The organism is Arthrobacter sp. SD76, from assembly GCF_049726125.1.
GTDB classification, from domain to species: Bacteria; Actinomycetota; Actinomycetes; order Actinomycetales; family Micrococcaceae; genus Arthrobacter; species Arthrobacter nitrophenolicus.
This window is the reverse complement of sequence record NZ_JBNBLR010000001.1, coordinates 1,486,919-1,544,589: the sequence shown is the minus strand read 5'-3', so window position 1 is coordinate 1,544,589 and position 57,671 is coordinate 1,486,919. Positions and strand designations below refer to the sequence as shown.

At 66.6% G+C, this 57,671-nt stretch carries 35 protein-coding genes, 3 tRNA genes and 15 pseudogenes (2 of these 53 running past the window's edge); 11 read left to right on the top strand and 42 right to left on the bottom strand.

What is annotated here, in order from left to right:
* Window positions 1-455, top strand: a pseudogene (locus tag ACPEE0_RS07575) (glucose-6-phosphate dehydrogenase) (it extends 948 nt beyond the left edge of the window).
* Between the two features lie 153 nt (window positions 456-608).
* On the opposite strand, the gene ACPEE0_RS07570 reads toward ACPEE0_RS07575, so the two are convergent.
* Both ACPEE0_RS07570 and ACPEE0_RS07565 read right to left on the bottom strand, forming a co-directional pair.
* The gene (locus ACPEE0_RS07570; RefSeq protein WP_009356573.1) at window positions 609-947 is read right to left on the bottom strand and encodes a P-II family nitrogen regulator; all 339 of its coding nucleotides are present in this window, start codon (window positions 945-947) and stop codon (window positions 609-611) included.
* Window positions 944-2,308: an ammonium transporter gene (locus tag ACPEE0_RS07565; protein ID WP_009356572.1), complete on the bottom strand. Its 1,365-nt coding sequence runs from the start codon at window positions 2,306-2,308 to the stop codon at window positions 944-946. Before ACPEE0_RS07565 ends, ACPEE0_RS07570 begins: the two co-directional genes overlap by 4 nt.
* A 225-nt stretch (window positions 2,309-2,533) precedes the next feature.
* Between ACPEE0_RS07565 and ACPEE0_RS07560 the strand changes: the two genes are divergently transcribed.
* Window positions 2,534-3,775 carry an MFS transporter gene (locus tag ACPEE0_RS07560; RefSeq protein ID WP_354176774.1) on the top strand — a complete coding sequence of 414 codons (1,242 nt, stop codon included), beginning with the start codon at window positions 2,534-2,536 and terminating at the stop codon, window positions 3,773-3,775.
* A 70-nt stretch (window positions 3,776-3,845) separates the two neighbouring features.
* Here the strand turns inward: ACPEE0_RS07560 and ftsY are convergent, their stop codons facing one another.
* The 7 genes and pseudogenes from ftsY to coaD all read right to left on the bottom strand — a co-directional run bounded on the left by ftsY (window position 3,846) and on the right by coaD (window position 11,954).
* Complete coding sequence (gene ftsY, locus ACPEE0_RS07555) at window positions 3,846-5,054, bottom strand: signal recognition particle-docking protein FtsY (RefSeq protein WP_407709585.1); 1,209 nt, start codon at window positions 5,052-5,054, stop codon at window positions 3,846-3,848.
* An 83-nt stretch (window positions 5,055-5,137) separates the two neighbouring features.
* A pseudogene (gene smc / locus ACPEE0_RS07550) lies at window positions 5,138-8,721 on the bottom strand (chromosome segregation protein SMC).
* 121 nt (window positions 8,722-8,842) lie between these two features.
* A pseudogene (gene mutM / locus ACPEE0_RS07545) lies at window positions 8,843-9,813 on the bottom strand (bifunctional DNA-formamidopyrimidine glycosylase/DNA-(apurinic or apyrimidinic site) lyase).
* 3 nt (window positions 9,814-9,816) lie between these two features.
* Window positions 9,817-10,544: pseudogene (gene rnc, locus ACPEE0_RS07540) on the bottom strand (ribonuclease III).
* 21 nt (window positions 10,545-10,565) lie between these two features.
* Window positions 10,566-10,769, bottom strand: coding sequence for a 50S ribosomal protein L32 (gene rpmF / locus ACPEE0_RS07535; protein ID WP_009356569.1), 204 nt, complete (start codon window positions 10,767-10,769; stop codon window positions 10,566-10,568).
* A 36-nt stretch (window positions 10,770-10,805) separates the two neighbouring features.
* Window positions 10,806-11,330, bottom strand: coding sequence for a YceD family protein (locus ACPEE0_RS07530; protein ID WP_009356568.1), 525 nt, complete (start codon window positions 11,328-11,330; stop codon window positions 10,806-10,808).
* A 123-nt stretch (window positions 11,331-11,453) separates the two neighbouring features.
* Window positions 11,454-11,954, bottom strand: a complete 501-nt coding sequence (coaD, locus tag ACPEE0_RS07525) for a pantetheine-phosphate adenylyltransferase (RefSeq protein WP_035751802.1) — start codon at window positions 11,952-11,954, stop codon at window positions 11,454-11,456.
* Window positions 11,955-11,996: 42 nt separating this feature from the next.
* On the opposite strand from coaD, the gene ACPEE0_RS07520 reads away from it, so the two are divergent.
* Both ACPEE0_RS07520 and ACPEE0_RS07515 read left to right on the top strand, forming a co-directional pair.
* A complete protein-coding gene (locus tag ACPEE0_RS07520; RefSeq protein WP_424574238.1) occupies window positions 11,997-13,220 on the top strand; it encodes an aminotransferase class I/II-fold pyridoxal phosphate-dependent enzyme in 1,224 nt (407 codons plus the stop codon).
* Complete coding sequence (locus ACPEE0_RS07515) at window positions 13,220-14,008, top strand: spermidine synthase (RefSeq protein ID WP_009356565.1); 789 nt, start codon at window positions 13,220-13,222, stop codon at window positions 14,006-14,008. Before ACPEE0_RS07520 ends, ACPEE0_RS07515 begins: the two co-directional genes overlap by 1 nt.
* A gap of 3 nt (window positions 14,009-14,011) precedes the next feature.
* Here the strand turns inward: ACPEE0_RS07515 and rsmD are convergent.
* From rsmD to ACPEE0_RS07485, 6 genes and pseudogenes are all read right to left on the bottom strand, one after another.
* Window positions 14,012-14,638, bottom strand: a pseudogene (gene rsmD, locus ACPEE0_RS07510) (16S rRNA (guanine(966)-N(2))-methyltransferase RsmD).
* A 42-nt stretch (window positions 14,639-14,680) separates the two neighbouring features.
* Window positions 14,681-16,955 (bottom strand): annotated as a pseudogene (locus tag ACPEE0_RS07505) (ATP-dependent DNA helicase RecG).
* Window positions 16,945-17,931, bottom strand: a complete 987-nt coding sequence (locus ACPEE0_RS07500) for a DAK2 domain-containing protein (protein WP_424574237.1) — start codon at window positions 17,929-17,931, stop codon at window positions 16,945-16,947. The pseudogene ACPEE0_RS07505 and the gene ACPEE0_RS07500 overlap by 11 nt, the downstream one beginning before the upstream one ends.
* Before the next feature lie 22 nt (window positions 17,932-17,953).
* A pseudogene (gene thiL / locus ACPEE0_RS07495) lies at window positions 17,954-18,990 on the bottom strand (thiamine-phosphate kinase).
* 164 nt (window positions 18,991-19,154) lie between these two features.
* A complete protein-coding gene (locus tag ACPEE0_RS07490) occupies window positions 19,155-19,922 on the bottom strand; it encodes a hypothetical protein (RefSeq protein ID WP_424574236.1) in 768 nt (255 codons plus the stop codon).
* A 181-nt stretch (window positions 19,923-20,103) separates the two neighbouring features.
* Entirely contained in the window at window positions 20,104-20,520 is a 417-nt protein-coding gene (locus ACPEE0_RS07485; RefSeq protein WP_424574235.1) for a hypothetical protein, read from the bottom strand.
* Between the two features lie 109 nt (window positions 20,521-20,629).
* Between ACPEE0_RS07485 and ACPEE0_RS07480 the strand changes: the two genes are divergently transcribed.
* Complete coding sequence (locus ACPEE0_RS07480; protein WP_424575255.1) at window positions 20,630-21,142, top strand: DUF3515 domain-containing protein; 513 nt, start codon at window positions 20,630-20,632, stop codon at window positions 21,140-21,142.
* A gap of 44 nt (window positions 21,143-21,186) precedes the next feature.
* Here the strand turns inward: ACPEE0_RS07480 and ACPEE0_RS07475 are convergent, their stop codons facing one another.
* The 6 genes and pseudogenes from ACPEE0_RS07475 to leuC form a co-directional block, all read right to left on the bottom strand.
* Complete coding sequence (locus tag ACPEE0_RS07475; protein WP_424574234.1) at window positions 21,187-22,326, bottom strand: D-alanine--D-alanine ligase family protein; 1,140 nt, start codon at window positions 22,324-22,326, stop codon at window positions 21,187-21,189.
* Window positions 22,327-22,328: 2 nt separating this feature from the next.
* Window positions 22,329-23,360, bottom strand: a pseudogene (locus ACPEE0_RS07470) (NAD(P)H-dependent glycerol-3-phosphate dehydrogenase).
* Between the two features lie 14 nt (window positions 23,361-23,374).
* A pseudogene (locus ACPEE0_RS07465) lies at window positions 23,375-24,147 on the bottom strand (lysophospholipid acyltransferase family protein).
* Between the two features lie 9 nt (window positions 24,148-24,156).
* A pseudogene (murA, locus tag ACPEE0_RS07460) lies at window positions 24,157-25,483 on the bottom strand (UDP-N-acetylglucosamine 1-carboxyvinyltransferase).
* A 148-nt stretch (window positions 25,484-25,631) separates the two neighbouring features.
* On the bottom strand, window positions 25,632-26,234 hold the full coding sequence (leuD, locus tag ACPEE0_RS07455) for a 3-isopropylmalate dehydratase small subunit (protein ID WP_009356554.1): 603 nt from the start codon (window positions 26,232-26,234) through the stop codon (window positions 25,632-25,634).
* A 9-nt stretch (window positions 26,235-26,243) separates the two neighbouring features.
* Window positions 26,244-27,716 (bottom strand): 3-isopropylmalate dehydratase large subunit, encoded by a 1,473-nt coding sequence (leuC, locus tag ACPEE0_RS07450; protein ID WP_354176759.1) that lies wholly within the window; start codon window positions 27,714-27,716, stop codon window positions 26,244-26,246.
* Window positions 27,717-27,830: 114 nt separating this feature from the next.
* On the opposite strand from leuC, the gene ACPEE0_RS07445 reads away from it, so the two are divergent.
* Window positions 27,831-28,550 carry an IclR family transcriptional regulator gene (locus ACPEE0_RS07445; RefSeq protein WP_009356552.1) on the top strand — a complete coding sequence of 240 codons (720 nt, stop codon included), beginning with the start codon at window positions 27,831-27,833 and terminating at the stop codon, window positions 28,548-28,550.
* A gap of 43 nt (window positions 28,551-28,593) precedes the next feature.
* A complete protein-coding gene (locus ACPEE0_RS07440) occupies window positions 28,594-29,151 on the top strand; it encodes a DUF1697 domain-containing protein (RefSeq protein ID WP_009356551.1) in 558 nt (185 codons plus the stop codon).
* A 22-nt stretch (window positions 29,152-29,173) separates the two neighbouring features.
* On the opposite strand, the pseudogene ACPEE0_RS07435 reads toward ACPEE0_RS07440, so the two are convergent.
* The 8 genes and pseudogenes from ACPEE0_RS07435 to ACPEE0_RS07400 all read right to left on the bottom strand — a co-directional run bounded on the left by ACPEE0_RS07435 (window position 29,174) and on the right by ACPEE0_RS07400 (window position 37,093).
* A pseudogene (locus ACPEE0_RS07435) lies at window positions 29,174-30,788 on the bottom strand (GTPase).
* On the bottom strand, window positions 30,785-32,554 hold the full coding sequence (locus ACPEE0_RS07430) for a dynamin family protein (RefSeq protein ID WP_354176755.1): 1,770 nt from the start codon (window positions 32,552-32,554) through the stop codon (window positions 30,785-30,787). Before ACPEE0_RS07430 ends, ACPEE0_RS07435 begins: the two are co-directional and overlap by 4 nt.
* Window positions 32,555-32,719: 165 nt before the next feature.
* Window positions 32,720-32,795, bottom strand: a tRNA-Glu gene (locus tag ACPEE0_RS07425).
* Between the two features lie 131 nt (window positions 32,796-32,926).
* Window positions 32,927-32,998, bottom strand: a tRNA-Gln gene (locus ACPEE0_RS07420).
* A gap of 67 nt (window positions 32,999-33,065) precedes the next feature.
* Complete coding sequence (locus tag ACPEE0_RS07415; protein WP_009356550.1) at window positions 33,066-33,845, bottom strand: HAD family hydrolase; 780 nt, start codon at window positions 33,843-33,845, stop codon at window positions 33,066-33,068.
* A pseudogene (gene gltX, locus ACPEE0_RS07410) lies at window positions 33,845-35,359 on the bottom strand (glutamate--tRNA ligase). Before gltX ends, ACPEE0_RS07415 begins: the two are co-directional and overlap by 1 nt.
* A 78-nt stretch (window positions 35,360-35,437) precedes the next feature.
* Window positions 35,438-36,214, bottom strand: a complete 777-nt coding sequence (locus ACPEE0_RS07405) for a fumarylacetoacetate hydrolase family protein (RefSeq protein WP_009356548.1) — start codon at window positions 36,212-36,214, stop codon at window positions 35,438-35,440.
* Between the two features lie 10 nt (window positions 36,215-36,224).
* Window positions 36,225-37,093: pseudogene (locus ACPEE0_RS07400) on the bottom strand (MBL fold metallo-hydrolase).
* 106 nt (window positions 37,094-37,199) lie between these two features.
* Here ACPEE0_RS07400 and ACPEE0_RS07395 point away from each other — a divergent pair.
* Complete coding sequence (locus ACPEE0_RS07395) at window positions 37,200-37,529, top strand: hypothetical protein (protein ID WP_424574233.1); 330 nt, start codon at window positions 37,200-37,202, stop codon at window positions 37,527-37,529.
* Window positions 37,530-37,868: 339 nt separating this feature from the next.
* On the opposite strand, the gene ACPEE0_RS07390 is transcribed toward ACPEE0_RS07395, so the two are convergent.
* The 12 genes and pseudogenes from ACPEE0_RS07390 to ilvD form a co-directional block, all read right to left on the bottom strand.
* The gene (locus ACPEE0_RS07390) at window positions 37,869-38,981 is read right to left on the bottom strand and encodes a branched-chain amino acid aminotransferase (protein WP_009356545.1); all 1,113 of its coding nucleotides are present in this window, start codon (window positions 38,979-38,981) and stop codon (window positions 37,869-37,871) included.
* A gap of 103 nt (window positions 38,982-39,084) precedes the next feature.
* Window positions 39,085-40,137: a 3-isopropylmalate dehydrogenase gene (locus tag ACPEE0_RS07385; protein WP_009356544.1), complete on the bottom strand. Its 1,053-nt coding sequence runs from the start codon at window positions 40,135-40,137 to the stop codon at window positions 39,085-39,087.
* A 46-nt stretch (window positions 40,138-40,183) separates the two neighbouring features.
* Window positions 40,184-40,900 carry a class F sortase gene (locus tag ACPEE0_RS07380; protein ID WP_009356543.1) on the bottom strand — a complete coding sequence of 239 codons (717 nt, stop codon included), beginning with the start codon at window positions 40,898-40,900 and terminating at the stop codon, window positions 40,184-40,186.
* A 58-nt stretch (window positions 40,901-40,958) separates the two neighbouring features.
* The gene (locus ACPEE0_RS07375; RefSeq protein ID WP_424574232.1) at window positions 40,959-41,864 is read right to left on the bottom strand and encodes a hypothetical protein; all 906 of its coding nucleotides are present in this window, start codon (window positions 41,862-41,864) and stop codon (window positions 40,959-40,961) included.
* Between the two features lie 258 nt (window positions 41,865-42,122).
* Window positions 42,123-43,682, bottom strand: coding sequence for a methionine--tRNA ligase (metG, locus tag ACPEE0_RS07370; protein WP_009356541.1), 1,560 nt, complete (start codon window positions 43,680-43,682; stop codon window positions 42,123-42,125).
* A 34-nt stretch (window positions 43,683-43,716) separates the two neighbouring features.
* Window positions 43,717-44,472: an ABC transporter ATP-binding protein gene (locus tag ACPEE0_RS07365; protein WP_133346351.1), complete on the bottom strand. Its 756-nt coding sequence runs from the start codon at window positions 44,470-44,472 to the stop codon at window positions 43,717-43,719.
* Window positions 44,469-47,262 (bottom strand): annotated as a pseudogene (locus ACPEE0_RS07360) (ABC transporter permease). The gene ACPEE0_RS07365 and the pseudogene ACPEE0_RS07360 overlap by 4 nt, the downstream one beginning before the upstream one ends.
* A 217-nt stretch (window positions 47,263-47,479) precedes the next feature.
* On the bottom strand, window positions 47,480-49,069 hold the full coding sequence (serA, locus tag ACPEE0_RS07355; protein ID WP_009356540.1) for a phosphoglycerate dehydrogenase: 1,590 nt from the start codon (window positions 49,067-49,069) through the stop codon (window positions 47,480-47,482).
* Between the two features lie 126 nt (window positions 49,070-49,195).
* Window positions 49,196-50,221 (bottom strand): ketol-acid reductoisomerase, encoded by a 1,026-nt coding sequence (gene ilvC, locus ACPEE0_RS07350; RefSeq protein ID WP_424574231.1) that lies wholly within the window; start codon window positions 50,219-50,221, stop codon window positions 49,196-49,198.
* A gap of 80 nt (window positions 50,222-50,301) precedes the next feature.
* Window positions 50,302-50,814 carry an acetolactate synthase small subunit gene (ilvN, locus tag ACPEE0_RS07345; protein ID WP_009356538.1) on the bottom strand — a complete coding sequence of 171 codons (513 nt, stop codon included), beginning with the start codon at window positions 50,812-50,814 and terminating at the stop codon, window positions 50,302-50,304.
* A gap of 2 nt (window positions 50,815-50,816) precedes the next feature.
* Window positions 50,817-52,724, bottom strand: coding sequence for an acetolactate synthase large subunit (locus tag ACPEE0_RS07340; protein ID WP_424574230.1), 1,908 nt, complete (start codon window positions 52,722-52,724; stop codon window positions 50,817-50,819).
* 326 nt (window positions 52,725-53,050) lie between these two features.
* Window positions 53,051-54,769, bottom strand: a complete 1,719-nt coding sequence (ilvD, locus tag ACPEE0_RS07335) for a dihydroxy-acid dehydratase (protein WP_424574229.1) — start codon at window positions 54,767-54,769, stop codon at window positions 53,051-53,053.
* Window positions 54,770-55,032: 263 nt separating this feature from the next.
* Between ilvD and ACPEE0_RS07330 the strand changes: the two genes are divergently transcribed.
* Both ACPEE0_RS07330 and ACPEE0_RS07325 read left to right on the top strand, forming a co-directional pair.
* Window positions 55,033-56,130, top strand: coding sequence for a hypothetical protein (locus ACPEE0_RS07330; protein WP_424574228.1), 1,098 nt, complete (start codon window positions 55,033-55,035; stop codon window positions 56,128-56,130).
* Window positions 56,131-56,389: 259 nt separating this feature from the next.
* A tRNA-Lys gene (locus ACPEE0_RS07325) sits at window positions 56,390-56,466 on the top strand.
* Window positions 56,467-56,690: 224 nt separating this feature from the next.
* Here ACPEE0_RS07325 and ACPEE0_RS07320 read toward each other — a convergent pair.
* Window positions 56,691-57,137: pseudogene (locus ACPEE0_RS07320) on the bottom strand (MarR family winged helix-turn-helix transcriptional regulator); the annotation flags it as partial.
* A 96-nt stretch (window positions 57,138-57,233) separates the two neighbouring features.
* Between ACPEE0_RS07320 and bcp the strand changes: the two are divergent.
* Window positions 57,234-57,671 carry the 5' portion of a thioredoxin-dependent thiol peroxidase gene (gene bcp, locus ACPEE0_RS07315; RefSeq protein ID WP_424574227.1) on the top strand. It continues 36 nt past the right edge of the window, so only the first 438 of its 474 coding nucleotides appear in the window; it begins with the start codon at window positions 57,234-57,236; its stop codon lies beyond the right edge, outside the window.

Here is a 57,671-nt window from a genome sequence, read left to right as displayed (position 1 = left end):
ACAACTGGCGGTGGAAGGGCGTCCCCTTCATCCTCCGTTCGGGCAAGGCCCTCGGCGCCAAACGCAAGGAGGCAATTGTCACGTTCCGGCCGGTGCCGCACCTTCCCGCGGGCTTCACGGGTGTTGACTCCCCCAACCAGCTGCGGATCGGTTTCGGTCCCGACACCCTGCAGTTCGACGTGGACGTGAACGGTCCGGGCGATATTTTCAGCCTCAGCCGCGCGACCCTCGAAACCGAACTCAGTGCGTCGGACCTGCTTCCCTATGGGGAAGTCCTCGAAGGGGTGCTGGCGGGCGATCCGCTGCTCTCGGTCCGGGGCGACACGGCAGAGGAATGCTGGCGGATCGTTGAGCCTGTGCTCACGGCGTGGCAGCAGGACGCGGTGCTGCTTGAGGAGTACGACGCCGGCTCGGCCGGTCCCGCAGCGTGGCCCACCACCGGACGGCGCGGGTAGGCCGCACGCCGTCCTGGGCCTGCCCCTGCCTGCTTCCCGGCACCGGCACCGGCGCAGCGGCTTACGGGGTACAGCAGCTTTCCGGGACAGCAAAAGCGGGCGGGATACCTTCCGGTATCCCGCCCGTTTTTCTCTGCCTGCTGACTGCCCTGCCTAGATTGCGGCTACTCCGCGTTCGCCGGTCCGGACCCGGACGGCTTCAAAGACGTCCACTGTCCAGACCTTGCCGTCCCCGGCGCGGCCGGTGTTGGAGCTGGCGATGATCACGTCCAGGATGTCGTCCGCCTGCTCATCCGTGGCCAGCACCTCCACCCGGATCTTGGGCAGGAGATCCACGTTGTATTCCGCTCCGCGGTAGACCTCCGTGTAGCCGCGCTGCCGGCCGTAACCGCTGGCCGCGCTGACCGTCAGGCCCTGTACGCCGTAGGCTTCCAGTCCTTCCCGGATTGTTTCGAGCTTTTCCGGCCTGACGATTGCAGTGATCAGTTTCATGCCCCCACGCTTTCCTTACCTGTTGCTGATTCGTTCTGCTGTGCAGCCTTCGCCGGCTGCGCAGCGGAGTCCTGCTGGCCCTTGCCCGTAATCATGTCGTGCAGCGGCTGGAAGGAGCCGCCGTGGCCGCCCACACCGAACTCGTATGCCGTTTCGGCGTGCAGGCTCAGGTCCACGCCCACGGTTTCCTGTTCCTGGGAGACCCGGAAGCCCATGGTCTTGTGGATGGCAAGGGCGATGATGAGCGTCAGGATTGCCGAGTAGGCGATGGCGATGCCGGCCGCTGCGAGCTGGGCCCACATCTGGGCCATGCCGCCGCCGTAGAAGAGGCCGCCGCCCACGCCGTCGGTGGGGAGGGCGATGAAGCCCAGGGCCACCGTGCCGATGATGCCGGACACAAGGTGCACGCCGACGACGTCGAGCGAGTCATCGAAGCCCCAGCGGAACTTGAGGCCGACTGCGAGGGCGGAAGCCACACCTGCCACGACGCCGAGGCCGAGGGCACCCACCGGGCTGACGTTGGCGCAGGCCGGGGTGATGGCAACCAGGCCGGCAACCACGCCGGAGGCGGCACCGAGTGACGTGGGGTGTCCGTCGCGGATGCGCTCGGTAACAAGCCAGCCGAGCATCGCGGCGGCGGGAGCGGCGAGGGTGTTGACCCAGATGAGGCCGCCCTGTTCTGCGGAAGAGGCGAGGCCGCCGTTGAAGCCGAACCAGCCGAACCACAGGATGGCAGCGCCGAGCATGACGAACGGGATGTTGTGCGGGCGGTGGTTGGGGTCCTTGCCGAAGCCCTTGCGGTTGCCGATGATGAGGACCAGGATCAGGGCCGCCACGCCGGCGTTGATGTGGACGACAGTGCCGCCTGCGAAGTCGATGGCCGGGCCGAGCGCCTGGCCGATGGCGCCTTCCTCACCGAAGAGGCCGCCGCCCCACACCATGTAGGCAAGGGGGCAGTACACCAGGGTGACCCAGACGGGCACGAAGACGCTCCATGCGCCGAACTTGGCGCGGTCGGCGATTGCGCCGCTGATCAGGGCCACGGTGATAATGGCGAAGGTTGCCCCGTAGCCCACCAGGATGAGGCCGTCCGGCGAATCCGCCGTGTTGACTCCCTCGAGGCCGAAGCTCGCGAACGGGTTCCCGACGATCTGCAGGAAGCCGTCACCGCCCGTCATGGAGTAGCCCCACAGTACCCACACAACACTCACGATGCCGATGGAGATGAAGCTCATCATCATCATGTTCAGTGCTGCCTTGGCACGGGTCATGCCGCCGTAGAAAAATGCCAGACCTGGTGTCATGAGCAGCACGAGCGCTGCCGCCACCATGAGCCATACGTGACCTGCGGTAAGTTCCATGGTGCACGTCCTCTCTCATCCGAATGTTGCGGAGTCTTCCGCCTGCCAACGCCTTTTGCGTCCTGTAAAAAGTGTGTCGGCGGCGTGTTTCGCCCGGAGAGGATTTAGATTGCCGGTCTGTTACAAGAACCTCTAGGAAGTAAATGGTGCATATCCGGGTTGTTACGGTTGTGTTTCACTACCCAGCCGCACCCCCGCAACCCACTGTGCAAGGAACTTCGCTTCATGACTGCAGCACCCCGCGTGAGCGGCGCCACATCAAGGATTTTGGCCCGCCTTCGGCCACGGCGGGACAAGCTCCCGCGCGATATCAAGGTGATGCTGGTTGCGGCGTTCCTGATTGCCCTCGGATTCGGGCTTGTTGCGCCCGTATTGCCGCAATTCGCCACAACCTTCGGGGTAGGAAACACCGAGGCTGCGGTGATCGTTGCCATCTTCGCCTTCATGCGGCTGATCTTTGCGCCGGCGGGCGGCACGCTGATCGGCCGGCTGGGTGAGCGGCCGGTCTATGTCGCGGGGCTGCTGATCGTGGCGGCCTCCACGGCAGCCTGCGCCTTCGCCGGGAACTATTGGCAGTTGCTGCTCTTCCGCGGGCTGGGCGGTGCCGGGTCGGTGATGTTCACCGTCGCCTCCATGGCGCTGGTGGTGCGCTTGGCCCCGCCGGAGAGCCGGGGCCGGGTATCCGGGGCCTACGCGTCCGCGTTCCTGGTCGGCAATGTGTGCGGACCCATCGTGGGCGGCCTGCTGGCCGGGTTCGGCCTCCGCATTCCGTTCCTGGCCTATGCCGCCGCCCTGGTGGTGGCCGCCGTCGTGGTCCAAACCCAGCTGAGCCACCAGCGCCGCGGGTCAACTGAGGGGCGGACGAAGGCCCCCGACATGCCGTTCGGCGAAGCCCTGGCAACCGGGGCCTACCGGTCGGCGCTGTTCTCCAGCTTCGCCAACGGATGGGCGACGTTTGGAGTCCGGATGGCCACGGTTCCACTCTTTGCGGCTGCTGCCTTTGGTTCCGGACCGGAAGCTGCGGGCATTGCCCTGGCAGTCTTCGCCGGTGGAAATGCGCTGGCCCTGACCGTCTCGGGGCGGCTGGCCGACACGCTGGGACGGAAGCCGATGATGATCTGGGGCCTGCTGGTGGCGGGGCTGGCTACTGCGGGCATCGGCTTCACCCAGGACCTGTGGTGGTTCCTGGCCGCCTCGGCGCTGGCCGGAATCGGGTCGGGGCTGTTCGGCCCCGCGCAGCAGGCTGCCGTTGCGGACGTGATCGGCAACGGACGGTCCGGCGGCAAGGTACTTGCGGTCTACCAGATGGTGTCCGACGTCGGCGCGATCGCGGGGCCGGTCCTGGCCGGCGTCCTGGCTGACCGGCTCGGCTTCGGCTGGGCTTTCGGCGTAACCGGCGGCATCATGCTGGTGGCGGCCTGCACGTGGCTGGCCACGCGCGAAACCCTGCGCCAGGCGAAGCCTTAAAGCCGGGAGCCGGCACCCGGCCTGGTCAAGGCCCGGGTACCGGCTCCGGACACCGCTAGTTGAATTGCATCTAGTTCAGCAGCGCGTCAACAAAGCCTTCGGCTTCGAACGGGGCGAGGTCGTCCGCCCCTTCACCCAGCCCGATGAGCTTCACGGGGACGCCCAGGCTCTTCTGGATGGCGACGACGATGCCGCCCTTGGCCGTTCCGTCCAGCTTGGTCAGGACGATGCCGGTGATATTGACCACTTCCGAGAAGACCCGGGCCTGGTTCAGGCCGTTCTGGCCGGTGGTTGCATCCAGGACCAGCAGGACCTCGTCCACCTCGGCGAGCTTTTCGATGACGCGTTTGACCTTGCCGAGCTCGTCCATGAGGCCCACCTTGTTCTGAAGGCGGCCCGCGGTGTCGATCATGACCACATCGACTTCCTGGTTGATGCCCGCCTTGACGGCCTCATAGGCAACGGAGGCCGGATCGGCGCCGTCGATGTCCGACTTCACCGTAGGAACCCCCACCCGCTGGCCCCAGGTTGCCAGCTGTTCGGCGGCAGCGGCGCGGAAGGTGTCCGCGGCTCCCAGCAGGACGTCCTTATCCTCGGCGACCAGCACTCGGGCGAGCTTGCCCACCGTGGTGGTCTTGCCCACGCCGTTGACACCCACCACCATCATGACGGCCGGCTTGTCGGCGTGCCGTTGGACGTTGAGGCTGCGATCCATCGTCGGGTCCACAAGCTTGATGAGTTCTTCCCGCAGCAGTGCCTTGACCTGCTCGGGTGTCCGGGTGCCCAGCACCTTGACCCGCTCGCGCAGGGCGTCCACCAGCTGCATGGTGGGTTCGGTCCCAAGGTCTGCCAGCAGCAGCGTTTCCTCGACTTCGTCCCAGACGTTCTCGTCGATCTTGTCGCTGGAGAGCAGGGCCAGCAGGCCCTTGCCCATGATGTTGTTGGAGCGGACAAGCCGCTCCCGCAGGCGGACCAGGCGCCCTGCGACGGGCAGCGGGGTTTCCACCGGGATGACTTCCAGCCCGGCCGCATCGTCCGGGACCGTGGTGGTGTCCAGGTCCGCGACGTCGACGCCGGCCGGCGCCTTCCGGTCCGCCGCCGGGACCGGGCGTTCATCGACGAGCGTGCTGCCGCCGGACTGCACTTCGGGGTCGTTTGCATCACGCGTGCCCGGGTACTGGGTGATGTTCTTCCGAGTCTTCAGCAGGACAGGAATCAGCCCGCCGATAACCGCCAGGGCAGCAACAATGGACAGAATAATGGGAAGGATGTCATTCACTCCCCTAGCTTCTCACAACGAAGCAGGCGCCTTTGGCGGCTCCGCGGCGCCCGCCCCGCCGCAACGGGGCCCGGACCGCGGCGCTACGCGTCGGCCCCCAGGCGCTGGCTGATCACCGTGGAGACGCCGTCGCCCCGCATCGTGACGCCGTACAGGGCGTCAGCGACTTCCATGGTGCGTTTCTGGTGGGTGATGACAATGAGCTGGCTTGACTCCCGCAGTTCCTCGAAGATGGTGATGAGCCTGCCCAGGTTGGTGTCGTCAAGGGCGGCCTCCACCTCGTCCATCACGTAGAAGGGTGAGGGACGGGCCTTGAAGATCGCCACCAGCAGGGCAACGGCGGTCAGGGACCGTTCGCCGCCGGAGAGCAGTGAGAGCCGCTTGATCTTCTTGCCTGCCGGGCGCGCCTCGACGTCGATGCCGGTGGTAAGCATGTCGGAAGGGTCGGTGAGGACCAGCCGTCCCTCGCCGCCGGGAAAGAGCCGTTCGAAGACCCTGACGAACTGCGCCTGGGTGTCCTCGAACGCCTCGGTGAAGACGCGCTGGACGCGAAGGTCCACTTCCTTGATGATGTCCAGCAGGTCCTTGCGGCTAGCCTTAAGGTCCTCAAGCTGGGTGCTGAGGAACTGGTGGCGTTCCTCCAGTGCCGCGAATTCCTCGAGTGCCAGCGGGTTTACCCTGCCCAGGCTGGCGAGGTCGCGTTCGGCTTTCCGGAGCCGCTTTTCCTGCTCTGACCGGTTGAAGGGTTTTCCTTCAGGATTTCTTCCCCGCCGGCGTCCACGGGGGCCCGCAGGGCGGCCCATTTGTCCCCACTTTCCTCTGCCGGGACCGGCACCGGCACGTGCGGCCCGTAGTCGCTGACCAGGGCGTCCGGAGTGATGCCGAGTTCGTCCACCGACCGGGTTTCCAACGCCTCGATCTGCGCACGCTGCCTCGCGCGGGCCAGCTCGTCGCGATGCACGTTGTCTGTCAGCTCGGCGAGTTCCCGGGCCAGCGCATCATTGGTACTCCTGACGTCTTTCAGGCCCTGCTCGCGCAGCTCACGGTTCTCTTCGGCGCGGTCCCGTTCAGTTGCGGCGATCGCGACGGAAACATCCACGTGGCGGAGCGCGGCCTCGACCGCGGCCACGACTGCCGCGGCACGCCGGGCCTGGATGCGCCGGCGCCTGGCCCGTTCGGCTGCTTCCTCCCGGGCACGGCGCTCTGTGGCGGCCGCACGTTCCAGGGAAGCAACGCGGTTGCGGGTGGCGGCCAGCTGCTCTTCGGCGCTGCGCAGCGCCAGCCTCGCCTCCACCTCGGCGGCCCGGGCGGAGGACGCCGCCATGGCGAGCGCGTCCCGGTGCCCAGTGGACGGTTCCTGCTCCACCGGTGCCTCCTGCGCCGCGGCAAGGCGGGCGGCGACGGCCGCGAGTGCTTCCTGTTCCGACGCCACGTTGGCTTCGGCTTTGGCGAGGGAGGCGGCAAGCCGGTCGCTCTCGCCGGCGGCGCTGCGGAGGACGGAGTTGAGGTGGCCCAGCCGTTCCGCGACGGCGGCAAGGCGGGCATCCGACTCGTGCAGCCGGTCGAGGGCGGCGTCCGCCCGTTCCTGCGCTTCGGCGCGGCGTGCTTCGGCGCCGGCCAGGGCGAACCTGTTCTGCTCGATGGCCGCAGTGACGACTGCAAGCTGCTGTGCGGCGTCGTCGACGGCGGCCTGGACCTCCAGCAGCGACGGCGCCTTGGCGGAGCCTCCCGTGGCAGAGACGGCGGTGAGGATGTCACCGGCACGGGTCACGGCGCTGATCCTGGGCCGGCTGGATGCCAGTGCAATTGCCGCTGCAATATCTTCGACGATGGCGGTCCCGAACAGCAGGTGCCTGGCCACGTCCGGGCCGGGGCCGCTGCCGCCAATCAGGTCGCCGGCCCACTGGGCTCCGGCCGGCAGGCTGTCCGCGTTCCTGCCCTGCCCGGCTTCGGCGGCGGACCGGAGCAGCAGCGTGGCGCGGCCGGCGTCGTCGTCCTTGAGCAGCTGCAGGACAGTGGCCGCCGTTTCGGCGTCCCGCACCAGCACAGCATCGGAGGCCTCCCCCAGCGCCGCGGCGATGGCGGTCTCGTATCCAGGTTCCACCGCCAGTTCCCCTGCGACGCTGCCTTCGATGCCTGCGACGCCGGACTGCAGGACGTGCCGTGCACCGTCCTTGCGGTCCAGGCCGAGCTTGAGTGCGTCCCTGCGCGCCGCCAGGGCATCACGCTTGCGGATGCCCTCGTTGACTTCGGACTTGAGGCGCGCAATGTCGTCAAGGACTGCCTCCAGCGCAGCACTGGCGTCCTCATAGTCGGCGTCGAGCGATTCCTCGCCCTCTTCAACTCCCGCCACCTGGTTTTCCAGCGCCGTGAACTCTTCCTGGGCGCGGGCACGGCGTTCCACCCCGGCCGCAAGCGATTCCCGCAACCTGCCGAGTTCAGCCTGTGCGGATTCCACCCGCGACCTGGCTGCCGCCACCTGCCCGGCCAGCCTTGCCAGGCCCTCCCGCCGGTCAGCAGCGGCGCGAAGCTGGGCCGTGAGCCGCTGGTCTTCGGCGGTCGCGGCCTGCTCGGCCCCGGCTTTTGCCGACGTGGCCGCTTCCAGTGCACTCCGCCGGTCCAGAATCGTCCGCTCGAGTTCGGCCAGTTCCTCGCGCACCCGGGCAGCCTGCCGTTCCAGCTGTTCCGGGTCCCGGCCGGAGGCGGGCGCGGCGTCAGCCGAGCCGAGCAGGCGGCTGCGTTCGCGGGCAAGCGATCCGAGGGACCGGAGCCGCTCCCGGGCGGCGGACAACTGGTACCAGGTGTCCCGGGCTGCGTTGAGCCTGGGCGTGGCCTCTGCCGCCATCTGCTCCAGTGCTGCCTGCTGCCGCCGGCCGGTTTCCAACTCATGTTCAACGACGCCGCGCCGTGCCTTGAGGGCGGCTTCGTCCGCGACGTCCTGTTCCAGGGCGAGCTGCAACTGGACCAGGTCGTCGGCCAGAAGGCGGGCGCGTGCGTCGCGGACATCGAACTGGACCCGCTGCGCACGCCGGGCAACCTCGGCCTGCTTGCCGAGCGGCGTGAGCTGGCGCCGGAGTTCGCCGGTGAGGTCGGTGAGGCGCTGGAGGTTCGCCTGCATCGCCTCGAGCTTGCGGACGGTCCGTTCCTTGCGGCGCCGGTGCTTGAGGATGCCGGCGGCCTCCTCGATGAAACCGCGCCGGTCCTCCGGTGTGGCGTGCAGGACCCGGTCCAGCTGCCCCTGGCCCACGATCACATGCATTTCCCGGCCAAGTCCTGAATCGGACAGCAGCTCCTGGATGTCCAGCAGGCGGCACGATGCCCCGTTGATGGCGTACTCAGACCCGCCGGTCCTGAAGAGGGTGCGGGAGATGGTGACTTCGCTGTATTCGATGGGCAGGGCGCCGTCGGAATTGTCGATGGTGAGGGACACGTGCGCCCGGCCCAGCGGAGGCCGGCCCGAGGTGCCCGCGAAGATGACGTCCTCCATCTTGCCCCCGCGAAGGGTCTTGGCGCCCTGCTCCCCCATGACCCAGGCCAGCGCGTCCACCACGTTGGACTTGCCGGAACCGTTGGGGCCGACTACCGCGGTGACCCCCGGCTCGAAGTCGAAGGTGGTTGCCGACGCAAAGGACTTGAACCCCCGGACGGTGAGGCTTTTGAGGTGCAAGGCGTTTCGGATCTCCTCGGTGGCTGCAGCTGCTGCTTGGAACTCCCAAATTTACTGGGTTCGCGGCCAAAGTCCCGGATTCCCGCGGTTGTCCCCCGCAAGTGGTCCCGGTTGCAGGCGGTTACCAGCGTCCGTTGCGCGGCCGCGGCTGGCAGACCGGGCAGGTGTGGGATGAGCGGTTCATGAACTGCTCCCGGCGGATGGTGGCGTGGATTCCTGCTGCGGCGCACCGCTTGCAGGGCTCACCTTCGCGGCCGTAGGCATTCAGTGACCGGTCGAAGTAGCCGGAGGCACCGTTCACGTTGACGTAGAGGGAATCGAAGCTGGTTCCACCCGCGGCAAGGGCGTCAAGCATGACCTGGCGGGCGCTTTCCAGGACTCTTCGGCCTCGGCCCTGCGCAGGGTGTCGGTGGGCCGGGCATAGTGCAGTTTGGCAGCCCACAGGGCTTCGTCGGCGTAGATGTTACCGATTCCTGAGACCAGTCCCTGGTCCAGCAATGCGCGCTTGAGTCCGGTTTTGCGCTTGCGGAGGCGGCGGAAGAAGAGGTCGAAGGAGAAGGCCGGGTCCAGCGGGTCCCGGGCGATGTGCGCAGCCTCTTCCGCAATCAGTGCGAGGGGGGACTCGGCAAGGCCGCCCGGACCGCCGTCGTCCGTGGGGACCATCGCCGTGACGAACAGTCCGCCGAAGATCCGCTGGTCCACGAACCGCAGCTGTTCCGGCATGCCGTCACTGCGGCTGAGCCGGAACCGCACCTTGAGGTGCTTTTCGTCGGGAACGTCCCGGTCCTGCATCAGGAGCTGGCCGCTCATTCCAAGATGCGCCATCAGCGCCACCGCCGGGACGTCGCCGCTTCCGTTCATTTGCCGGCCTTGCAGGCCGGCGCGGTCCAGCAGCGGCATCCACAGGAACTTGCCCCGGCGCACGACGTCCGCCACCACCGCACCCTCAAGATTGCCGATGAAATCTTCGGTTCCCAGGGCATGGCGCCGGATGGAACGCGGGTCCAGGACGTCGACGGCTTCGATGGTGCGGCCACGGACCCAGCTCACCAGGCCGCGGCGCACCACTTCCACCTCGGGCAGTTCGGGCATGCGCTACTTCGCTGCTACGGAACCAGCCGACGTGCCGGATGCGTCGGTGGATTTGGCTCCGGACAGGACACGCCAGGCGTCGGCGGCGGCTTCCTGCTCCGCTTCCTTCTTGGAGTGGCCGGAGCCCTTGCCGTAGGCCGTCCCGCCAATGTTCAGGACCGCCGTGAACGTCCGGGCATGGTCCGGGCCGGCGCCGTCCACCGCGTAGTGGATGGTGCCCAGCTGCCGGCTGGCCGCAAGCTCCTGGATGCTGGTCTTCCAGTCGGTACCGGCGCCCAGCACGGCAGCGTCCTTCAGCAGCGGACCAATCAGCCGCATGACCAGCTGGCGGGCGGTCTCGATGTCATTGGACACGTAGGTGGCACCGATCAGCGCCTCCATGGTGTCGGCCAGGATCGACGCCTTGTTCTTGCCTTCGGTGAGCTTTTCGCCCTGTCCAAGGTAGATGTACTCGCCGATGCCGAGGCTGCGCCCGATGTTGGCCAGGGCACGGGTACTGACCACTGCGGACCGCCGCTTTGCCAGGTCCCCTTCGGGAAGGTCCGGATTGTCCCGGTAGAGGGCATCCGTCACCGAGAACCCCAGGATGGAGTCGCCCAGGAATCGAGCCGTTCGTTGGTGGGAATGCCGCCGTTCTCGTAGGCGTAGGAACGGTGTGTCAGCGCAAGACGAAGCGTCCCGGCGTCAATAGTGACACCGAGACGCTTCAGAAGCTCTTCAGTTGAAGACATCTGGTCAGCCTGAGTGGCCGATTAGACGTCAGCGACCTTGCGGCCCTTGTACTCAAGGAACAGCGCAGTGCCAGCAGAGTCGGTAACGACCTTCGCCTGGTGCGGCAGGCTGTATGTAACCTGGCCGTTCTCAACGGTCTTCACCAGGTGGGGGGCGGTCGCCTTCCACTGCGAGCGGCGGGCGCGGGTATTCGAGCGAGACATTTTCCGCTTGGGAACAGCCACGGCTAACTCATTTCTCTCTAGACAAACACGTACAAATCAATTTTGCCGGTCAGGCTTAGCCATATCAGCTAGGGCAGCCCAGCGAGGATCAATGACCTCGTGGTGGTGCCCCGGCTCGTCTTCCAGGCGAGCTCCGCATTCGGAGCAAAGGCCCTGGCAGTCTTCCCGGCACACCGGCTGGAACGGCAGCATGGTAACAACCGCGTCCCGCAACACCGGTTCAAGATCGATTAGATCGTGCTCGACTCGACGTTGCTCTTCATCATCTTCTCCGTCCGAAAGCTCAGCGCCTTCGTAGAAGAAAAGTTCTTGCACATTGACCTCCAGGTCATACGCAAGGGGATCCAGGCATCGGCCGCATTCACCGGTTACTTCGGTGAGGGCGGTTCCTGATACCAGAATTCCTTCGTGTACGGCCTCAAGCCTCAGATCCAGCTCGACATCCGAGCCTTCCTGAACACCAATGAGCGGCACACCAAGATCACTTGGTGCGGGTACATGTTCCTTCAGCGTCCGCATGCTTCCCGGGCTTCGACCGAGATCCTTGACATCGAACACCAAGGGCGAACCAGCATCTCTTTTAATGAGAACTCCTGTTGAACATATGACCGACGTACTATTTTAGCCTGAAGAATCCCGGGGACTCAAACCGGGGTGCCGGCGGGCTCGAAGTACCGGACAAGCCTACCGCCTGGGCTGCTGATCCTGCGCAGGCTCGCCAGCAAGCATCCGCCGCTGCACAGACCTGGGCACATAGTCGGACACGCTGCCGCCCAGGCCGGCCACTTCCTTGATGAGGGTGGACGACAGGTGGACATAGTGGGCCTCTGCGGGCAGGAACACGGTCTCCACGCCGCTGAGCTGGCGGTTCATGGTTGCCATGGGCAGTTCGTAGTCGAAATCCGAAGAGGACCTGAGCCCCTTCACGATTGCGGACACACCGCGCTGGCGGCAGTACTCCGCAAGCAGGCCCTCCCCCACGGGCTCAACAACGATTCCCTTGAGCGAGGCCAGGGTTTCCCGGGCCATCTCCAGCCTCTCGTCCAGGGTGAACCTGTACTTCTTGGCGTAATTCGTGGAGATGGCCACAATGACTTCATCAAAAAGGCCGGCCGCCCGCGCAATAACCTCAAGATGGCCGTTGTGGATGGGGTCGAAGGATCCTGGGCAGACAGCTCGTCTCATGCTCCGAACCTACCCATTAAAAGCCCGGGATAACATGACTTGATGCATCCTCGACCGGAACCTTCCCCAGCTCCTGCCCCCTGGCAGCGCACGGCGCTCGGCGCCGATCTCCTGGCGCCCGACGGCGGACTGGGCGTGACGATCTTCGAGGAAATGACCGGGCTGGCCGTCCGTACCGGAGCGATCAACCTGGGCCAGGGCTTCCCGGATGAGGACGGTCCGCTGGAAATCCGTGAGGCGGCCCGCGCCGCCATCAGCTCAGGGGCGAACCAGTACGCCCCGGGCAAGGGCCTCCCGCTGCTGCGGGAGGCGGTGGCGGCGCACCAGGAGCGCTTCTATGGCCTGGCCCCGGACCCCGAAACAGAGGTGGTCATCACCACCGGAGCCACCGAAGGCATCGCCGCGTCCCTCCTTGCCTTCGCCCGCCCCGGCGACGAAGTGCTCACCTTCGAGCCCTTTTACGATTCCTATGGGGCGGTGATCGGCCTCGCTGGTGCCACCCATGTGACGGCACCGCTTGCGGCGCCGGACTTCCTCCCGGACATGGCCGCCCTCGAAGCTGCCTTCAGCCAACGGACCCGGGTTGTGCTGCTCAACAATCCCCACAATCCCACCGGGGCCGTCTTCCCGCGCAGCGTCCTGCAACGGATCGTGGAGCTGGCCCGGAAGTACGACAGCATCATCATCACGGACGAGGTTTATGAGCACCTGACGTTCGGCGTCAGCCACACCCCGGTGGCCGGCCTTCCCGGGGCAGCAGAGCGGACCATCACCATCTCCTCGGCCGGAAAGACCTTTTCGCTCACCGGCTGGAAAGTGGGCTGGCTCTCCGGCCCGGCGGAACTGGTGGCGGCGGCGCGGACCGTGAAGCAGTTCCTCACGTACAGCTCCGGGACGCCCTTCCAGGCGGCGATTGCAGCCGGACTGGCCCTGCCGGATGACTTCTTCAAGGGCATCGCCGCTGACCTGGAGCGCAAGCGGGACATCCTCAGTGCCGGCCTGCGCGCCGCCGGCTTTGATGTCTTCTCCCCGCAGGGCACCTATTTCGTCAACGTGGACACGGCCCCCCTGGGCATCACGGACTCGGTGGACCTTGCCAGGCGCCTGCCTGCCCTGGTGGGCGTGGCGGCAATACCGGTCCCGGTGTTCTGCCACCCGGAAGGAGCGGAACGGACGCGCAGCCTGCTCCGGTTTGCGTTCTGCAAGAAGGCCGCCGTCCTTGAGGAAGCAGCCGGAAGGCTGGCCACCCTCAGCGAAAAGCTCTGATGTCCGCCGGGAATGCGGGCCATGCCACCAGGTTCCTGCGCAGCACGGGCCAGCACGCAGCTATTGATCCTGACAGCTTCACGGAGGGCAGCTATGTGTTGAGTATCGGCGGCGCCGAACAGTCCCACGTCAACCTGGGCCACCCGGAAGAGATTTTCTACGAGTACCTCCGCAGGATCGGGCACCTGGTAGACCTTGCAGCCCCGCCGGGAGAACCGATCCGGGCGCTGCACCTGGGCGCCGGAGCACTGACGCTGGCCCGTTACATCCAGGCCACCCGGCCGGGGTCACTGCAGTATGCAGTGGAACTGGAGCGTGAACTGCTCGATTTTGTCCTGCGCCAGCTTCCTCTCCCGGAGGGAACGGATCTCCACACCATTACCGGGGATGCCAGGGATGCACTGGATGAACTGGACCCGGAGCTCAGCTTCGACGTCATCATCCTCGATATTTTTTCGGGGCCTGAAGCACCAGCCCATCTTGCCTGCGCCGGCTTCTACCGGGAAGCGCGGGAGAAGCTGGGCCCGGAGGGCGTGCTGGTGGTCAACGTGGGCGACGAGCCGGGCCTGACGCTGGTGCGCAGCCAGGTGACCGCGATGCGGCAGGCGATGGCCGATGTGGCCGCCATCGCAGAAGCGGGCATGTTCGAGGGCCGGTACCCCGGCAACATCATACTGGCGGGCACACAGGTGCCATGGCCAAGGGAGTGGTCCGTGGAACTCACGGCCCGCGGCCCGCACCCCGCCAGGGTGCTCGCCGGAGTGGATCTCGATCCCCTGGCGGGCTGACGCCTATTGGCTTTGCCCCTCCGCCTCTGCCGCCTCCGGGATATCATCGCCGGCAATTGCGTCCGGCACATTCGGCTCGGCAAACCACAGCCTGTTTCGCCGTATTTCTTTTCCGCGAACCGTGCCAGGCTTCCGGGCCATTCCGGCTCCGGCGAACGGGATGAGCGTTCCACCACGACGACCGCCGACGGAGCGAGATGCGGGGCCAGTTTCGCCAGCACAGCGGACACTGCCAGCTCCTCAAGGGGATATGGCGGGTCCAGGAAGACCAGGTCCAGGTTGTGGCCGGTGCGGCACGCTCCAGGAACGGCTCAACCCTGGACCGGTGCACCGTTACCGCCTTGCGCCCAGGACCCCGTTGAGGAGGTCCGCGTTCCGCTGGCAGACAGCGCTGGCCTTGGCATCGGATTCCACCAGCTCCACGGACTGTGCGCCGCGGCTGCCACTTTCGATTCCCAGCGAGCCGGAGCCGGCATAAAGATCCAGCACCCGGGCGCCGGAGATGACGTCGAAAGCGTCAAGGCGGGAAAACAGTGCCTCCTTGACGCGGTCGGTGGTGGGGCGGGTCAAGGAGCCCGGAACCGCTGACAGCGGGGTGCCGCCGGCGGCACCGGCTATGATCCGGCTCATTCTGGCCTCCTGGCAGCGCCGGCGTATCCGGCAGCTCCCCTGTTATCCGCGTTCAAGGAACGCCTCCTTTTCCGGGTTAAGGTACTTCTCGATGGCGTCCGCCAGTTCCTCGTGGCGGGACAGGAACGGGTCCGCGGCCACAATGTCCTGCGCGTCCTCCCTGGCCCGGGCAATGACATCCTCGTGCTCCAGGACCCGCAGCAGCTTCAAGGTGGAGCGCCCGCCGGACTGGGAGGCTCCCAGGATGTCGCCCTCGCGGCGGAGCTTCAGGTCCTCCTGCGACAGGACGAAGCCGTCGGTGGTCGCGGCCACTGCTTCCAGCCTCCGCCGGCTGGGATGGCCCGGTTCGAGTGCCGTGACCAGCAGGCAGGTGCCGGGCAGTCCTCCACGTCCCACGCGGCCGCGGAGCTGGTGCAGCTGGGAGATGCCGAACCGGTCGGCGTCTAGGATGACCATCAGTGTTGCGTTGTGGACGTCCACGCCCACCTCGATCACGGTGGTCGAGACCAGCAGTTTGACGGTGTTGTCCACGAACCCGGCCATCGTGGCCGACTTCAGCTCGGGGTCCTGGCGTCCGTGCAGCGGAGCCAGCGGCACGCCTGACAGGGAAGGTTCACCCTGCAGATGTTCGACGACGGCTGTCACCGACGCCAGTTCCCGCTGGCTTTCCTCGGCATCAAGGCCGGGCGGCTCCGCTTCGCCGGGGCTGAAGTCGCCGTCGTCGTCGGTGCCGATCTTGGGACAGACGACGTACACCTGGTGGCCGGCGTCGATCTCCTCGCGCGCGCGGGCCCAGATCCGGCCGGCCCACGCAGGGTTTTCCGCGAGGCCCACCAGGTGCGTGGTGATGGGCGCACGGCCCTTGGGCAGTTCGTCAAGAGTGGATGTTTCAAGGTCGCCGAAGACGGTCATGGCCACCGTGCGGGGAATCGGAGTAGCTGTCATGACCAGCAGGTGGGGCGGTTTCCGGGCTTTGGCGCGGAGGGCATCACGCTGCTCCACACCGAACCGATGCTGCTCGTCCACCACGATCAGGCCGAGGTCGTAGAAGGACACGTTGTCACTGAGCAAGGCGTGGGTGCCGATGACGATGCCGGCCGTTCCGGACGCGGCGTCCAGCATTGCCTGCCTGCGGGCCGCCGTCGGCATGGACCCCGTGAGCAGGGTGACCTGGACGGATGCGTCGTCCCCGGCGCCCAGGCCGCCCAGCAGCCCATCCCTGGAGAGCGGGCCGAGGGTGCGGCGGATGGAATCATAGTGCTGTGCGGCCAGCACTTCGGTGGGGGCCAGCAGGGCCGCCTGCCCTCCGGCGTCGACTACCTGCAGCATGGCACGCAGCGCCACCACCGTCTTGCCGGAGCCCACCTCGCCCTGGAGCAACCGGTTCATCGGGAAATCGCGCGCCAGCTCCCCGGCAAGGGTCTTGCCCACAGCGGCCTGGCCGTCGGTCAGCGTGAAGGGGAGGCTGCGGTCGAACGCGGCCCGCACCCCGTCCGGTCGTGGCCGCCGCGCGGTGGCCTCCTCTGAAGCCAACTGGGCCCTGCGCCGGGCGAGCGCCGACTGCAGGACCAGCGCTTCCTGGGTACCGGAGCCGCTCGCGCGCCTGCTTCCAGTCCGCCGCCGTTTCTGGCGCATGGATCAGCCGGTACGCCTGGTGGAGGGGCAGGAAGCCTTCGCGTTCAGCAACGGCCGCTGGAACGGGGTCCGGCAGCGAGGCGAGGTCCGCCGTCTCCAGCAGGGCGGCGACCACCTTCTGGATTTTCCAGCTCGGGAGCTTTGCCGTTGCCGGATAGACGGGAATGGGCATGGCGGCCAGCTTGCCGGCATCCTGCCCGCCCGCGGAGAAGGGCTCCTCGTCCAGGACGTGGTAATCGGGGTTTGTCAGGCCAAGCGAACCTTTGAAGCTGGTGACCTTGCCGGAGAACAGCGCCCGCCTGCCGGGCAGCAATTCAGCCTTGGCCCGGTAACCGTTGAAGAAGCTGATCTTGAGCGTACCCGGGGCTTTCCCGCGGTAATCGGTGCCGCCCACGAGCCGCAGCCCGGCCTGGCCGTCGTCGTCCGAGATGACGACGTCGGTGATGGTTCCCTTCCGTGCGCGCATGGTCCGGGTACTGCTGGAGAGCACCCGGGCGATCAGGGTGACGTCCTCATCGAGCGGAATGTCGCTGATGGGCGTCAGTTCGCCGCGGGTGAGGTAGCGGCGGGGAAAGTAGTTCAGCAGCTCCTCGACCGTGGTGATGCCCAGGTGTTTTTCGATGACGGCGGCGGAACGTTTGCCGATGCGCCGTTCCAGGGCCAGGTCCAGCTCAGCGTTCATGCCCGGCGGTGTTGACTGCGCTGGCATCAGGTTCCCGCGGCAGCGCGAGTTCACTGATGCTGATCTGGGAGGGTTCGCCAAGGGACCGGATGATGGCGACGGCAGGCTCCGGATCCGGAACGTGGACGTGGACCCGCCACCGGTAGTTCCCGCCCGCGTCAGCGCCGCTGCCCACCTGGCTCATGATGACGGACTCGCCGATTTCGTCCAGGCGCTGCCGGAGGGTGGCGGCGTTCAGCGGGGACAGGTTGATGGTGCACATGACCTCCACGCCGTCGTCGTCCGGCATGTCGGCATGGATGTGCGGGTCCGCGACGTCGTAGCCGTGGAGTCCGTCAAGAAGTTCGCTCTGGAGCTCAACCCCCATGACCGCGGAGCGGAGGCAGTCAAGGATCAGCAGCATGCCGACGCCGCCGGCGTCCACAACGTGGGCGGTGGTCAGGGCATCGAGCTGGTCCTCCGTCTGGATGACAGCTGCCAGCGCCCCCTCAACGGCGGCATCCAGCGCCAGGCCCAGGGCATGGTTGCTGTCATCTCCGTTCTGCCCGGCATCCACTGCGGCTGCCGCGCGCGCTGCGGCTTCCATAACGGAGAGCATGGTGCCCGGTACGGGTCGCTCGAATGCGGACCAGGCACGGATCTGGGCCCGGTTCAGGGCCGCGGCAAGCAGGGTGGAGGTCAGCCGGGTATGGCCTTCAAGCGGCTCTGCGGCGGCGCAAAGGAAAACGGAGAACAACGTCCCGGAATTGCCCCTTGCCTCTTCGAGGGCAGCCTGCCCTGCGGTGGACAGGACTGCGCCAACGTCCACCTGTGCCGGCTGGTCCGTGCCCGCGGCGAGGGAGCGCGCTGCGGCCCGGACGGTCAGGTACAGGTTGGTGCCGGTGTCCCCGTCTGCAACGGGGAAGATATTGATGGCGTTCAGACGGTCGCTGTGGTTGCCCAGGGCAGTTTCGGCCTTGCCCAGCCATCTCTTCATCGCTTGCGCGTTGGCGGCAACCTTAGTGTGCAAAGTGATCCCATCCCCCGGTGTCCGCGGACCGGCCCGCAATCCTGACGCCCGGAACCTCGTTGATTCCCAGTGCTTGTACCGAGCCTATCGCAGTGAATCCGGGAGGCAGCTGAATGCCGGGCGGGAATGTGGCGAGCAGTCCGTGGTCCTCCCCGCCGCTGAGGACCCATTCCCGCGCATCGGCCCGGAGCAGCTCTGCGGCCGGCTGGAGGACGGACGCCAGGCGCGCCAGCTGTTCCGGGTCGAGGTCCACGGCCACGCGGCTGGCAACCGCCAGCCGGCGGCCATCGCGGACCAGGCCGTCCGAGATATCCAGCATGGCGCTGGCCCCGGCAGCCCTGGCGGCTGGACCAGCTGACAGTGGCGGCCGCGGCCGGCACTGCAGTTCCAGGAACACACGTTGCTCCGGGTTGAGGCGGTCCACAGGCACATCTGATTCGAGCAGCGCGAGGCCCGCAGCGGCGTGCCCCGCCGTGCCCGCCAGCGCCAGCACATCGCCTGGCTGCGCACCGGAACGCAGGACGGCAGCGCCGCCGTCGAGCGTTCCAAGGACGGCGACGGTAACGGAGATTTCCCGCCCCCGGCCAAGGTCGCCGCCGGCAACCGAGCAGCGGCCGGCACCCAGTTCCCGGATTCCTGCGGTGAGTCCGTCTGCCAGGTCCTCAACCCAGCTGACCGGGGTATCCGGCGGCAGCGTGAGGCTTACCACCATGGATGTTGCGCTGGCCCCCATGGCGTTGATGTCGCTGAGGTTCTGTGCAGCTGCCTTCCAGCCGACGTCGTAGCCGGTGGTGCGGTAGCCGTTGGCCCAGGCAAGGCGGAAGTCCTGGTCCTCGACCTGGGTGTCGATGCTGATGACGGTTCGCCCGTCCGGTACGGCAAGCACCGCGGCGTCATCCCCGGGGCCGAGCAGCGTGGCCTCGGTATGCGCGCTGCCCATGGCAAGCCGGGAAAGATCCTGGCCAGCAGTTCGGCTTCGGACAATCCGGCCACGGCCGGCTGCCGCTCCCGGCTGCCGGACTCCAGGGTCAAGGAGCCCAGGGGCAAGGAGTCCTGGGGCGCAGGGCCGGCGCTGCCCGCGCCGGGTCGGATGGATTCACTGTTGCTCAAGGGCTTTTCAGGCACGGCACTACGCTACAGCGCGCCCCTGACATTGGGTGCCTGCCCGCTGTCCAACTACCGCTGTCCAATTAACGGCCGGAGAGCACCCGGCAGGGAACAGCCACCTGCCACGTGGCGGGTGTCACGGCAATGACTGCCTCGGTCAGGGACGGGTCCGCCGCGCACTGCGCGGCGGCCGCCCGGACCCCGGTCGTCCATTCGGGCCCGGTCTGCCTGGCAGGCGTGGCCTCGAAATAGCTCGTGGACAGGAAGACCGCCATCAGGACCGGAGCCAGGTACCTGGCCCGGTTGCGTCCGATGATCCCTCTGTCCTCAGCCACAGCGCAGGCCATGGGAACCAGGGCAAGCAGGAACATGGAAGGCGTGACCGCATAGCGGAAGAACGTGAAGCCGGACAGCCAGTCGTCCCTCGAGAAATTCGCGAAATCGAATTCGGGTGAGGGATTAAGCACTGTCGCAGCCGCCCAGCAGGCCGCGGCAGCGCCCGCTGCATACAAGGCAGCAACCTTCAAAGGGGCGCGCCCGTAAATGGTGATGTAGGCGAGCAACCCGAGGACAATGATGGAGGGGACAACCACGGCAAAGCCGCCGAAAGTCACGATGTTCAGCGCCATGGTGCGGGCGTCCGGCTCCCAGATCGAGCCGACTGCCTGCAGGATGAATCCGTAGATGACCGACAAAGGCTGCATGGAGTCCAGGCGGGGCGTTTCTGCGTAGCGGGGATCCGCGACCGTGGCCAACAGCTGGAGGCCGATGCCGGCAACCAGGGCCAGCGGCGCTGCATAGTTCCGCCTCTTCACCAGTGACCACAGTGCCAGGGGCAGGAAGATGCCCACGATGATCTCGGTGGTGGCGGCGGCCAGGGTGGCAACAACGAGCCCGGCACGCCCAGTCCATCCCCGCGGCTCATAAACGAGCAGCCAGGGCAGAGCCAGAGCAGGTACCAGTGGAGGTTGGCAACGTTGCCCAGGACCTCCAGGGGGCCCACCGGAACCAGGACCGGGATCAGTGCCAGCATCAGGCGGTAGCTCCGGTGGGGAAAATCTGCGCGGACAAAAAGTAGGTACCCACGGAAACCGCGGCCACCACCACGCAGCTCAGGAAGGAAACAAGCGTGGCATAGGCGTCGATCGGGGCAACCGTATACGCGATGCCGGAAACAAGCCGCGGGATTGTGTGAAGGTAGCCGGCGTAGGGGTCAGCGATGCTTTGCCATGCTCCGATGGACATGGTGTCGGCCAGGAAGACTGCCGCGTCCTCCGCCCAGAGCGTGCCACGGGTCACTTCCGGAAGCCGGAACCATGAGAGGAAGCCCAGGACCGCGACGGCGGCAAGAACACCCGCCGCCCTGATGCTGTGCGCGCGGATGGGCCGGGAGGTCTTTGCTTCTGGATCCAGCCGGTGGGATGGCGCAGCAACAGCGGTGATTTTCATGATGAAGCCAGCTTATAAGGGTGCGTCAGCAACGCTGCACTTCGGCGCCGGCGGCGCTGACAAGGGGAAACAGCCGGGCGATTGGTCTTGCCACGCGCAAGCCGGGATGATGGAAAAATCGCACCACCCCATGCCTTCCTTCTTCGTCCGTACCGCCAGGATTGCACTGGTTGGAGCCCTTGCCGCTTTCTCCCTGGCCGGGTGTTCCCCCGCAGTGGACGTCACGGCTGCCAAGGATGCTGCCAATCCGGCCTGCGCCCCCATGATGGTGTCACTGCCTGATGCGATTGGAGAGGCGCAGTTGCGGAAGACGAACAGCCAGGCAACGGCCGCCTGGGGCGACCCGTCCCTCGTCATCCTGCGCTGCGGCGTCAACGTGCCCGGGCCCACGACGGACCGGTGCGTGACCGTGAACGGCATTGACTGGGTGATCAAGGAGGGTGACCCGGTGTGGACACTGACCACCTACGGCCGTGAGCCAGCCACCGAAATTCTCATGGATCCGGACAAGATCAGTTCGGCCACGGTCCTCGCTGACCTTGCCACCTCGGCCGGCAAGATCCCGGCGACCCGGAACTGCGTGGGCCAGGAAGAGTTGCAGGACCTGCCGCAGAGCCAGTAGGAAGGCCCTTCCGGGTTGCCCCGGACAGGGCCCTCCGCGGCCCGTCAGCGCAGGCCGGTCCTGCGGTTCAATGCCAGGTAGATGAGCTCGTCGATCAGGTCCGGATAGCTGAGCCCGGACGCGGCCCACATCTGCGGGTACATGCTCTTGGGCGTGAAGCCCGGCATGGTGTTGATCTCGTTGATCACCAGTTCGCCCTCAGGAGTGTAGAAGAAATCCACCCGGCTCAGCCCTTCGGCGCCAACCGCGTCAAACGCTGCCGCGGCAAGCTCACGGACCCGGGCGATGGCTTCCTCCGGCATGTCGGCGGGACAACTCAGCGCTGCGGCATTGTCCTCCACGTACTTTGCCTCGAAGTCATAGAACTCGTGGCCGCCGCCGGCCACGGAAATCTCACCGGGCATCGAGGTCCGCGGAGCGTCAGTGCCCCTGCCTTCCAGTACGGCGCACTCGATCTCGCGGCCCGCAATTCCTGCCTCAATGACCAGCTTGAGATCGTGCCGGCGTGCCTCCTCGATGGCGGAGTCCACGTGCTCCATGGAGTCCACCTTGGAGATCCCCATGGAGGAACCGGCCCGGGCGGGCTTGACGAAAACAGGGAAACCGAGGCGGTCCACCTGCTTGCGGACGGCTTCGGGGTCCTTGCGCCACTGCCGGTCCGTGACCGCGATGTACGGGCCCACCTGCAGTCCGGCTGCCTCGAAGACCACTTTCATGAAGTGCTTGTCCATGCCCACGGCGGAAGCCAGGACCCCAGCGCCCACGTACCGGGTGTCTGAAAGCTCCAGCAGCCCCTGGATGGTGCCGTCCTCGCCGAACGGGCCGTGCAGCAGCGGGAACACCACGTCGACGGTTCCCAGCTCCTTGGGGACTTCGTTGGGTGCCGCCACGATCAACTGGTGCTCGCCGCCGATCTCCGCGAGCGTTACGGTCTCCGCCGACGGCACAACCTCGGGCAGCGATGATGAGGAAAGGGACCATTGGGCGGTGTCGGCGGAGGCCAGTACCCACTGCCCGGACTTGGCGATTCCGATCGGAATCACCTCGTACTTGTCCTTATTAATGGCACCGAGGACGCCGGCAGCGGTGACGCAACTGACGGCATGCTCGCTCGAGCGGCCGCCGAAAAGTACCGCGACCCGGGGTTTGGCCGGTTTACCTGCGGTCAGGTTGTCATGGGACATGGTCAGTAATCGCCTTCAGGTTTCAGTTCCCGGGACAGCAGGACAGTCCCCAGTTGGTTAACGGACAGCTTGCCGGCAAGCACTGCCACGACGGCGGCCGTGATGGGCATGTCCACGCCCAGCTTGCCGGCCAGTTCGTGCACGGCCTGGCCCGATTTGATGCCCTCGGCTGTTTGGGTCATCTTCTGGCCCACTTCCTCGAGGGTGAGGCCCTGGCCAAGAAGCCGTCCGGCGGTATGGTTCCGGGACAGCGGCGACGAACAGGTGGCCACCAGGTCACCCAGGCCGGCGAGGCCCGCCATGGTTTTCGCTTCACCGCCCAGGGCCAGGGCCAGCCGTGAAGTTTCCGCAAGTCCCCGGGTGATGACCGAGGCCTTGGTGTTGTCCCCCATCTGCTTGCCCTCGCAGATGCCCACTGCCAGTGCGATGACGTTCTTGACGATCCCGCCGATTTCGACGCCCACCACGTCCGAGGTGGTGTAGGGCCGGAAGTACGGCGCGGTGCAGCTTCTGGCCAGCCAGCCGGCGACTGCCGGTTCCGCGCAGGCCACCACGGAGGCGGTGGGTTCCTCGCGGGCAATTTCCATGGCCAGGTTGGGCCGGAGACGACGGCGATCCGGTCCGCGGGAAGGTCCAGCTCCTCCTGGATGACCTGGCTCATGCGCGAGTCGGTCCCGAGCTCAAGGCCCTTCATGAGGGAGACCACGATGGCCCCCGGCGAGATCAGGCCCTTCCATTCCCGCAGTTGCGGCCGCAGCGACTGGGCCGGGACCGCAAGGACCACGAGGTCGGCCCCGTGGAGCACCTCACGGACGTCGGTGGACGCTGTGATGCTGGGGGAAGGGCGATGTCCTTCAAATACTGTTCATTGCGATGGCTGGCGTTGATCTGTTCCACCACTTCGGGCCGCCGGCCCCAGACCCTGATGGCGCGCGGGGAGTCCGCGGCGATGGCGGCATCGGCCAGGATCTTTGCGAAGGTAGTCCCCAGGATCCGGCGCCGAGCACGGCCACGGACCGCGCAGAACCGGTCATGTCCGCGTCAAGCGTCACTGGGCATCCGCCCCGTCGCCGGACTGCTGCTGTCCGCGTTCAACGAACCGCCCGTGCTTGGCCTGCTGCTGCCGCGCCGGGTCCCAGCGCTCGGCCGGGGGCTGTTCACCGCGCAGGTCAGCCAGGAGGCCGGTGATGGCGTCCATGATTGCGTCAGTGGCCGCCGTGAGCGTGGCCTTGTCCAGGGGCTTGCCGGCGAACGCGCTGAGGTCCACGGGGTCCCCCACCACCACGCGGGACTGCTTGCGGGGAACAGGTGGAAGCTTTTGCCGTAGCGGGGAAAGACCTCGTGGGCTCCCCAGTGCGCGATGGGGACCACCGGGATTCCGCCCTCGAGCGCGAGCCTGGCCGCCCCGGTATGGCCCTTCATGGGCCACAGGTCCGGATCCCGGGTCAGGGTGCCTTCGGGGTAGATGATGATGGCCCCGCCCTCGGCGACGATCTCCTGGGCGACCTGCAGCGAGCGGTTGGCTCCCGCCGTCGAACGCTCCACGGGGACCTGTTTGGTGGCGCGCAGCAGCCAGCCGAGGCCGGGCACCTTGAAGAGGGCCGCCTTTGCCAGGAAGTGCGGCGCCCTGTTGTTGTTGTACAGCATGTGGCCCACCACCAGCGGGTCAATTTCGGTGCAGTGGTTCGGGGCGGCAATGAACCCGCCGGCGGGAAGCTTGTCGGTTCCCTCCCACTTCTTCCCCATCATGAGGTTCAGCAGCGGGCGCGCAACGCCGGCAATGAAAATGAACGTGGCCCTGCTCTTGGCCGATTCCTTCACGGTCCCCCGCTACTTCTTGGTGGTGATGTCGAAATCGGCACCGAGTCCGGCGAGCTTTTCAGTGAAGCGCTCGTAGCCGCGGTTGATGATGTCGATGCCGGTGACCCGTGAGGTGCCCGTGGCCGCCAGGGCGGCAATCAGGTGGCTGAAGCCGCCACGGAGGTCCGGCACGTCGATGTCTGTTCCCTTGAGCTGGGTGGGTCCCGAAATCACTGCCGAGTGCAGGAAGTTCCGCTGCCCGAATCGGCAGGGAACGCTGCCCAGGCATTCGCGGTGCACCTGGATGCTGGCGCCCATCCTGATCAGGGCGTCGGTGAAGCCGAACCGGTTCTCGTAGACCGTCTCGTGGACGATGGATACGCCCTCAGCCTGGGTGAGGGCCACCACCAGCGGCTGCTGCCAGTCGGTCATGAACCCCGGGTGGACGTCCGTTTCCAGGACCAGCGGGTTGAGCTTTCCGCCCGGGTGGTAGAAGCGGATGCCGTCCTCGCCGATGTCCATTCCCCCGCCCACCTTGCGGTAGGTGTTCAGGAAAGTCATCATGTCCCGCTGGGATGCCCCCTCAACGAAGATGTCGCCGCGGGTGACCAGGGCGGCGGAGGCCCAGGATGCCGACTCGTTCCGGTCTGACAGGGCCCGGTGGTTGTAGCCGCCCAGGTCGCGGACACCCTCGATGCGGATGGTCCGGTCCGTCTGGACGCTGATGATGGCGCCCATTTTCTGCAGCACGGCGATGAGGTCGATGATCTCCGGCTCGGTTGCTGCACCGGACAACTCGGTGATGCCTTCGGCGCGGGTGGCGCTCAGGAGCACCTGCTCCGTGGCACCCGACGGAGGGATACGGCAGGGAAATCTTGGCGCCGTGGAGTCCCTTGGGCGCGGAGATGTGGATGCCGCCGGGACGCTTCTCTACCACGGCACCGAACTGGCGCAGGACATCCAGGTGGTAGTCGATGGGGCGGTCACCAATCTTGCAGCCGCCCAGGTCCGGGATGAAGGCTTCGCCGATCGCGTGGATCAGGGGACCGCAGAGCAGGATGGGAATCCTGGAATCGCCGGCGTGGGCGTCGATGGCCGTGCTCGGCGCAGTCTTCGCATCCTTGGGATCAAGGGTGAGATCGCCGTTGACAGGGTCCTTGACCACCGTGACGCCGTGCAGCTGCAGCAGGGAGGTGACTACCTCCACGTCCTTGATTTCCGGGACGTTCCGCAACACCGACGGTTCATTGCCCAGCAATGCGGCCACCATGGCCTTGGGAACCAGATTCTTTGCCCCCCGGACGCTGACGCGGCCTGTAAGCGGGACTCCGCCGCGGATTGTCAGAACACTACTCATATACCGGTTTCCTCACGATTACTCGCCCCCAAATCCTTGCAAAGGCTCCACCCAAGCATAGGAGGTCGTGTTACCGAACCGAAATACGCGGGCCCCGCCGACGTGGTGTGGCGGGGCCCGGGTACTGCGGACGGAAGCTGTGGAGCGGTCAGGAAAGCTTGGCCGGCAGGGTTTTCGGCTTGAAGGCCGGACGCGTGGCCTCGTACGCCGTGATGTCCGCCTCGTGCTGCAGGGTCAGCCCGATATCGTCCAGGCCCTCCAGCAGGCGCCAGCGGGTGTAGTCGTCGATGTCGAACGGTGCCACGATGTTGCCGCACACCACTGTCTTGGACTCGAGGTCCACGGTGACCTCGGTGCCCGGAGCGTTTTCCAGCTCTTTCCAGATCAGTTCGATATCGTCCTGGGCCACCTGCGCGGCGAGCAGTCCCTGCTTGCCGGAATTGCCGCGGAAGATGTCGGCGAACCGGGAGGAAAGGACCGCCTTGAAGCCGTAGTCCTTCAGGGCCCAGACCGCATGTTCACGCGAGGACCCGGTACCGAAGTCCGGGCCGGCCACCAGGACCGAGCCGGCGTTGAACGGCTCCTGGTTCAGGATGAAGGATGGATCCTTGCGCCAGGCGGAGAACAGGGCATCCTCGAAGCCGGTGCGGGTGATCCGCTTGAGGTAGACCGCGGGGATGATCTGGTCGGTATCGACGTTGCTCTGGCGCAGCGGAACGCCGACGCCGGTGTGCTTGGTGAACTTTTCCATGGCTGGCTCCTAGGCTGCGTCGGTGCGGATGGCGGTTCCGGCGGGCTTGGCCGCCGGTTCAGGGGCCGGGCCAAGGTCCGACGGCGAGCTGAGCGTGCCGCGGACGGCTGTGGCTGCGGCCACCACCGGGGACACCAAGTGGGTGCGGCCGCCCTTGCCCTGGCGTCCTTCGAAGTTGCGGTTCGAGGTGGAGGCGCAGCGCTCCCCCGGCTCCAGCTGGTCCGGGTTCATGCCCAGGCACATGGAGCAGCCGGCAAAGCGCCATTCGGCACCGAAGTCCTTGAACACGCGGTCCAGGCCCTCGGCCTCGGCTTCCAGGCGGACCCGGGCGGAACCGGGAACCACCAGCATGCGGACCTTGGGGTCCTTTTCCCGGCCGCGGATGATGTCCGCCGCCGCACGGAGGTCCTCGATGCGGGAGTTGGTGCAGGAACCCAGGAAGACGGTGTCGACGCGGATGTCCTTCATGCGGGTGCCGGCTTCAAGCCCCATGTATTGCAGGGCGCGCTCCGCGGCTGCCTTGGCGTTCTCGTCGCCGAAGTCCTCCGGCGACGGCACGGAGTCGGACAGCGAAACGCCCTGGCCGGGGTTGGTGCCCCAGGTGACGAAGGGCTCCAGCGTGTTGGCATCCAGGTCCACCTGCGCGTCGAAGACGGCGTCGTCGTCGGTCTTCAACGTGTTCCAGTACTCGACTGCAGCGTCCCAGTCAGCGCCCTCCGGCGCGTGCGGGCGGCCCTTCATGTAGGCGTAGGTTGTTTCATCCGGGGCCACCATGCCGGCGCGGGCGCCCGCCTCGATGGACATGTTGCAGATGGTCATCCGGGCGTCCATGGACAGGGCGCGGATGGCTGAGCCGCGGTATTCCAGGACGTAGCCCTGGCCGCCGCCGGTGCCGATCTTCGCGATGACGGCGAGGATGATGTCCTTGGCGGTGACGCCGGGACGGAGGGTGCCCTCAACGTTGATGGCCATGGTCTTGAACGGCTTAAGGGAGAGCGTCTGGGTGGCCATGACATGCTCCACCTCCGAGGTGCCAATGCCCATGGCAAGTGCACCGAAGGCACCATGGGTGGACGTGTGGGAGTCGCCGCAGACCACCGTCATGCCGGGCTGGGTCAGGCCCAGCTGCGGGCCAACCACGTGCACAATGCCCTGTTCGGCGTCGCCCAGGCTGTGCAGCCGGACACCGAACTCGGCGCAGTTGTTGCGCAGCGTCTGGATCTGGGTTCGGCTGGTGAGGTCGGCGATAGGCTTGTCGATGTCCAGCGTCGGAGTGTTGTGGTCCTCCGTGGCAATGGTCAAGTCAGGCCGGCGCAGCTTGCGTCCGGCCAGGCGGAGGCCTTCGAAGGCCTGCGGCGAGGTGACCTCGTGGACCAGGTGAAGGTCGATGAAGAGAAGGTCGGGCTGGGCGTTGGCTCCGTCGCCGTCACCTTTGCGCACCACGTGCGCGTCCCAGACTTTCTCGGCCAATGTCTTTGCCATGGCCAGCTCCCTTCACTGCTGTTGTGATTGATTGTTCCAACTGAAGCAGGACGGCTTCACCGTGCGCCAGCCGAAAGATTTGCATCTCAGATATTGAGACGGCAATATCATTACATGGACAATTCTAGTGGAGTCGGTGTCATTGATAAAGCTGCCCAGGTGCTTGATGCACTGGAGGCCGGCCCCACCACGCTGGCACAGCTGGTAGCTGCCACCGGCCTGGCCCGGCCCACTGTCCACCGGCTGGCACTTGCACTGGTCCACCACCGGCTGGTCAGCCGGGATATCCAGGGCCGCTTCGTCCTGGGCAGCAGGCTCGTTGAACTGGCGTCCGCCGCCGGCGAGGACCGCCTGATCGCCTCCGCAGGACCAGTCCTGATGCAGTTGCGGGACGCCACCGGCGAGAGTGCACAGATCTTCCGCCGCCAGGGTGACTGGCGGGTATGCGTGGCGTCGGCGGAACGCCCCATCGGCCTTCGCGACACCATTCCGGTGGGCACCCAGCTGTCCATGAAGGCCGGATCCGCTGCGCAGGTGCTCCTGGCATGGGAGGACCACGACCGACTGCTGGAAGGCCTGCAGTCCGCCCGGTTCACGCCCACCGTGCTGGCGGGCGTACGACGCCGGGGCTGGGGCCAGAGCCTCGGCGAACGTGAGCCGGGGGTTGCCTCCGTTTCTGCACCCGTGCGCGGGCCGTCCGGCCGGGTGATCGCGGCCGTGTCCATCTCCGGCCCCATCGAGCGGCTCACCCGCCAGCCCGGCCGGCTGCACGCGGAAGTGGTGTGCAACGCCGGGCGCATCCTCACCGAAGCCCTGCGCAAGAACAACGACTGACAAGTCCCGACCGTCCGCGGGCACCGGGCGCTAGGCTGTGGCCATGGGCAGCTATGCGGTGTTCCTCCGCGGCATCAACGTGGGCGGGATCAATATCAAAATGGCGGACCTGCGGGAGGCCCTGAAGGGCTGCGGCTTTGCCGACGCAAAGACCCTCCTGGCCAGCGGAAACGTGGTGCTCACCAGCAGCCGTGATGCCCGTGCCGTCAAGCGGGAATGCGAAGACTGCCTCCGCGCGGCCTTTGGCTACGAGGCCTGGGTTGTGGTCCTGGATGCATCCCGGGTGGCCGCACTGGTGGATGCCTGCCCCTGGCCGGCGGACGACAAATCCACCCATACCTACATCACGCTGTCGTCGGACACCAAGGTGCTCGACCATCTGGATGCCGCGGGTGCCGCCCTCGAAGGCACCCAACAGCAGCGGCTCGGTCCGGAAGCCCTCGCCTGGCTGGCACCGGCCGGCGGAACGCTGGACAGCCCCTTCAGCAAGCTCTCGGCAAAGGCAAAGTTCAAGTCGGCCACCACAACACGCAACCTGCGGACGCTCATCAAGGTCCGTGACGCCGCGGCCGCGCTGGAGGCGTCCGGCGGTCAGCGGTAGCGGACGGCCTGCGGGCCGGTTCCTAGCTCTCCCCGGCACGCCTCAAGGCGGCGTTGAAGGCGGCAAGCCTGCCCACCTCCACCTCCACCGGCTCCACGATCAGCTTGTGGGCCACAGCTGCCACGGCTTTATTCAGCCGCTTCCGTGCCCTGCTGGCCCGGGCGTTTGCGGCGCCGGCGGCAATGACCCGGCCGGTGACGGCAAGGAAGACCCCCAGCACCACGCCGGACGCGGCCATCAGGGTGGGTATGGGCCAGCCTTCCACCCGCGGCACCTCCGGCACCGGCATCTGGAAGTAGCCCAGGCCGGCGAGCACGCCGAGCCAGCCAAGCCCGCCCAGCACGGTCAGGAGCGCCAGCCACTGCACCACATTGAAGAGGCCCCACCACCATGCCTTGCGGTTGGCGCCGATGTCCGTGCCGGCAATCGCCTGGTCCAGGGCATCAGGCAGCCTTTCACGGCCTTCCCGGGCGGCGCTCCTGATGGCGGCCCGCCACGGTCCGGGCGCACCGGCGCTGGCGGCATCGGCGAATGCCCGCACGGCTGCGTCCGTCCGGGCGCGCTCGGGGGCACCCGCGGCCGGCAGTGACGTCCGGTTCAGTTCGGCCGGTGTGGTGCTGCGGAGATTGAGCCGGCGCAGGGGTCCGGACGGAACCTTGCAAGCCACCTGGTGACGGGCCAGCCGGTCCGCCGCACTGATTCCAGCCGGTAGGACCGGGCAACGGCGCTGACCACAACCGGCACATTCGCGGCCACTGCCAGTTCTTCAGCCAGCCTGGCTTTTGCCGCCGGCGCAACCCCGGCCGCTTCCCCGTCCCCCGAGGCTGCCCGCAGGTCCCGGCCTGCCTTGGAAACATCGGCGGCCAGCCTCTGCGACTGGGCCCGGCGCTGGACGGCAACGGACCGGATGGCCGCCCGCAGGGTATCGACGCCGGCGCCTGTCACCGCGGACGTCGGAAGCACCCTCACCTGCCCGAGGCCGTCGCGGGCCAGGATGGCGCGGAGGGATTCCAGCACCGGTTCCACGTCCGGCACCGGCAGCCGGTCAACCTGGTTCAACACCACGAGGGTCACCGCGCCGTGGGAGGCGAGCCGGGCGAGGAAGCCGTGATGGACCGCCGCATCGGCATATTTTTGCGGGTCCAAGACCCACACCAGAACGTCAACCAGGCCTACCATCCGTTCCACCACTTCACGGTTGGCTTCCCGGGTGGAGTCGAAATCGGGCAGATCCAGCAGGATCAGCCCCGTCTCCTCGTCGGCGAAGCCGTCCACGGCGGCCGCGTGGTGCCGGTTGCGGACTTCGAGCCAGTCAAGGAGCGGCCCGCTGCCGTCGGCGCCCCAGACCCCTGCCAAAGGTTCCGATGTTGTGGGGCGGCGGGCCGCCGCCGTCGCAATTTCCGCGCCGCTGACCGCATTGAACAAGGAGGATTTGCCGCTGCCCGTGGCACCGAAGAAGCCCACCACGGTGTGGTCCGCGGACAGCGACCGGCGGGAACTTGCCCTGTCCAGGACAGCCAGGACTTCCTCCAGCGCCTGGTCGGGCAGGACGCCTTCGCCAAGACCGCGGGCGTCGTCGAGTGCCTGGAGCCTGCTGTCCAGGCGGAAGCCTCCCTGGCGGCACTGTGGCGGCTCACGCGCTGCCTGCCAGCCGGACCAGGGCACTTGACTGTGCCGTGAGGACGGCTTCGGTGCCCTCGACGCTGTCCGGCAGCCGGTCCAGGAATTTCTGCTGCTCCTCATCCAGCAGCCGCCGGCACCGGAGCGCGAGGTCCTCCCGTGCCTTTTCGGCCATCCGGCGGACGGCATCCTCGCCGAACACCGCCTCCAGCAGCCGCTGGCCCACCACGGCAGTCCCGCCGGCAACACCGACTTCCAGGCCTGTCAGTCCGGCGGTCATCGAAAAGACCACGATCATCAGCGCGGCACCGAGGCCGTTGATTCCGAAGGAAAGCCAGCGCGCCTGGGTCCGCTTGCCCTGGCCCTCTGTCCGGATGAGCTCCATGAGGGCCTCCTGCCACGCACGTATTTCCGCGGCGGCCCGGTCGGCGAAGCCCGGAGCAGTACCTGAAAGATCGTCCGTTCCCAGCAGCTGGCGCCCGGCCGGATCGGACCGCCAGCGCTGGTCGGTCTCCTCGGCCGCGGTGGCTGCCTCGTCCAGGATGACGGCCTGCAGGCCTGTCTCGATGGCGGCCTCCACCCGCACGGCGGGCGGCGGTTCACCCCGGAAGAAGGCACCCAGCCGGTCCCGGAACCGTCCAACGTTCTGCTCCAGGGCGCGGAAGAACTCACCGGTACCGACGAAGTCCTGCCACCGGGCGAGTACTTCACCACGCAGGAGCGCACCGTCGCGGGTGGCATCCATGATGCGCTCCGCCGCGTCCCGGTAAACCGACACGGCATCGGACTCCAGGCTGCCCGCTGCGCGCCGCTGCTCTGCCGCAGCCAGGGCGATGGCGGAGACCTTGCCGGCCAATGCCCGGACTGCCCCGTTGAGGGTCCGCCGGGCGACGTCCGAGCGGCCGGCAGCGTCCGCCGCGAGGTCCTGCAGCCATGTGGCCAGCGGACGGACAGCTGCAGCGGGCAGCATTCCTTTTGCATCCAGTGTGGTCTCCGGAATGATGAACAGCTGTGCAGCGCCCAGGCCCTCCTTGTCGAGGAGCGCCCGGAGGTCCCCACTGACTTCAGCCTCCGCCCCCGGCGGAACCCGGTCCAGCACCACGGCCACCATGATGTCCCGGCCGGCCGCATCCAGCAGCAGCTTCCACGGAACGGCGTCGGCGTAGCGGTTGGCGGTGGTGACGAAAACCCAGAGGTCTGCCGCCGCCAGCAGCTGTCCTGCCAGCCTCCTGTTCTCATCGGCGATGGAATCGACGTCCGGGGCGTCCAGCAGGGCGATCCCGGCGGGAACGGCGGGGTCCGCCAGCAGGACGAGCGACGACGACGGCGCCGTCCCCGGGCGTTCCGGTGCCTGCCCGGCGGCGGCTTGGCCGGTAAGGGCGCCGCGGATCCGGCTGAGGCCGGGTAGGACACGCTGGCCTTCGAACCACGCCGCCTCCGCCGGATTGTGCAGCAGGATGGGCTGGCGCGTGGTGGGCCGGATGGCGCCGGCACGGGTCACCGGATGGCCCACGAGCGCATTCACAAGGGTCGACTTCCCGGCGCCGGTGGAACCCCCAACAACGGCCAGCAGCGGCGCGTCCAGGCTCCGGTACCGGGGAAGGATGTAGTCCTCCAGCTGGCTCGCGGCGCCGGCAGCTTCACGCCGGGCCTGGTCAGCACCTGGAAGCGCCAGCGGCAGGCTGACCTCCGCAAGGGCGCTCCGCACATCTTCCAGCAGGGCCACCGCTTCGGCGGTCTGCGCCGGCTGGGCTGCATCATCGTGCTCGTTCCGGGAGGTCACAGCAACATCATGCCAGCTCACGCCGCCCAGTCAGCGGCAAACGACGGCGGGGCTCCCCTGCAGACGGGCCTTTCCGCCGGGCATGACCGGCGGAATTGTCCGGCCGGCGGGGACTTCTAACAGGACAAAGAAAATGGTCCGGGCTTCTGCCCGGGACCATTTCGTTGGTGACCCCAGCGGGATTCGAACCCGCGTTACCGCCGTGAGAGGGCGGCGTACTAGGCCGCTATACGATGGGGCCGCGTACTTCCTGCCAGCGTTTCCGCTGGTCAAGCTCAGTGATTGTTTCATACACTTCGCTCGTGTTCCAAATCGGCGGACCGTTTGGAACTTTTCTGTCCCGAGACCGGAAAACCGGTGCTCAAACCAGAGCTGGGATACCAGGACTCGAACCTAGAATGACGGTACCAGAAACCGTAGTGTTGCCAATTACACCATATCCCAATGGCACTTTCGGGCCGGTTGTCAGGGCTTTCACCCCGCTCCGTGCGCCTCAGCACGAGAAAATACTCTACCCGAGACTTTCAGCCCGCACAAATCGGCCGGGTGTGACGTGCCTTACCAGCCCATCGAGCGAGGCAACCATGTGGCCGTCGAACCCTGTCACCGGCTCACCCGTCCGGTTCAGCCACACGCCCAGCAGCCCGGCTGCGGTGGAACCCTCGGCGTCCAGCAGCCGGTTGTCGCCCACGTAGAGCGTTTCGGAGGTGGCGGTGCCCAGCAGCCGAACGCCCTCGAGGTACATGGCTGGATTGGGTTTGGCGACGCCGAGCGTGTCGGTGCCCACCAGGTGCGTGACGCGTTCCAGTCCGGCGCTGTCCAGCTTGGCCCGCTGGTAGTCGTGGACGTTGTTGCTGACCGCGCCGTAGGGGATGCCTGCGCCGTCCAGGACATCCAGCAGCGGCAGGACGTCCGGGAAAGGCTTGACGTAGGCAGGCTGGCGCTCCATGTAGGCGCTGAGCCACCGGTGCGATTCCTCGCCGTCGGCCAATTCAACCCCGAAGTGCCCCAAGGCAGCGCGGCCGCGGAGCAGGCGCTGTTCGTTGAACGTCACTTCGCCGGCGAGGTACTGGTCGTAGTAGTGCGTGGTCTCGTGCGTGAAGATGCGCCCGAACCGCTCCCACCCGGCCTGGTCCAGGCCGGGCAGGAGGTGTTCGCTGACCTCCCGCAAGGCAGTGGTCATCGAGTATTCGAGGTCCACCAGGGTGTCGTCGATATCGAAGAGGACACCGCGGACCGCCCCGAAGGGTGTCTCCAGGACGCCGCTGCGCGCCTTGCCGGGAGCAGTCATCAGCCGCGGAAGGTCCGGAGCCGGCGCAGGGAGGATTCCTTGCCCAGGATCACCATGGATTCGAACAGAGGGGGCGAGATCCGGCGGCCGGACACGGCCGTGCGTACCGGGCCAAAGGCCAGCCGCGGCTTGATGCCGAGGTCCTCCACGAGTGCCTGCTTGAGTGCAGCCTGGATAGTGTCCGGCGTCCATTCCTCCACGGGTTCGAGAGCGGCGATGGCTGCGTCGAGGACTTCCTCGAGGTTCTGCGGCAGTCCCTTGCGGGCGTCATCGGCGATGTCGATGGCGTCATCGGCCTTGAAGAGGAACCCGAGCATGTCCGGCGCCTCGCCCAGCAGGGCAATGCGTTCCTGGATCAGGGGCGCCGCGTCGGTAAGGATCTGCTCCTGCCGTTCCGTGAGCTGTTCCCCAGGTATCCCGCGTTCCGCAGGTAGGGCACCAGCCGGTCCCGGAAGTCTTCCGGTGCGAGCATCCGGATGTGGGTGCCGTTGATGGCTTCGGCCTTCTTGATGTCGAAGCGTGCCGGGTTGGCCAGGACGTCATGCACGTCGAAGTGCTCGATGAGCTGGTCCACGGTGAAAATGTCCTCGTCCGCGGACAGGCTCCAGCCCAGCAGCGAGAGGTAGTTGAGGAGGCCTTCGGGGATGAAGCCGCGGTCACGCAGGAGGAACAGGTTGGACTGCGGGTCCCGCTTGGACAGCTTCTTGTTGCCTTCACCCATGACGTACGGCAGGTGGCCGAATTCGGGCATGTAGCTGGCCACGCCCAGATCCATCAGGGCCCGGATGAGGACTACCTGCCGGGGGGGTGGACGAGAGCAGGTCCTCCCCGCGCAGCACGTGCGTGATGCCCATAAGTGCGTCGTCGACTGGATTCACCAGGGTGTACAGGGGTGAGCCGTCGGCGCGCACGATCACATAGTCCGGGATGCTGCCGGCCTTGAAAGTGATTTCGCCGCGTACCAGGTCGGTGAAGGTGACGTCCTCGTCGGGCATCCGGACCCGCAGCACGGGCTGGCGGCCTTCCGCCTTGAACGCCGCCACCTGCTCCTCGGTGAGCTCCCGGTCGAAGTTGTCGTAGCCGAGCTTGGGATCGCGTCCCGCAGCCCGGTGGCGTGCCTCCACTTCCTCAGGGGACGAGTAGCACTCGTAGGCGTAACCGCCCGCGATCAGCTTGGCGACGACGTCCTTGTAGAGGTCCAGGCGCTGCGACTGCCGGTAGGGTTCGTGCGGTCCGCCGACTTCCACGCCTTCTTCCCAGGTGATGCCCAGCCACTTCAGCGCCTCCAGCAGCTGCTGGTAGCTTTCCTCCGAGTCGCGTGCGGCGTCGGTGTCCTCGATGCGGAAGACAAACGTTCCCTTGGTGTGCTTGGCATGGGCCCAGTTGAAGAGCGCCGTCCGGATCAGGCCGACGTGCGGGGTGCCGGTGGGCGAGGGACAGAACCGGACGCGCACGGGTGTATCGGCTGAAACGGATGGGAGGGAGGCAGCAGGGGACGCAGAAGGAGTAGTCATAGTGGCTCCAACTTTACCGTCTGCCGCCGCCACCCGGCGCGGGCGGCACCGGATGCCGGCGGCGGCCGTCCGCTGGAGTCAGCGGCGGACGATCGGATTGGACAGGCGCCCGATTCCTTCGATCTCCACCTCGAACCGGTCGCCTGCATTCACCAGGCCCACGCCGGCGGGGGTTCCCGTCATGATGACATCGCCCGGCAGGAGGGTGAAGGCCTGTGACACCACGGAGACCAGTTCGCGCACGCCCCGGATCATCTGGCTGGTGCTGCCGTCCTGGCGCACCTCGCCGTTCAGCCGCCCCTGGATTTGCAGGTCCTCGGGATCGAGGTCTGTCTCGATCCACGGGCCGAGCGGCGCCGAGGTGTCAAAGCCCTTGGCCCGGGTCCACTGCAGGTCGGTCTTCTGGACGTCACGGGCCGTGAGGTCGTTGCCGCAGGTGTAGCCGAAGATGACATCATCCACGCGGTCCTCGGGAACGTCCTTGCAGATCCGGCCTATGACCACGCACAGTTCGGCCTCGAAGGAGACTTCCTCAGAGAACTCCGGAAGGACCACGGGATCGTTGGGACCCACGACGGCCGTGTTGGGCTTCAGGAAAAGGAGCGGCTGCGCCGGAACCTCATTGCCAAGCTCGCGCGCATGCTCCACGTAGTTGCGCCCCACACCGATGACCTTGCTGCGGGGGATGATGGGGGCCAGCAGCCGGACATCCTCCAGCTTGTGGCGGACGGACGTGCGCTCCACGCCGTTGAAGAAGGGGTCTCCATGGATGACAGTGACTTCCTCACTGCCCGGCCCGCCTTCAACAACACCGTAAAGGGGATCAGAATCGACAACAAACCTGGCAATACGCATGGGTCCTACCCTACCGTTCCGCGCCGGGCGGTCCGTGCCGGGCTGCCGGCCCTGGGCCAGGCTTAAAGCCGTCCGGCTTCTTCCGCAGGTAATGCAGCTGGGCGGCGACGGACATTTCGGCTGCCCGCCGGACAGAGGGCACGACGTCGGCATAGACGGCGTCTGCCACCTCACCCACGGAGGCGTCCCGGCCGAGTTGTTTCAGCGCCGCGCGGATCTGGCCGAGCCTCTCCTGCCGGTGCAGCCGGTAGTCGCGCGCGATCGACTCCACGGAGGGCAGCACGGGCCCGTGTGCCGGGAGGACAGTGGCCGGGCCCAGGGCCTCGAGCCTGTCCAAAGTTCCGAGGTAGTCCCCAGCGTGCCGTCCGGGAAGTCCAGCATGGTGGTGCCCCTGCCCAGGATGGTGTCGCCGGTCAGGACCGAACCGCCGGGGCCGTCCTCCGGAAGGTGGAAACACAGCGAATCGGACGTATGGCCGGGCGTGGGCAGCACGTGGATTTCCAGCCCCGCAGTGCGGATCACCCCGCCGTGCAGGGGTTCACCGCCGCCGTGGCAGTGTGCCGGGTCCGCCGCCCGGACGGGGGCGCCCGTCAGTTCATGCAGGCGTGCAGATCCTGCCGTGTGGTCCGCATGGCGGTGGGTGACGAGAATGAGTTCCACCGGGCCGGCGGCGGCCAGCGCGCGCAGGTGGCCGTCATCGAGGGGGCCTGGGTCCACCACAACTGCACCGGGACAGCCGGTGGCCCGCAGGATATAGGAGTTGGTCCCCTCCAGGCTCATGGGGCCGGGATTCGGGGCCAGGATGTATTGGGTCAGGGCGGAGCTGCGCTGCAGGATGGAACCGGAGGCTGACGTCACCATCCCATCTTTGCACTGCATCCGGAGCGAGGTGAGTTTTGGCCGCCGGAATAGAACAGCCCGCGGCCCGGGTTGACCATTTAACGAAGACCACACGTTCCCCACCAGAAAGCCGGAACCGGACACCATGAGCACAACCACCCTTGCTGACCTCCTCGCCGGGGCTGACGCTGCCGGCCATGACCATGCTGCGACCGAGAAGAACAGTGGACTCCAACACATCCACAACCACGCGACGGGCAGCATTGTCTGGTTTCCCACGTGGAAGAAGTACCGCGAAACGGCCGACTGGAGCGTAGCCGTGGACGGCCTCGCCGGGGATTTCAGCTCAGGGACGGCACCAGCGGAGGAATCCGCTTCCGCGCTCCTGGCCCAGGACCTTGACCTGCTGCTGACTAGGGCCGCTGCTTCCGGTGACGCCAACATCTTTGTGCAGGAGAACCTGTTCAGCACCTGACGCGGACCTGGGCTGTTGGCGACGCCGTCGCGAAAGCCAAGGGGCAGGACCTGCCCACCGGCACCACTACGCCGTCCATATTTGCCGACTACCCCTACGACGTCTACGCCCAGGACGGCGGGGTCTTTGCGACAACACTGTGGAACGACATCATTGATGCCCGCCGCAACCAGGCCATCGCGGAAGAAGCGGCCCGGAAGGCCCTGAAGCCGGTTTCGCGGAAGGCGCTGAAGAACGCCGCCAGGAAAGCCGCCCGCCGCTGACCTGTCCACCCGCAAAACGGCGCCTGCCGGGCAGAAGCCCCGCAGGCGCCGTCGTTGTTTGGCGATAAGCCCCGGCTCAAGCCAGGCGGGTCAGCCAGCCGTGGGTGTCCGGGGACGTGCCGGTCTGGATGCCGAGCAGCCGTTCGCGGATGGCCATGGTGGTCTCCCCCGCCTTGGCGTCCTCGGATCCAATGAATTCCGTGGCGTCCTTGAGGACACCGATCGGGGTGATGACGGCGGCAGTACCGCAGGCGAAAACCTCGGTGATCTCGCCGGAGGCAACGCCGTCGCGCCACTCATCCAGGGTGATCTTGCGCTCGGCGACTTCCCGGCCCATGTCCTTGGCCACCTGGATGACGGACATGCGGGTGACGCCTTCCAGGATGGTGCCGGTGAGCGCGGGGGTGGCCAGTGAGCCGTCCTTCATGACGAAGAACACATTCATGCCGCCCAGCTCTTCCACCGCGTTGTCATTGAACTGGTCGAGGAACAGGACCTGCTTGCAGCCGTTCGCTTCGGCTTCCTGCTGCGCAATGAGCGAAGCAGCGTAGTTGCCGCCGCACTTGGCCGCACCGGTGCCGCCGCGGCCGGCCCGCGCGTACTCCCTGGAAATCCAGATGGACACCGGCTTGAGCTCGCCGCCGAAGTAGTTGCCTGCCGGTGAGGCAATAACCCGGAAAGAGACTTCGCGCGCAGCCCGGACGCCCAGGAATGCCTCGGTGGCGATCATGAACGGCCGCAGGTACAGGGACTCGCCGTCACCGTCCGGAACCCATTCCTTGTCGACGGTCACCAGTTCGCGGATGGCGCCGAGGAAGTATTCGGCAGGCAATTCAGGCAGCGCCAGCCTGCGGGCCGACTTGTTGAGGCGGGCGGCGTTGGCTTCCGGACGGAAGGTCCACACCGAACCGTCGGCGTGGCGGTAGGCCTTGAGCCCTTCGAAAATTTCCTGCCCGTAATGCAGCACGGCCGCGGACGGGTCGAGGGAGATGGGCCCATAGGCCTCCACCCGGGGGTTGTGCCAGCCGCCTTTACCGTTCTCGTCGACGCTGTAGTCCACGATGGCGGTGTGGTCGGTGAAGTGGTTGCCGAATCCCGGGTTCGCCAGGATGGCTGCACGCTCTTCAGCAGACTTCGGGTTGGCCGATAGCTGCCGGCTGAATTCGACGCCGTGGGCAGTCTGGGTCATGGTTCCTCCACGATCGGCCGCCCGGGTTCAGCGCTGAACGCGAGGGCGGCATTTGGTGATTCGAGACAAGCTTACGCCCGATGCCGGAGGCCCCGGCGCGGGGTCAGAGTCCGGCCGCGATCGCGTCGCCGATCGCACTGGTGCTGCGGGCACCGCCGTCGCGCTTTTCGACGTCGGCAACCACTGCCGCTTCGATCCTGCGTGACGCCGCAGTGAAGCCGAGGTGGTCCAGGAGCAGGGCGGCGGACAGGATGGCGGCGGTGGGGTCCGCTTTGCCCTGGCCGGCGATGTCCGGCGCGGAGCCGTGGACCGGCTCGAACATGGACGGGGCGGTGCGGTCCATGTTGATATTGCCGGATGCCGCCAGCCCGATGCCCCCGGTGATGGCGGCAGCCAGGTCGGTCAGGATGTCGCCGAAGAGGTTGTCCGTGACGATCACGTCAAAGCGGGACGGGTCCGTGACCATGAAAATGGTGGCTGCATCCACGTGCAGGTAGTCGTGCGTGACCTCCGGGAACTCCGCGGCCACGGCCTCGACGGTCCGCTTCCAGAGGTGGCCTGCGTAGACCAGGACATTGTGCTTGTGGACCAGGGTGACGTGCTTGCGCTCCCGGGCACTTGCGCGCCGGAAGGCGTCCCGCACCACGCGCTCCACGCCGTGGGCGGTGTTCAGTGAAACTTCGGTTGCCACCTCATGGGGGGTGCCCGCCCGGAGGCTTCCGCCGTTGCCCACGTAAGGGCCCTCGGTACCTTCACGGACAACGATGAAGTCGATGGTGCCCGGATTGGCGAGCGGGCTGCCCACCGTGCCGTACAGCCGTGACGGCCGCAGGTTGACGTAGTGGTCCAGGCTGAAGCGGAGCTTCAGCAGCATTTCGCGCTCGATGATGCCCGACGGGATCCGGGTATCGCCGGGGGCTGCACCCACGGCGCCGAAGAGGATGGCGTCCCGGGTCCGCAGGTCCGCGAGGACCTCGTCCGGAAGGGTCTCCCCCGTTTCCAGCCAGTGCTCAGCGCCCAGCTTGTAGTGCGTCTGCTTAAGCTCCACCCCTTCGGCTGCAACAGCTTTTTCCAGGACTTTGACTGCCTCGGCAATGACCTCGGGGCCAATGCCGTCGCCGGGGATAACTGCCAGATCGATGGAGGATGCGCTCATAGTTTCAGGGTAGCCAAGCGATCCATATCGTGGTCAAGCCGTCTCATTATGCGGGCGTTGCCACGACCACCACGTTCGTCCCCCACAGGTCGTCCGTATAACAGGAAATGAGCACCACCGTGTTGGGTGCGACGGCCCAGATGGGGCTGTCCTTCAGGCTGGACTTTTCGTAGGTGGTGACAGATTCCACCCGATAGGCCAGCTGGCCGGTTGAGGTGGTGACCGTCAGCAGGTCTCCGGCAGCGGCCCTGGTGCTGAGGTGGTTGAAGGGCGCGTCCTGGTCCTGCCAGCTGTGGCCCACGATGTAGGTGGTGTTTGCGGAGCCGGCACCGGGGGTGCCGTAGGGCGTGAGCCAGTAGCCGTCCTTCGTGGACGGCGGAATGATGGTCCGGCGTTCCTGGTCCTCAGCACTCGGGTCGAGGGGGTGGACCACCACATCGATCCCCGCCGCCGGGTAGGCCAGGTGTTGGGGTGCTGCAGCCGCCGGCCCCTCGGGAGTCAGGCTGGTGGCAGGTGCTGGTGCGGCCCTGGAAGGTGCCGGGGCCGTGGCCACCGCCGCGGTTGTGGCCGCAGGAGCGGAAACCTCCGGAAGGGAAGTCTTTCCATCCCGTCCGGCCAGGGAGGGCAGGAACAGCACCAGGCATGCCAGCCCGGCCAGCAGGAGCGCACCGGCGAGGAGGCGCAGGCGCCTCAGCTGCCCGTCCGTCCGGTGGCGGTGGGCGGCGCTGTCTGCTTCCGGTTCTGTCGAGGATGGTTCGTGCATACGGCTCCCCGCGCGGAGGGCGCCGTGCCCACGTGACGGCACGGCGCCCTGCGCTTGTTCAGCCGGTTGCCGCGGAAGCGGCAGCCGGGGACTTACTGGTGATGCCTGCCCTGGGTTCCGCCGCCTGCCAGCGACTTCCGGGCCGCAATGGCTGCGCCGGCCAGCAGCAGTGCTGCCGCGCCCCCGAGCCACGGGGCAATTCCGGGTTCCTGGTTCCCGGCCACGGCGGTCTGCACATTGAAGCCCTGGTTGTTGGCGGCCACTGCGCCTGCTCCGCCTGCTGGCTTACCAACTGCTGCGCCACTGGGCTTCGGTGCGGGACAACCGCTCCGGTGGGCGGGGTTGTCGGCGTGACTGTTGGCGGCACTGTCGGCGGGGTCGTCGGCGGTGTAGTCGGCGGCACCTTTACGGGGACGCAGTCGTTGTTCCAGGTTGCCTGGCCCTCGGCGGTCCAGTTCTGGCCTGCGGGCATCACTTTTCCGTCATTCGGCGGGATGATGTCCTCAGCGTGCTGGTGGTGGGCGCCTGCGTGTCCGTTGAGGCCTTGGAGGGCAATGGTGATCACCACGTAGGGGTTGGTTTCCGATCCCGTGGCATGGCAGATGGTGATCTTCTTGCCATTGTCATCGTGCGGGTGGGTGGGTTTTGGCGTGGGCGTTACCGCCCCTCCGGGCTTGGTGCAGCCGGCGTTCCACCAGTCCACCTTGTCCAGGTTCTGGCCGCCGGGGAGGACCTTCCCGTTGTTGGCGGGAATAATGTCCTCGTCATGCTGGTGGCCCACGTGGCCGTTCAGCCCGTTGAGGTCGATGGTGATTGGCACGTACGGGTTTGTTTCCGAGCCTGTGGCGTGGCAAATGGTGATTTTTTCGTTGTCACCCGATGCTCCGCCTGTGGCGTTGGCCGTGGCTGATGCACCAAACAGTGCGAGGCTTGTGACCCCCAGCGCGGCAAGGATCCGTTTCATTTCCGTCTCCGTCCTTCGTCTGCTTCAAACTGACGAACGTGCAGGAAAAACGGCGCCCCGGGTGACGACATAAAAAAGGCAAACAGACGGCATCGAGGCGACGGTTCTCCCAGATGCGAATCATCAGTTTGCTAACAGGAAAAGGCTATGTTGAGTACTCCGGCGAATCTCCAGTAGCCGGTACTCATATAAAAACGGGCCACTACTTGTTTCGTGGCAGGGTCCCCGGGCCGGCCAGGCCGGCCCGGGAAGCAGCTGTCAGGCCCCGGCGGGTTCCTCGTACTTGGGGAATACCGGTGACGGCGCCGGGAGGGCAGTCCCGGGGGTTATCGGAGTGGAGATCGCCGAGAACTGCCGGGCCTCGCCGTTGGGCTGGCCCAGGCTTTCCAGGAGCTTCCCCGTCGCTCCAGGCATCACCGGCTGGGCCAGGATGGCCACGATCCGGAGCACCTCAAGCGTCACGTAGAGCACGGTGTTCATGCGTCCGACGTCGGTCTTCCGGAGGACCCAGGGCGCCTGCTCGGCGAAGTACGCATTGGTGTCACCCAGGACCGCCCAGATGGCTTCGAGGGCCCGGCTGAATTCCTGCTTTTCGAATGCGGCCCGGGCAGTCTCCAGGAGCCCTCCCGCCTGCGCGAGGATGGCCGTATCGGCTGCAGTGAACTCCCCCGGTACGGGAACGTCGCCGCCGCAGTTCTTGGCCACCATGGAGAGCGACCGCTGCGCAAGGTTGCCGAAGTTGTTGGCGAGGTCCGAGTTCATCCTGCCCACGATGGCCTCGTGGTTGTAGCTTCCGTCGGCGCCGAAAGGGACTTCGCGGAGGAAGAAGAACCGCACCTGGTCCAGGCCGTACTGCGCCACGAAGTCGGCCGGAGCCACGACGTTGCCCAGCGACTTGGACATCTTCACGCCGTTGTTGTGCAGGAAGCCGTGGATCATCACCCGCTTGGGCAGTTCCAGGCCGGCGCTCATGAGGAAGGCCGGCCAGTAGATGGCGTGGAAACGGGAGATGTCCTTGCCGATGATGTGGACGTCCGCAGGCCAGAACCTGCGGAACTTCTCCGACTCGACATCCGGGTAGCCCACGCCCGTCAGGTAGTTCGTCAGCGCGTCCACCCAGACGTACATGACGTGCTTGTCGTTGCCGGGAACCGGAACGCCCCAGTCGAACGTGGTGCGGCTGATGGACAGGTCCTCCAGGCCGCGCCGGACGAAGCTGATCACTTCGTTGAACCGGTACTGCGGCGCACCGAACTCCGGGTGGGATTCGTAGAGTGCCAGCAGCTTGTCCTGGTAGGCGGACAGCCGGAAGAAGTAGCTCTCCTCCGCCGTCCAGGTCACCTCGGTGTCCGTTTCCTTCGAGTAGCGCACGCCGTCGTCCTTGACCACGGTGTCGTCCTCGCCGTAGAAGGCCTCGTCCCGCACGGAGTACCAGCCCTCGTACTTGGACAGGTAGATGTCGCCCTTGGCTTCCATCTTTTTCCAGATCGCCTGCGAGGCCGCGTAGTGGTCGGCATCCGTGGTCCGGATGAAGCGGTCGTAGGTGATGCCGAGGGCGGCGTGCGCCGCCTTGTACACCTCGGCGTTGCGGTCCACCAGCTCCTTGGGGGTGATGCCTTCCTTTTCGGCCGTCTGGGCGATCTTCATGCCGTGCTCGTCCGTACCGGTCAGGAACATCACGTCATAGCCGTCCAGCCGCTTGAACCGGGCCATGGCGTCGGTGGCGATGTACTCGTAGGCGTGGCCGATGTGCGGCACGCCGTTGGGGTAGGTGATGGCCGTGGTGATGTAGAACGGCGTCTTCTCTGAAGCAGTCACGTGCGGACGGTTACCTTCGGTGCGGAGGGACAGGCTAGATCAGTTCAGTCAGGGTATCGCTGAGCCGGACCAGTTCGTGGTCGTGTGACGCAACCAGCACGGCAATGCCGTCGTTAGTGGTGTCTTTCAGGATGCTGATGATGCGGTTGGCCGAGGCGCGGTCCAGGCTTGCGGTGGGTTCGTCCACCACCAGGACCCGGGTTCCCAGGATCAGCGCGCGGGCGATGGCGACGCGCTGGCGTTCACCGCCGGACAGCTGCGCCGGCCGGTGGCGCATGCGGCGGCCGAGGCCCACCAGGTCCAGGAGGTCCTTGGCCATGTCCCGCCGCTGGTCCACTTCGCCGTCGGGAACGGCAGGCAGGAGGACGTTCTCGAGGGCGCTCATGCCGTCGATCAGGGCGCCGCCCTGGTCGACATAGCCGATGAGGGCACGACGGCGGTCGGCGATTTCGTCGTCGCCCATGCTCTCCAGGGAATCGCCTTCCCAAAAGACGCGGCCCGACGTCGGCAGCGTCAGTCCTGCGCCGACGGTGAGGATGCTTGTCTTGCCGGAGCCGCTTCGGCCGGCCACGCAGTGCATCTCGCCGGCGTGCAGCGTCAGGTCGAAGCCCTCCACCACACTGACGGCCTCGGCACCGCCCTTGCCGCCGCCGTAGCGGATGGTGATGTCGCTCAATTCCAGCGGGGTGGCGTGGTCAGCCGCCTTGACGATGGTGTTCGCGCGGGTCTGCAGGGGAACCTCGCCGGAGCCGCTCCTGCGGCTCCGCTGGACATTGGTCGGGTTTGTCATTGGACCACTTTCGTTGCAATAGGTATCCAGCAAAGTACAGCCACGAGGCCGGCGACGCCTGCCCACAGTGCGGCATAGGGTGCCAGCAGGAGGCCGATGCCCAGGGCGCCCAGCACGCCCAGGGGCAGGGCCACGGTTCCCACCAGCGCGTTTTCGAACAGGCGGACCTGGCGGAGCATGTCCGGGTTCCAGCCCATGGCCTCGAGGATGCTCAGGTACTGCCGCTTGGCATTCAGCTCGAACCTTCCGGTCACCAGGGTCAGCACCAGGCCGACCACCACGCCGGCCAGCGCCAGGAGGATGCTGGGCAGGGCCACGCTGGCGGCGGCCAACCCGCTCAGGGCGCTCGCCCCGGCTGCCCGGGGAATGTCGATCAGCAGGGCGATCAGGCCGCCCACGGCGGCGCCGAAAACACCGACGGCCACGGCCAGGGCCAGTGTGTTGAACTTGTTGGTGCCCAGCTGGCGGTTGGCAAACGTCAGCGGCGAATCCACCGGAATAAGCCGCTCGTCGTGCTGCGGCTCCTGGTCGATCACGTCGCGGTGGCGCAGCTGCTGCGCTGCGAAGAACGCGGCGCCGATATACAGCAGCAGGACAGCCACGCACACCAGGGCAGTGGCGAGGCTCCAGCTAACCAGGCTCAGGACGAGGCCGGCCACGGCCAGCAGCACTGCGCCCACGCCGAATTCCTCCAGCACCCAGTTGCGGATCCGCCGCTGGGTCCAGCCCATGGCCCGGAGGGTTCCGGCTTCGCTGCGCCGCTTCCGGATGTAGCTCACGGTGGACGCCCCTGTCAGCAGGGCCGCGCCGCACAGGGTCAGGAAGAGCAGGGTCACGTTGGTTCCGGAGAGCGATCCCGTCACGGCCTCGGCCGCGTTCTGCCGCACCCACGACTGCTGGACAGTGCCCAGCGCGGACTCCTTGCCGGCGTCGTCCTTGGAATAGCCGGGCACGAAGATGCTGGCGTCCTCACGGGCGGAGCCGGCCACGATGGTGGCTTCCAGGCCCATGTCCCGGATCTCGGCGGCGAGCTTCTCCACCTCCGGCTGCGCTTCCTTCCAGCTTCCCGGTGCCTTGGCGCGGACGCGCACGGCGTCGATCACGTCGGCGTTGTCCGTGTAGCCGCGGGCAGCGGCGAGCCCGTAGTAGTCGGTGATCGCGCCCGCCGACTGGCTGGCGAGACCGGTGGCGCTCAGCGAGGGCTCAAGCTCGGTGGCAGGAACGTCCTTGCCCTCGGCGTCCTTGACCAGGGTGAAGGGGGTGGGATCGTAGCCGCCCAGGGGAAGCTTGTTGACGTCGCCGGCGGCCTCGGCCACGGCTGCGGGGTCGAAGGTGCCGTAGACCATGGCCAGCGGGGCTGCCGTCTTTTCACCCGTTGCCAGGTTCTCGCGGTAGGACCGCTCGTCCACCGGCTCGCGCTGGGTCTGGTCCACGGGCGTGCCGTTGGCGCTCTTTTCGGGCAGGCGGTTGATGGTGACCCATTCGCCGGGAACGGCGGTCTTGTCCACGGCGCCGTTGGCCGCCTCCTCGCCGTCGGTGTACTTCGGCGCGGCGGCAAAGTCCGTGCTCCAGGTGGCGGAGTGTAAAGACCCTGGTTGAAGTTGCCGGTGGCACCCAGGAGCGACGAGTGGTCGGTGGAGCCCGGCCAGGACAGGACGAACGGGTCCTTGGAGACGAACGGCAGGTAGTCCTTGTCCAGCGACCGGGAGACGGTTCCGACGTCCTTGACCACCTTGCCGGACTCGTCGATCTCTTCGATCTTGACGTTGTACTTAAGGTCCAGCGAGGTGCCGGAGCGCACGATCAGCGGAATCGCCTGGGAGTCTGCGGTGAGCTGGCCGTTGCGCTTCGCCTGCTGGTACTGGGTCATCAGCGGCGCCCAGTACTTGAGCTTGACGCCCAGGAAGTCCGGTCCTTCCTCCAGCTGGTCGAGGCCGATTCCGGTGGTGAACAGGCCTTCGAAGTAGCGGCCGATGGCACCGGCGTTGCGGGCGTCGGCCGGCGGGGCCTTTTCCAGCGGCGCCAGGAAGTCACCGGCGGAGCCCAGCAGGGCGCGCTCCGCGGCGGGGTCGACTGCCACCACGGATTCCGTGACTTCGGGCGCCAGGGCAGGGACACGGACAGGTTGAACAGGTTGTGCTCGGAGCCTCCGGCGGGCGCGGGGAACTTGATGCCCGTTTCGCCCTCGGGGGCCGCGATCCGGATGCTGCTGCCGCCGGCGGCCTGTTCCTCAACAAGTTTCGCCTTGCCCAGGGTGCCCTCGGCCGTGGACTTGAAGAGGGTCTGCTCGGAGACGCCGTCGGAGCTTACCGCGCTGGCGGTGAGCCGGTATTTCTTGCTCTCGTCACTCAGGACGGACTCCGCGGCAGGCCACTTGTCCGGCGCCGTGGCACCGGCGGCCTGGTCCGCCGTCGCGGTGCCGGCGAGGCCGGCGTTGTAGCCGAGGTAGTCCATGGCATCCAGGCGCGGCGCTTCGAGGTTCTGGGTCACGCGGGAAACCAGGCTGATGGGTGCGGCCACGGAGGTCCCGGACAGCTTCTTGATGGATTCCAGCTGCTCGAAGCTGATGCCGCCGGTACCGTTGGCGATTTCCGGCTGCAGCAGGGCACCGGCGGGCGCCTTGGCCTGGACGAGGACGTCGTAGAGGCCCCGGGAATTTTCATCCACGGTCCGGTTGAGCGCGGCCTGGGACTGGCTTTGGACGAGGACCGACAAGCACATGGCTGCGATCAAGATAGCAGCGGTCAACAGCAGCACTTTGCTTCTGATGAACCTCTGGACGGCGTTCATGGAACTCCCTGAAACCTGGATTGCGTGCGCACACCGTGCCCCCCGGCGGACATGGACGACTACGGACGGATGTGCAAAAGGTGATGGCCGGCCTGCCGGCCCGGTCCTGAACCAGGACCAAGCCATTGTAAGCAGACCGGCCAATCATATGTGGCCCCGCCGGGACACGCCCGGCGGGGGCCGTTGGTACGGCGTTTCCCGGCCACTGCCGGGGTGTTTAGTCTTCCAAGTCCACTTCCCGGACCATGTCGGCGCCGATGCCGGCCTTGATGGCGTCCAGCACCTGCTGCGGCACGGAGCTGTCCACGGTGAGCAGGGCGAGGACCTGGCCGCCCTGGTCGTGGCGGGCCACCTGCATGCCGGCGATGTTGATGTTGTTCATGCCCAGGATGTGGCCGATGGTGCCGATGACGCCGGGGCGGTCGGTGTAGCCAACAACCACCACGTGCTCGCTGATCGGGATTTCCACCTCGAAGCCGTTGATGCCTACGAGCTTCTGGATCTGCTTGGGACCGGTCAGGGTTCCCGCCACGGAGATCTGGCTGCCGTCGCTCAGCGCGCCGCGCAGGGTTAGGACGTTGCGGTAGGACTCGGTCTCCGCAGTGGTGATCAGGCGGACGTTGATGCCGCGCTGCTCCGCGATGACCGGGGCGTTGACGTAGGAGACCTGCTCGGTCACGACGTCCGCGAAGATGCCCTTCAGGGCTGCCAGTTCCAGGACCTTGACGTCCAGCGACGAGATTTCGCCGGCAACCTCGACGTCGAACTGGGTCAGGGAATCGTGGGTCAGGGCGGTGAAGATGCGGCCCAGCTTTTCGATCAGCGGGATGCCGGGGCGGACGTCGGGGGCGATGACGCCGCCGGCGACGTTGACGGCATCCGGGACCAGCTCACCGGCGAGGGCCAGGCGGACCGACTTTGCCACCGAAACGCCGGCCTTTTCCTGGGCTTCGTCGGTGGAGGCGCCCAGGTGCGGGGTGACCACCACGTTGTCGAGCTTGAAGAACGGCAGGTCGGTGCTGGGCTCCTTGGCGAAGACGTCGACGCCGGCGCCGGCAATTTCGCCGTCCTGAAGCGCCGTGAAGAGGGCTTCCTCGTCCACCAGGCCGCCGCGGGCCACGTTGACGACGTAGGCGGTGTTCTTCATCTTCTTGAAGGCGTCCGCGCCCAGCATGCCCACGGTTTCAGGGGTCTTGGGCATGTGGATGGTGATGAAGTCGGCCTGGGCCAGGAGCTCGTCCAGGGTGACCAGCTGCACGCCGAGCTGGGCCGCGCGGGCGGAGGTGATGTAGGGGTCGTACGCGAGGATTTTGGTGTCGAAGCCTTTGAGCCGGGCTGCGACGAGGGCGCCGATCCGGCCGAGGCCGATGATGCCGATTTTCTTCTCGAACAGTTCGATGCCCGTGTACTTGGAGCGCTTCCATTCGCCGTCCTTGAGGGCGGCGCTGGCCTGCGGGATATGGCGGGCGAGGCTGAGGATGTGGCCCACGGTGAGTTCCGCAGCGGAGACGATGTTGGACGTGGGGGCGTTGACCACCATCACGCCTGCCTGCGTGGCGGCCTTGATGTCCACGTTGTCCAGTCCCACGCCGGCGCGGGCGATGACCTTCAGGTTCTTTGCGGCGGCGATGGCTTCAGCATCCACCTGGGTCGCGGAGCGGACCAGGATGGCGTCAACGTCACTGATCGCCGAGAGCAGCTGGGAACGGTCGGCGCCGTCGGTCTGGCGGATTTCGAAGTCCGGGCCAAGGGCCTCGACGGTGGCGGGGGAAAGTTCTTCGGCGAGCAGTACTACGGGTTTTGACACGGCTGATCCTCTGCGTTGCAGTCCTGGGGATGGAACAAGTCTAGGCCGACGGAAAGGCCGGGCTCACATTGTTAAGTGTGAACCCGGCCTCACCGCGGCCCTGGTTAGGGCGGGTTTCCGGCAGCCTTAGCGGGCTGCGGAGCCTTCCACGTAGTCCACGTCCTGCTGCTGCCAGGAGAACAGGGAGCGCAGCTCGCGGCCCACGGCCTCGATCGGGTGCTGCTCAGCCTTGGCGCGCAGTTCCTTGAACTCCACGCCGCCGTTGTCCTGGTCCTCGATGAAGCGCTTGGCGAAGGCACCGGACTGGACGTCGGCCAGGACAGCCTTCATGTTTTCCTTCACCTCGGGGGTGATGACGCGCGGGCCGGAGACGTAGTCGCCGTACTCTGCGGTGTCGGAGACGCTCCAGCGCTGCTTGGCGATGCCGCCTTCCCACATGAGGTCAACGATGAGCTTGAGCTCGTGGAGCACCTCGAAGTAGGCGATCTGCGGCTGGTAGCCGGCTTCGGTCAGGGTCTCGAAGCCGTACTGGATCAGCTGGGAGACGCCGCCGCACAGGACGGCCTGCTCGCCGAAGAGGTCCGTTTCGGTCTCTTCGGTGAAAGTGGTCTTGATGACGCCGGCGCGGGTGCCGCCGATGGCCTTGGCGTAGGACTTTGCCAGATCCCAGGCGGAACCGGAGGCGTCCTGCTCGACGGCGATGATGTCCGGGATGCCGCGGCCGGCCTCGAACTCGCGGCGGACGGTGTGGCCGGGTGCCTTCGGGGCGACCAGGATGACGTCTACGCCCTCCGGTGCCTGGATGTAGCCGAAGCGGATGTTGAAGCCGTGGGCGAAGGCCAGTGCCTTGCCCGGAGTCAGCTTGTCCTTGATGGAGTCGTTGAAGATAGAGCGCTGGTGCTGGTCCGGCGCCAGGATCATGATGACGTCGGCCCACTCGGCGGCGTCGGCCACGTTCTTGACGGTGAAGCCCGCATCCTCGGCCTTGGCCCTGGACTTGGAGCCTTCCTGCAGGGCGATAACGACGTCGACGCCGGAATCGCGCAGGTTGAGCGCGTGGGCGTGGCCCTGCGAGCCGTAGCCAACGATGGCAACCTTGCGGCCCTGGATGATCGACAGGTCGGCGTCGTCGTCGTAGAACATTTCAGTCACTTGCGTAACTCCTCTTGAGTGTTTTGGTAGATAGGTGGTGTGGTGCTTGCGGTTCCGGGCGGAGTTCCGCCTGGGCAGGCCTAGGCGGAACGCAGCGCCCGGTCACTCATGGAGCGGGATCCCCGTCCAACGGCCAGGGTGCCGGACTGCACGATTTCGCGGATGCCGAAGGGCTCCAGCACTGAAAGCAGCGCTGCAAGCTTCTCCGGGGTACCGGTTGCCTCGATCACCAACGAGTCTGTAGACACGTCGACGACGGCGGCACGGAACAGGTCTGCAGCCTGGGTAACCTGCAGGCGTGTTGCGGCATCCGCACGTACCTTGACCAGGATGTGGTCGCGCTGTACGGAAGATTCGGAGGTCAGCTCAACGATCTTGATGACATTGATCAGCTTGTTGAGCTGCTTGGTGACCTGTTCGATCAGGTCGCCGTCGGCGTCGACAACCACCGTCATCCGGGAGATGCCCGGTACTTCGGTGGGGCCGACGGCCAGGGAGTTGATGTTGAAGGCGCGGCGGGCAAAGAGGCTCGCGACGCGGGTCAGGACGCCCGGCTTGTCTTCGACAAGGACGGACAGGGTGTGGCGGCTCATGCTCAGTCCTCTTCTTCCCATTCCGGGGTCATGTTGCGGGCGACCTGGATCTGGTCGTTACTCACGCCGGCGGGCACCATCGGCCACACCATCGAGTTGGGGCTGACCACGAAGTCGATGACAACGGGCCGGTCGTTGATCTCGAGGGCCTTCTGGATGGTGGCGTCGATGTCCTCGTCGCGTTCGCAGCGGAACGACGCGCAGCCGTAGGCCTCCCCCAGCTTGACGAAGTCCGGGATGCGGACGGTGTCGTGGCCCGTGTTGAGGTCGGTGTTGGAGTAGCGGCCTTCGTAGAAGAGGGTCTGCCACTGGCGCACCATGCCCAGTGAGGAGTTGTTGATGACCGCAACCTTGATGGGAATGTTGTTGATGGCGCAGGTGGCCAGTTCCTGGTTGGTCATCTGGAAGCAGCCGTCGCCGTCGATGGCCCAGACCACCCGGTCCGGCTCCCCCACCTTGGCGCCCATGGCGGCCGGTACGGCGTAACCCATGGTTCCGGCACCGCCCGAGTTCAGCCAGGCGTGCGGGCGCTCGTACTTGATGAACTGCGCTGCCCACATCTGGTGCTGGCCCACGCCTGCCACGTACACGCCTTCGGGGCCGGTGAGGGCGCCGATGCGTTCGATGACCTTCTGCGGAGCGGTGAGGCCGTCGTCCGGTTCGGTCCAGCCCAGCGGGTAGGTTTCCTTGAGGTTGTTCAGGAAAGCCCACCACGTGGTGAGGTCCGGGGTTCCGGTGCTGCCGAACTGCGCATGCACGGCGTCGGTCAGTTCGGGAATGATTTCCTTGACCGAACCGACGATGGGGACATCGGCGGTGCGGTTCTTGGAGATTTCCGCGGGGTCGATGTCGGCGTGGATGACCTTGGCCATCGGCGCGAACGTCTTGAGCACGCCGGTAACGCGGTCGTCGAACCGTGCGCCCAGGGTGATCAGGAGGTCGGCCTGCTGCAGCGCCGTAACGGCGGAAACACTGCCGTGCATGCCGGGCATGCCCACATGCTGCGGGTGCGAGTCCGGGAACACGCCCTTGGCCATCAGCGTGGTCACCACCGGGGCGCCCGTGGCCTCGGCGAGGGCCAGCAGTTCGGCGCTTGCGTGTGCCTTGACCACACCGCCGCCCACGTACAGGACAGGCTTGGTGGAAGCGGCGATGAGTTTCGCGGCTTCGCGCACCTGCTTGTTGTGGCCCCGGGTGACGGGGCGGTATCCGGGCAGGTCGATCTTCGGCGGCCAGGAGAACGTCATCTGGCCCACCTGGGCGTCCTTGGCAACATCCACCAGCACCGGGCCGGGACGGCCGGTGGAGGCGAGGTGGAACGCCTCCGCCATGACGTGCGGGATGTCGTTGGGGTCGGTGACCAGGAACGAGTGCTTGGTGATGGGCATGGTGATGCCCACGATGTCCGCTTCCTGGAAAGCGTCGGTGCCGATCACTCCACTGGACACCTGGCCGGTGATGGCCACCAGCGGCACGGAGTCCATGTGGGCATCCATGATGGCGGTAACGAGGTTGGTGGCACCCGGGCCCGAGGTGGCGATGCAGACGCCAACCCGTCCGGTGACCATGGCGTAGCCTTGCGCGGCGTGGCCGGCTCCCTGTTCGTGACGGACCAGCACGTGATTCATGGTGGAGGCCATCAAGGGGTCGTAGGTGGGCAGGATCGCGCCACCAGGCAAACCGAAAATATCGTCGACGCCGAGTTCTTCGAGCGAGCGGACAATAGCTTGCGAGCCGGTCATCACCGTTGGGGGTACAACGCTGTTCGGCCCAAGGACAGGAGAGGCGGCAGCAAGGTCGGCGACGACGGCGGCATTGTCAGCCGTCCGGTCGGCGCGTTCCGGAGCCTTGGTGGCTCCAGTGGACTTGGTAGCCAACAGCGAGGGGCTGATCGGCGATCCTTTGCTCATCGGACTCTTCCTTGTGGATCATCTGTGGTTCATGGAAACTGCAGGAAATAAAAAAACCCCTCAGCCTGGCGGCTCTTCGAGGGGTTTGCGCGTGACGGTTCGTTACCAGAGGAGGCTATAGTGCCACGCGCTTGGTAAGGACGACGACGGTGCCGGCGGTAACGAAAGTCATGCGTTCAGTTTTCCCTCTGGTGGGATGGGTGTCAACGAAGCACCACCCTATCTCACCATGTGGACAACATTGTCCACCTTTTGATCCCGCGATGCAGGACCAACGGTATCGACGGGCTCAACCAACGGCCGGTGGTTGAGCCTGTCGAGACCTCCTAGCCGCAGTATGCGCCGGTGCTGGCGCTGTGCACCAGCTTGGCGTACTTGGCCAGGACACCCTTGGTGTAACGGGCCGGCAGCGGCTCCCAGCCCACCCTGCGGGCTTCGAGTTCGCCTTCGTCAACCAGCAGGTCGAAGCTGCGGGCGGCGATGTCGACGCGGATCCGGTCGCCGTCCTTGACGAAGGCGATGGGGCCGCCGTCGACCGCTTCAGGCGCAACGTGGCCGATGCACAGGCCGGTGGTGCCGCCGGAGAACCGGCCGTCGGTCAGGAGCAGGACGTCCTTGCCCAGGCCGGCGCCCTTGATGGCGCCGGTGATGGCGAGCATCTCGCGCATACCGGGACCGCCCTTGGGGCCTTCGTAACGGATCACGACAACGTCGCCGGCCTTGATCTGGCCGTTGTCCAGCGCGTCCAGGGCTCCCTGTTCACGCTCGAACACGCGGGCAGTGCCTTCAAAGACGTCAGCGTCGAAGCCGGCGCTCTTCACGACGGCGCCTTCGGGGGCCATGGTGCCGTGCAGGATGGTGATGCCGCCCGTCTTGTGGATGGGGTTGTCCAGCGCACGCAGGATCTTGCCGTCCACGTCCGGCGGGTTGATGGCCTCGAGGTTTTCCGCGACGGTCTTGCCGGTCACGGTGAGGCAGTCCCCGTGCAGCAGGCCGGCGTCGAGCAGCGCCTTCATGATGACCGGGACGCCGCCGATCTTGTCGACGTCCGTCATCACGTAGCGGCCGAAGGGCTTGAGGTCGCCAAGGTGCGGGATCTTGTCGCCGATGCGGTTGAAGTCGTCCAGGGTCAGCTCGACCTCCGCCTCACGGGCGATGGCCAGCAGGTGCAGGACGGCGTTGGTGGAGCCGCCGAACGCCATGGTCACGGCGATGGCGTTCTCGAAGGCCTTCTTGGTCATGATGTCGCGGGCGGTGATGCCCTGGCGCAGCAGGTTGACCACAGCTTCGCCGGACTTGCGGGCGAACTCATCGCGACGGCGGTCCGCCGACGGCGGGGCTGCGGAGCCGGGCAGGGACATGCCCAGGGCCTCACCGATGCAGGCCATGGTGTTGGCCGTGTACATGCCGCCGCAGGCACCTTCGCCGGGGCAGATGGCCTTTTCGATCCGGGTCAGGTCCTCCATGCTCATCTTGCCGGCCGCGCAGGCGCCAACAGCCTCGAAGGCGTCGATGAGGGTGACTTCCTTTTCGGAGCCGTCCTCAAGCTTGACCCAGCCGGGCATGATGGAGCCGGCGTAGAGGAACACGCTGGACAAGTCCAGGCGGGCGGCGGCCATGAGCATGCCGGGAAGGGATTTGTCGCAGCCTGCCAGCAGCACGGATCCATCGATGCGCTCGGCCTGCATGACGGTTTCCACGGAGTCTGCGATGACCTCGCGGGACACGAGGGAGAAGTGCATGCCCTCATGTCCCATGGAGATGCCGTCCGAGACCGAGATGGTGCCGAACTGCATGGGGAAACCGCCGCCGGCGTGGACGCCTTCCTTGGCGCCCTGGGCAAGCCGGTTAAGGGAGAGGTTGCAGGGAGTGATTTCGTTCCACGAGCTCGCGACACCGACCTGGGGCTTCGCGAAGTCGTCGTCCCCCATGCCGACCGCCCGGAACATGCCACGTGCCGGTGCAGCGTGGATTCCGTCGGTTACGACCCGGCTACGGGGTTTGATGTCAGGCTTGTTGTCGGTTGCGATGGTGGTCTCACTCATAGGGGAAAGTCTATGGCTCTGACGGAGGCCGGAAGGACCGCGCAAGGCGGGCAAAGCCGAAAATCCGGATTATTTCTGCCAGATAGTGGACTGGAATCTCATATTTTGAGACGCAAACACCTTCCGGGGTATTCCAGGTGTGGCCCGCCTCACCCCTGCCTGTACCGCTGCCCCGCTTCCGGCGTGCGAAAACCTAGACAGCGTTAGGCACCCGACGTAGCGTCGGGGGCAGGACACCTTGCCTCCTGACTGAAGGGTTAGCCATGGATACGTTTTTCTGGGTCATTCTGATTGTTGTGGCCGTCGGCATCGTGTGGTGGTTGCTGAACCGCAGCAATTCGACGAAGTCGCAGCACGAGCCGACCGTGACGAATGCTCCCCGCAGCGACGGCGCACTGTCCTCAGGCGGGGCCGCTCCTTCCGCTGAGGCGGCAGGCACCACGGGGATCGCCACTGCGGCCGGCTTCGGCCGGCCTGCCGAGCCCGCGGCACCCACTACCGCTGACGAACCGGCCCCGGCACCGGTGGAAGAAACGCCGCGGCGGGAGCGGTCGGGGGCCGGGTCCAGCGCGGCAACGCCGGCCGGTGCGGATGCCTCTCATGGCAGCGCCGGCGGGACATCCCACGACGAGCGGCGGCACCAGGACCAGGCCGAATGGGAAACCCAGTGGTCCGAAGCAGGCGGGTCCACCTCCGCCCGCGCCGGTTCAGCAGCGGCATCGCATACCACCCCCGAAGCAGTGGCTCCGGCAGCGCCTCACGGCGCGACGGAACAGTCCGCCGCGGAACCTGCCCGGCCCGTCCACCATCCCGAGTACACGGAACCGCATGCGCCGACCCTTCCGGGCGCCGAAACCGCCGCAGTTGAAGAAGCGGACGACGCCGGCACCCCGGCAGCAGCCCGGACAGGCGCCAGCGGAACCCCCTCCCCCGCCACGCAGGGAACTGCCACACAGGGAACCGCGGCGGCAGGGACGACCCCCGCGGCAACAGGCCCCGCCGTTCCGGCCGGTGCGGCGGAAGCCGAGACCCTGGACCGGGCACAGTCCTCTGCCTTGGTGGAAACAGGGGCCGACCACGACGTGCAGGACCGGGGTCCCGGGGAAGACACCGGGGCCGGATACCAGCCGGAAGCCGCCGGGCACCTCGCCGCAGCCGAACCCTACGGTGCCGGCTCCGCCGCAGCAGGGCCGGACGGCGCCGGACCTGCCGGGTTCGAGGTCAAGGGCGACGCCGGCGCGATGGTCTATTACGAGGAAGGGCACCCGGACTTCGCGGAAACCAGGGCTGACGTCTGGTTTGAATCGGCGGCGCATGCGGAAGCCGCGGGTTTCCGGGCGCCCCGCCGCAAGCGCCTTTAGCAGCCACCCCGGCCGGCTGTGGCCCAACTCACAGGAACCCGCCGGCCGGCTCTGCAGGATCAGGACGTCTTTTCCGGCAGGCAGTGACGCGCAAAACCCCCGGAAACCCTTGATTTTCCGGGGGTTTTGCCAGCCCGAACGCGACCCGCCCCTCGAAGCGGGGCCCGATTTCACATGCACCAAAAGTTCGTGTAGAGTTTCATGTCGTTGCGGAGGTCAACGGGAAAGAAAAAGCCCGAATGACTGAAACAAACAAGATGCACCTCTAGCTCAATTGGCAGAGCAATTGACTCTTAATCAATGGGTTCCGGGTTCAAGTCCCGGGGGGGTGCACCACTGGGAAAACAGCCTCCGGCTTGCGGAAACGCGGGCCGGGGGCTGTTTTGTTTTTATGCCGCGTTTGTTTTTATGCCGCGGATACGGGGTGGCAGCGCCGCGCCGTACCCGCCCGGCAACGGTGGTTACAGCGCCCACAAAAAAGGCGTGACTGCAGCTTCTGCTGAAACTGCGGTCACGCCCCGTTTGTCCGGACCGGCCGGCGGCAGGAACTGCCTAGGGCGGTTCTCCACGAGGGCCGCGGCGTTGCTGGGCACGGTGCCGAACTGGCTGGCGAGTTCCCGGACCACGGCCTTGAGCTCCTGCCGTAGTACTTCAGGGTCGATCGACGCGGAGGCAAGGACGGAACGCTCCATCTCGACGGCAGCCGCAACCGCTTCCTTGCCCCGTTCGGTGAGTGACACCACGTGGCTCCTGCGGTCCGACGTGCTGCGAACCCGCACGATGTGCCCGTGCGACTCAAGCCGGCTGAGGGTTTTGCCCATGGTTTGTGCCTGTACACGCACAAACTGGGCAAGCTGTGCCTGGGTCATGGGTCCCTGGGCAGCCAAAACCTCAATGGCTATGACTCCGGCATGCGTGAGACCGATGGCACCAAGTTTTTCGTTCCATGAGTGTTCTACGAGGCGCGCAGCAGTGGACAAGAGGCGTCCCGTGGGCCAGTGCTCCATATCAGGCATAGCAGCAAGTATAGCCAAGTGCCGATTAGCACCGGCCCCTCCCCCTTACTAGGCTGTTGTGTCCCGCCTGCAACTAGGAGAAAAACAATGGCTGACAGACTCGTGATTGGCGACAAAGCCCCCGCATTTACCCTCAAGGACTCATCCGGCCAGGACGTCAGCCTGTCCCCGGGCAACGGCCGGCACACCATCGTCTACTTCTACCCGGCCGCTTCCACGCCGGGCTGCACCAAGGAGGCCTGCGACTTCCGTGACAGCCTGTCGTCCCTGCAGTCGGCCGGGTACGACGTTGTGGGAATTTCGCCGGACCCGGTGGAAAAGCTGGCCAAGTTCGCCGCCAAGGAGGAACTGACTTTTCCTTTGCTCGCCGATGAGGACCACGCGGTGGCCGAGGCCTACGGCGCCTGGGGCGAAAAGAAGAACTATGGAAAGACGTACGAGGGCCTGATCCGCTCCACCATCGTGGTGGACCCCGACGGCCAGGTTCTGCTTGCCCAGTACAACGTCCGCGCAACCGGCCACGTC

What these genes read in the sequence shown, in the direction of transcription:
- ACPEE0_RS07330 (WP_424574228.1), top strand. Translation starts at nt 55,033, where the DNA reads ATGGATACGTTTTTCTGGGTCATTCTGATTGTTGTGGCCGTCGGCATC.
- ACPEE0_RS07380 (WP_009356543.1), bottom strand. Translation starts at nt 40,900, where the DNA reads ATGCACGAACCATCCTCGACAGAACCGGAAGCAGACAGCGCCGCCCAC.
- ACPEE0_RS07500 (WP_424574237.1), bottom strand. Translation starts at nt 17,931, where the DNA reads ATGAAGAGATGGCTGGGCAAGGCCGAAACTGCCCTGGGCAACCACAGC.
- ACPEE0_RS07570 (WP_009356573.1), bottom strand. Translation starts at nt 947, where the DNA reads ATGAAACTGATCACTGCAATCGTCAGGCCGGAAAAGCTCGAAACAATC.
- ilvD (WP_424574229.1), bottom strand. Translation starts at nt 54,769, where the DNA reads ATGAGTGAGACCACCATCGCAACCGACAACAAGCCTGACATCAAACCC.
- ACPEE0_RS07340 (WP_424574230.1), bottom strand. Translation starts at nt 52,724, where the DNA reads ATGAGCAAAGGATCGCCGATCAGCCCCTCGCTGTTGGCTACCAAGTCC.
- ACPEE0_RS07445 (WP_009356552.1), top strand. Translation starts at nt 27,831, where the DNA reads ATGGACAATTCTAGTGGAGTCGGTGTCATTGATAAAGCTGCCCAGGTG.
- ACPEE0_RS07375 (WP_424574232.1), bottom strand. Translation starts at nt 41,864, where the DNA reads ATGAAACGGATCCTTGCCGCGCTGGGGGTCACAAGCCTCGCACTGTTT.
- ACPEE0_RS07415 (WP_009356550.1), bottom strand. Translation starts at nt 33,845, where the DNA reads ATGACTGCTCCCGGCAAGGCGCGCAGCGGCGTCCTGGAGACACCCTTC.
- coaD (WP_035751802.1), bottom strand. Translation starts at nt 11,954, where the DNA reads ATGAGACGAGCTGTCTGCCCAGGATCCTTCGACCCCATCCACAACGGC.
- ACPEE0_RS07365 (WP_133346351.1), bottom strand. Translation starts at nt 44,472, where the DNA reads ATGACAAACCCGACCAATGTCCAGCGGAGCCGCAGGAGCGGCTCCGGC.
- ACPEE0_RS07565 (WP_009356572.1), bottom strand. Translation starts at nt 2,308, where the DNA reads ATGGAACTTACCGCAGGTCACGTATGGCTCATGGTGGCGGCAGCGCTC.
- ACPEE0_RS07440 (WP_009356551.1), top strand. Translation starts at nt 28,594, where the DNA reads ATGGGCAGCTATGCGGTGTTCCTCCGCGGCATCAACGTGGGCGGGATC.
- ACPEE0_RS07395 (WP_424574233.1), top strand. Translation starts at nt 37,200, where the DNA reads ATGAGCACAACCACCCTTGCTGACCTCCTCGCCGGGGCTGACGCTGCC.
- ACPEE0_RS07405 (WP_009356548.1), bottom strand. Translation starts at nt 36,214, where the DNA reads ATGCGTATTGCCAGGTTTGTTGTCGATTCTGATCCCCTTTACGGTGTT.
- ACPEE0_RS07390 (WP_009356545.1), bottom strand. Translation starts at nt 38,981, where the DNA reads ATGACCCAGACTGCCCACGGCGTCGAATTCAGCCGGCAGCTATCGGCC.
- ACPEE0_RS07560 (WP_354176774.1), top strand. Translation starts at nt 2,534, where the DNA reads ATGACTGCAGCACCCCGCGTGAGCGGCGCCACATCAAGGATTTTGGCC.
- leuD (WP_009356554.1), bottom strand. Translation starts at nt 26,234, where the DNA reads ATGGAAAAGTTCACCAAGCACACCGGCGTCGGCGTTCCGCTGCGCCAG.
- ACPEE0_RS07385 (WP_009356544.1), bottom strand. Translation starts at nt 40,137, where the DNA reads ATGAGCGCATCCTCCATCGATCTGGCAGTTATCCCCGGCGACGGCATT.
- ACPEE0_RS07485 (WP_424574235.1), bottom strand. Translation starts at nt 20,520, where the DNA reads ATGAAAATCACCGCTGTTGCTGCGCCATCCCACCGGCTGGATCCAGAA.
- ilvN (WP_009356538.1), bottom strand. Translation starts at nt 50,814, where the DNA reads ATGAGCCGCCACACCCTGTCCGTCCTTGTCGAAGACAAGCCGGGCGTC.
- leuC (WP_354176759.1), bottom strand. Translation starts at nt 27,716, where the DNA reads ATGGCAAAGACATTGGCCGAGAAAGTCTGGGACGCGCACGTGGTGCGC.
- ACPEE0_RS07515 (WP_009356565.1), top strand. Translation starts at nt 13,220, where the DNA reads ATGTCCGCCGGGAATGCGGGCCATGCCACCAGGTTCCTGCGCAGCACG.
- ACPEE0_RS07475 (WP_424574234.1), bottom strand. Translation starts at nt 22,326, where the DNA reads ATGTCCCATGACAACCTGACCGCAGGTAAACCGGCCAAACCCCGGGTC.
- ACPEE0_RS07520 (WP_424574238.1), top strand. Translation starts at nt 11,997, where the DNA reads ATGCATCCTCGACCGGAACCTTCCCCAGCTCCTGCCCCCTGGCAGCGC.
- ACPEE0_RS07480 (WP_424575255.1), top strand. Translation starts at nt 20,630, where the DNA reads ATGGAAAAATCGCACCACCCCATGCCTTCCTTCTTCGTCCGTACCGCC.